Annotated in this window: 37 protein-coding genes, 1 tRNA gene and 1 pseudogene (1 of these 39 running past the window's edge); 14 read left to right on the top strand and 25 right to left on the bottom strand. The window is 63.8% G+C overall.

Annotated elements, in window-relative coordinates; translation table 11 throughout:
* Positions 1–87: 87 nt before the first annotated feature.
* The 15 genes from HNW77_RS02550 to mnmE form a co-directional block, all read right to left on the bottom strand.
* Positions 88–1,665 carry a DegQ family serine endoprotease gene (locus tag HNW77_RS02550; RefSeq protein WP_172155070.1) on the bottom strand — a complete coding sequence of 526 codons (1,578 nt, stop codon included), beginning with the start codon at positions 1,663–1,665 and terminating at the stop codon, positions 88–90.
* A gap of 122 nt (positions 1,666–1,787) precedes the next feature.
* Positions 1,788–2,249 (bottom strand): nucleoside deaminase, encoded by a 462-nt coding sequence (locus HNW77_RS02545; RefSeq protein ID WP_241694244.1) that lies wholly within the window; start codon positions 2,247–2,249, stop codon positions 1,788–1,790.
* A 358-nt stretch (positions 2,250–2,607) separates the two neighbouring features.
* Positions 2,608–3,279, bottom strand: coding sequence for a histidine phosphatase family protein (locus HNW77_RS02540; protein WP_172155068.1), 672 nt, complete (start codon positions 3,277–3,279; stop codon positions 2,608–2,610).
* Positions 3,280–3,316: 37 nt separating this feature from the next.
* The gene (locus HNW77_RS02535) at positions 3,317–5,428 is read right to left on the bottom strand and encodes a hypothetical protein (RefSeq protein ID WP_172155066.1); all 2,112 of its coding nucleotides are present in this window, start codon (positions 5,426–5,428) and stop codon (positions 3,317–3,319) included.
* Positions 5,410–6,168 (bottom strand): RluA family pseudouridine synthase, encoded by a 759-nt coding sequence (locus tag HNW77_RS02530; protein WP_172155064.1) that lies wholly within the window; start codon positions 6,166–6,168, stop codon positions 5,410–5,412. Before HNW77_RS02530 ends, HNW77_RS02535 begins: the two co-directional genes overlap by 19 nt.
* Positions 6,165–9,014 (bottom strand): DNA translocase FtsK, encoded by a 2,850-nt coding sequence (locus HNW77_RS02525; RefSeq protein WP_172155062.1) that lies wholly within the window; start codon positions 9,012–9,014, stop codon positions 6,165–6,167. The genes HNW77_RS02530 and HNW77_RS02525 overlap by 4 nt, the downstream gene beginning before the upstream one ends.
* A gap of 154 nt (positions 9,015–9,168) precedes the next feature.
* Positions 9,169–9,744 (bottom strand): 16S rRNA (guanine(966)-N(2))-methyltransferase RsmD, encoded by a 576-nt coding sequence (gene rsmD, locus HNW77_RS02520; RefSeq protein ID WP_172155052.1) that lies wholly within the window; start codon positions 9,742–9,744, stop codon positions 9,169–9,171.
* A complete protein-coding gene (locus tag HNW77_RS02515) occupies positions 9,744–10,520 on the bottom strand; it encodes a pseudouridine synthase (protein ID WP_172155050.1) in 777 nt (258 codons plus the stop codon). The genes rsmD and HNW77_RS02515 overlap by 1 nt, the downstream gene beginning before the upstream one ends.
* On the bottom strand, positions 10,517–11,254 hold the full coding sequence (locus HNW77_RS02510; RefSeq protein ID WP_276592051.1) for a gamma-glutamyl-gamma-aminobutyrate hydrolase family protein: 738 nt from the start codon (positions 11,252–11,254) through the stop codon (positions 10,517–10,519). Before HNW77_RS02510 ends, HNW77_RS02515 begins: the two co-directional genes overlap by 4 nt.
* 145 nt (positions 11,255–11,399) lie before the next feature.
* Positions 11,400–11,475, bottom strand: a tRNA-Lys gene (locus HNW77_RS02505).
* 83 nt (positions 11,476–11,558) lie between these two features.
* The gene (locus tag HNW77_RS02500; protein WP_172155046.1) at positions 11,559–12,458 is read right to left on the bottom strand and encodes a ParB/RepB/Spo0J family partition protein; all 900 of its coding nucleotides are present in this window, start codon (positions 12,456–12,458) and stop codon (positions 11,559–11,561) included.
* Positions 12,455–13,282, bottom strand: a complete 828-nt coding sequence (locus HNW77_RS02495) for a ParA family protein (protein ID WP_172155045.1) — start codon at positions 13,280–13,282, stop codon at positions 12,455–12,457. Before HNW77_RS02495 ends, HNW77_RS02500 begins: the two co-directional genes overlap by 4 nt.
* Positions 13,275–13,901 carry a 16S rRNA (guanine(527)-N(7))-methyltransferase RsmG gene (gene rsmG, locus HNW77_RS02490; protein ID WP_172155044.1) on the bottom strand — a complete coding sequence of 209 codons (627 nt, stop codon included), beginning with the start codon at positions 13,899–13,901 and terminating at the stop codon, positions 13,275–13,277. Before rsmG ends, HNW77_RS02495 begins: the two co-directional genes overlap by 8 nt.
* On the bottom strand, positions 13,901–15,772 hold the full coding sequence (gene mnmG / locus HNW77_RS02485) for a tRNA uridine-5-carboxymethylaminomethyl(34) synthesis enzyme MnmG (protein WP_172155043.1): 1,872 nt from the start codon (positions 15,770–15,772) through the stop codon (positions 13,901–13,903). The genes rsmG and mnmG overlap by 1 nt, the downstream gene beginning before the upstream one ends.
* A 12-nt stretch (positions 15,773–15,784) precedes the next feature.
* Complete coding sequence (gene mnmE, locus HNW77_RS02480) at positions 15,785–17,092, bottom strand: tRNA uridine-5-carboxymethylaminomethyl(34) synthesis GTPase MnmE (protein WP_172155042.1); 1,308 nt, start codon at positions 17,090–17,092, stop codon at positions 15,785–15,787.
* 99 nt (positions 17,093–17,191) lie between these two features.
* Between mnmE and HNW77_RS02475 the strand changes: the two genes are divergently transcribed.
* Together HNW77_RS02475 and HNW77_RS02470 are read left to right on the top strand one after the other, a co-directional pair.
* Positions 17,192–17,644, top strand: coding sequence for a methylated-DNA--[protein]-cysteine S-methyltransferase (locus HNW77_RS02475; RefSeq protein ID WP_172155090.1), 453 nt, complete (start codon positions 17,192–17,194; stop codon positions 17,642–17,644).
* Between the two features lie 29 nt (positions 17,645–17,673).
* Positions 17,674–18,645, top strand: a complete 972-nt coding sequence (locus tag HNW77_RS02470) for a quinone oxidoreductase family protein (RefSeq protein WP_172155041.1) — start codon at positions 17,674–17,676, stop codon at positions 18,643–18,645.
* On the opposite strand, the gene HNW77_RS17965 is transcribed toward HNW77_RS02470, so the two are convergent.
* Positions 18,607–18,738, bottom strand: coding sequence for a hypothetical protein (locus HNW77_RS17965; protein ID WP_275942130.1), 132 nt, complete (start codon positions 18,736–18,738; stop codon positions 18,607–18,609). The genes HNW77_RS02470 and HNW77_RS17965 overlap by 39 nt on opposite strands.
* Positions 18,739–18,755: 17 nt before the next feature.
* Positions 18,756–20,066, bottom strand: coding sequence for a transcription termination factor Rho (gene rho, locus HNW77_RS02465; protein WP_172155040.1), 1,311 nt, complete (start codon positions 20,064–20,066; stop codon positions 18,756–18,758).
* Positions 20,067–20,379: 313 nt separating this feature from the next.
* Here rho and HNW77_RS02460 point away from each other — a divergent pair, with 313 nt between their 5' ends.
* The 4 genes and pseudogenes from HNW77_RS02460 (at position 20,380) to HNW77_RS02450 (ending at position 25,169) form a co-directional block, all read left to right on the top strand.
* Positions 20,380–21,510 (top strand): glycosyltransferase family 61 protein, encoded by a 1,131-nt coding sequence (locus HNW77_RS02460; protein ID WP_172155039.1) that lies wholly within the window; start codon positions 20,380–20,382, stop codon positions 21,508–21,510.
* A 48-nt stretch (positions 21,511–21,558) separates the two neighbouring features.
* A pseudogene (locus HNW77_RS17605) lies at positions 21,559–21,936 on the top strand (discoidin domain-containing protein); the annotation flags it as partial.
* 219 nt (positions 21,937–22,155) lie between these two features.
* Positions 22,156–23,022: a discoidin domain-containing protein gene (locus HNW77_RS17600; protein WP_241694247.1), complete on the top strand. Its 867-nt coding sequence runs from the start codon at positions 22,156–22,158 to the stop codon at positions 23,020–23,022.
* A gap of 317 nt (positions 23,023–23,339) precedes the next feature.
* Positions 23,340–25,169: a hypothetical protein gene (locus tag HNW77_RS02450; RefSeq protein ID WP_172155035.1), complete on the top strand. Its 1,830-nt coding sequence runs from the start codon at positions 23,340–23,342 to the stop codon at positions 25,167–25,169.
* 165 nt (positions 25,170–25,334) lie between these two features.
* Here HNW77_RS02450 and HNW77_RS02445 read toward each other — a convergent pair whose 3' ends face one another.
* A complete protein-coding gene (locus HNW77_RS02445) occupies positions 25,335–26,642 on the bottom strand; it encodes an outer membrane beta-barrel protein (RefSeq protein WP_172155033.1) in 1,308 nt (435 codons plus the stop codon).
* A 156-nt stretch (positions 26,643–26,798) separates the two neighbouring features.
* The gene (locus HNW77_RS02440; RefSeq protein ID WP_172155032.1) at positions 26,799–27,764 is read right to left on the bottom strand and encodes a magnesium transporter CorA family protein; all 966 of its coding nucleotides are present in this window, start codon (positions 27,762–27,764) and stop codon (positions 26,799–26,801) included.
* A gap of 196 nt (positions 27,765–27,960) precedes the next feature.
* Here HNW77_RS02440 and trpB point away from each other — a divergent pair, with 196 nt between their 5' ends.
* The 4 genes from trpB to HNW77_RS02420 all read left to right on the top strand — a co-directional run bounded on the left by trpB (position 27,961) and on the right by HNW77_RS02420 (position 32,449).
* The gene (gene trpB, locus HNW77_RS02435) at positions 27,961–29,190 is read left to right on the top strand and encodes a tryptophan synthase subunit beta (RefSeq protein ID WP_172155031.1); all 1,230 of its coding nucleotides are present in this window, start codon (positions 27,961–27,963) and stop codon (positions 29,188–29,190) included.
* Positions 29,187–30,023, top strand: coding sequence for a tryptophan synthase subunit alpha (gene trpA, locus HNW77_RS02430; RefSeq protein WP_172155030.1), 837 nt, complete (start codon positions 29,187–29,189; stop codon positions 30,021–30,023). Before trpB ends, trpA begins: the two co-directional genes overlap by 4 nt.
* A 218-nt stretch (positions 30,024–30,241) precedes the next feature.
* Entirely contained in the window at positions 30,242–31,108 is an 867-nt protein-coding gene (gene accD / locus HNW77_RS02425; RefSeq protein WP_172155029.1) for an acetyl-CoA carboxylase, carboxyltransferase subunit beta, read from the top strand.
* Positions 31,109–31,126: 18 nt separating this feature from the next.
* Positions 31,127–32,449, top strand: coding sequence for a bifunctional folylpolyglutamate synthase/dihydrofolate synthase (locus tag HNW77_RS02420; protein WP_172155028.1), 1,323 nt, complete (start codon positions 31,127–31,129; stop codon positions 32,447–32,449).
* A gap of 90 nt (positions 32,450–32,539) precedes the next feature.
* Here the strand turns inward: HNW77_RS02420 and HNW77_RS02415 are convergent, their stop codons facing one another.
* The 5 genes from HNW77_RS02415 to HNW77_RS02400 form a co-directional block, all read right to left on the bottom strand.
* A complete protein-coding gene (locus tag HNW77_RS02415; protein ID WP_275942129.1) occupies positions 32,540–33,955 on the bottom strand; it encodes a sugar porter family MFS transporter in 1,416 nt (471 codons plus the stop codon).
* Between the two features lie 40 nt (positions 33,956–33,995).
* Entirely contained in the window at positions 33,996–34,526 is a 531-nt protein-coding gene (locus HNW77_RS02410) for a hypothetical protein (protein ID WP_241694243.1), read from the bottom strand.
* Positions 34,527–34,614: 88 nt separating this feature from the next.
* Positions 34,615–35,103, bottom strand: coding sequence for a transcriptional repressor (locus HNW77_RS02405; RefSeq protein WP_172155025.1), 489 nt, complete (start codon positions 35,101–35,103; stop codon positions 34,615–34,617).
* Positions 35,104–35,173: 70 nt separating this feature from the next.
* A complete protein-coding gene (locus HNW77_RS17960; protein WP_275942128.1) occupies positions 35,174–35,305 on the bottom strand; it encodes a hypothetical protein in 132 nt (43 codons plus the stop codon).
* Positions 35,306–35,423: 118 nt separating this feature from the next.
* Positions 35,424–35,918 carry a flavin reductase gene (locus HNW77_RS02400; protein ID WP_172155024.1) on the bottom strand — a complete coding sequence of 165 codons (495 nt, stop codon included), beginning with the start codon at positions 35,916–35,918 and terminating at the stop codon, positions 35,424–35,426.
* Positions 35,919–36,044: 126 nt separating this feature from the next.
* Here HNW77_RS02400 and HNW77_RS02395 point away from each other — a divergent pair, with 126 nt between their 5' ends.
* The 3 genes from HNW77_RS02395 (at position 36,045) to HNW77_RS02385 (ending at position 40,107) form a co-directional block, all read left to right on the top strand.
* Positions 36,045–37,103, top strand: coding sequence for an enoyl-CoA hydratase/isomerase family protein (locus tag HNW77_RS02395; protein WP_172155023.1), 1,059 nt, complete (start codon positions 36,045–36,047; stop codon positions 37,101–37,103).
* Positions 37,104–37,131: 28 nt separating this feature from the next.
* A complete protein-coding gene (locus HNW77_RS02390; protein WP_172155021.1) occupies positions 37,132–38,565 on the top strand; it encodes a protein adenylyltransferase SelO in 1,434 nt (477 codons plus the stop codon).
* 63 nt (positions 38,566–38,628) lie between these two features.
* Entirely contained in the window at positions 38,629–40,107 is a 1,479-nt protein-coding gene (locus tag HNW77_RS02385) for a sugar porter family MFS transporter (protein ID WP_172155019.1), read from the top strand.
* 81 nt (positions 40,108–40,188) lie between these two features.
* Here the strand turns inward: HNW77_RS02385 and HNW77_RS02380 are convergent, their stop codons facing one another.
* Positions 40,189–42,168, bottom strand: a complete 1,980-nt coding sequence (locus tag HNW77_RS02380; RefSeq protein ID WP_172155017.1) for a S9 family peptidase — start codon at positions 42,166–42,168, stop codon at positions 40,189–40,191.
* 174 nt (positions 42,169–42,342) lie between these two features.
* Between HNW77_RS02380 and HNW77_RS02375 the strand changes: the two genes are divergently transcribed.
* A protein-coding gene (locus HNW77_RS02375) for a DedA family protein (RefSeq protein WP_172155015.1) crosses the window boundary here: on the top strand, positions 42,343–42,499 show its beginning. Its footprint extends 434 nt past the window's final position; 157 of the gene's 591 nt are visible here — the first part of the coding sequence; it begins with the start codon at positions 42,343–42,345; its stop codon lies off the right edge, out of view.

Genomic DNA, 42,499 nt, shown 5'->3' with positions numbered 1-42,499 from the left:
GCTACACCCCCGTCCCCGCCCCTCACATAAAAAGGGCCAGGACAGAACTGCCCCGGCCCCATATCAATCCGTTCGGTTCACCCGCTCTTACTGATCGTCATCATCATCACCGGTCGCCGCATCGTTATCATCGGCATTGGGGCTGACCGCCACGAACACGCTCTGCCCGTTGCGCACCACGCGCAGCAGCACCGAGTGATTGGCCTGGAAAGCCTGCCGTATGGCCGAGACGGTCGCGCGCGGGTTTTCAACCGGCACTTCACCCACCGCCTGAATGACATCACCGGCATGGATACCGGCCTGCTCGGCGGCCGAGCCGGGCTGCACGTCGCTCACCACCACACCGCGCACGCTCTCCTCCAGTCCGAGCTGCTGGCGCAGGTCAGGCGTAAGCGGGGCCAGGGTTACGCCCAGCCTGGGGCCCTTGTCGGCATCATGCGTGCTGTCGCCCACCGTGCCATCAGCCGTGCCGCCCTTGCCCAGGCTCGAAATCAGCACGGTTGCCGTTTGCGGCTTGTTGTTGCGCAGGTAGGAGATCGACGCCTTGGTGCCCGGCGTAATGGAGGCCACATTGACCGCCAGCGTATGGGGCGTATCGATATTCTGCCCGTTCAGCTGGGTCACCACGTCACCGGCCTTGAGGCCAGCTTTCTCTGCCGGACTGCCCGCGCTGACACTGGCCACCAGCGCCCCGGTGGCCGGCGCCCCCGTGGCCGAAGGCTTCAGCCCCAGCGCACTGGCCATGGACGGCGTGATTTCCTGCGCCGTAACACCCAGATAGCCGCGCGTGACATGGCCGGTCTTTTCAAGCTGCTCGACAATATTCTTCACGGTATCGGACGGAATGGCGAAGCCAATGCCGATCGACCCGCCTGAAGGCGAGAGGATGGCGGTGTTCACCCCCACCACCTTGCCATCCTGCGTGAACAGCGGGCCGCCGGAATTGCCGCGATTGATCGGCGCATCCACCTGGATGAAGGAATCATATGGCCCATCGCCAATATCACGCCCGCGCGCGGAGACGATGCCCGCGGTCACCGTGCCGCCAAGGCCGTACGGATTGCCAACGGCCACCACCCATTCGCCCGGCTCGACCTTGTCGGAGTCGCCAAGTTCGATAAAGCGCAGCTTGCCCGAGGGCGAGACCTTGAGCAGGGCGATATCGGTCTTGGAATCACGGCCCACGATCTTGGCGGGCAGCGCCGTGCCGTCATCAAGCGTGACCGTGACCTTGGTGGCCCCCTTGACCACGTGGTTGTTGGTCACGACGTAGCCATCGGGCGAGATGACGAAGCCCGAGCCACGCGCCTCGACCGTGCGGTGCGCCTGCTGCGGCATCATCTGGAACGGGAACGGGAACGGAAAGCCGCCCTGCATGCCGCCACCGCCGCCCATTTCCTCGCCGGTGTCAGCATCCTTGATGCGGGCCGTGATCGAGACCACCGCCGGCTTGACCTGCTTGACCAGGTTGACGAAGTTGGGCAACTGCTGGATCTGGGTATCGGGGTGGATGACCCCGGTTTCATCGGCCCGCGCCACAGGTGCGCAGACCAGCCCCGCCCCGATAACCGTGCTGGCTACCAGAGAGGCCAGCAACCGTGTGCGAAACCGGCGGGAGGAAAGGGTGTTCGACCGTACTACGTCTGACATGGCATCCCTGAGCATGGAGGTCCTGCTGAAATCTCGAAACAACGGGGCGGGACTGGCCGCCTGGGCATTACAGTCCCATTCCCTGCATTGTGCCGCAAGAGAGCCGACCCGTGTTATACCGTTGCATGACAAATAGGTTAGACGCGCTTATGGGCAAAAAAATCCCGTAGCAGCGCCCCGGCCTCACGCTCACGCATGCCGCCCACCGTTTCGGGCCGGTGCAGGCAGCGGGCCTGCGCGAACACCCGCGGGCCATGTTCCACGCCCCCGCCCTTGGGGTCATACGCCCCGAACACAATCCGGCCGATACGGAAATGCACCGCCGCCGCTGCACACATGGGGCATGGCTCAAGCGTGACATAAAGCGTGCAGTCCGCCAGGCGCGCCCCGCCGCGCAGGCGGGTTGCAGCACGCATGACCTGCATTTCGGCATGGGCGGAGGGGTCATGCCATTCCTCCACCCGGTTGCCCGCGCGCGCAAGCACCTGCCCCTGCGGCCCGGCAAGGGCGGCGCCTACCGGCACCTCGCCGCGCAGCGACGCGGCCCGCGCCTCCGCCATCGCAATATCCATGAAATAAGCCGGGCGCGGACGTGTCATGCCTGCATGATACCCGGCCCCACGGCGATGGACCAGCACGCCGCGCAGGACTCCAACTTTTTTACTGGATTGCCGCAACCGCGCCCGGGCATGATGGTCAACCGGTCAGGTGACGGGCCTCGGCCCTGCGACGGACCAGGGCAACCGCGCCAGCAGCGGAGGGAATGGTCATGCACACGCTTTCGCTCATTCTGGCAACCGCCGCGATCGTGGCGGGTCTGGCCGCATCCAATGACCTGCATGCCGCACGCCCCGCCGAGACCTGCCTGCTGACATGCGCCCTGCGCTGAGAATTACGCTTAAATAATTGTAAAGAATAAAAGTTTTTGGTGAAGCTTTTATTCTGCATCCCCGTTTCTCAAGGCAGTGGCAGGTCGTTCACGGTCACGATGCGCCACCCCTCCGGCAGGCGCTCGATCACACTCAGCGCCAGGTTCTGGATGGAGAAATGCAGCGCCGTTTCAGGGTGAATGCGCAGGGCATGGGCCAGGGCCGCGCGGATGGCGCCCCCGTGGCTGACCACCACCATGTCCTGCCCTTCATGCTCGGCGGCAAGGCGGTCAAGGCAGGACCCCACGCGCGAGCACACCTGCACCATGCTTTCGCCCTGCGGCGGCAGTTCCGTTGCCCCCACCGACCAGAACGGGTGGGCGGGCAGGCTCAGCTTATCGGGCAGCGTATCATGCGTAATGCCGTGCCATTCGCCCATCGACTGTTCGGTCAGGTCAGGCTCCACGCACCATTCATGCGGGCCGTAGCCTGCCTTCTGGATGGCGCGCGCGGTATGCTGGGTGCGCGATAGCGGCGAGGTGAACCACAAGGCGGGCCTGGGCAGGCGGCGGGCCAGCGTTTCGTACATCGCGCGCTGCGCCACGAGGCTGTCAGGGCAGAGCGGCACATCCATCGCCCCATACAGCCGCATGCGGGCATTTTGCTCCACCAGGGCATGGCGGATCAGCCAGAAGCGGGTCACCCCCTTCTCCAGTTGCGGGGTATCAAGAAAATTGCCGTGGTTGGTCTGTATCGTCACGCCGGGAATCCATCATGGAAAAAACAGGGAAAAGTCATCAGGCAGGCAGGATCGCGCGCGCCCGCCAGCCATGCGGCAGGTAGGTCTGCACCGGGGCCATGGTGGCAAGGCGGGACCAGTGCCGCAGGATCAGGCCAATCTTGTCAAGGATGCGCCCCACATTGCGCGCCTCGCGGCGCAGGCGTTCGGTCGGGTCCATGCCCTCATGCGAGGGTTCGCCCGAAACCAGCCGCGCGCCCGCCGAAATCCGCAGCGCGCCTGCCAGTGCGCCCGGCAGGGCAGGATGGGCCAGCGGCACCGGCTGGCCCACATGGCATAGCACCGCGGCAAGGGCGACATCCGGATCATCAGCAGGGATGCAGCCGGAAAGATCGGTATTGAGCCATGCATATAACTGCCGTGCCTCGGCCACTGCCAATGGGCGGAAGCCGCCATCAGGGCTGTCGGGCGCGCGGACAAAAAAGCTCATGATGGTGGGCAGGCAGTCCCATGCCTGATCCGGGCCGGGCCGGGCGGGGGCAACAGGTGGCAGCAGTTCCAGCACGGGGCTTGCTGCGATCTGCGCCGTTACGGCGGCAAGGAACGTACGCAGCCGGTCGCGCACCACGGCGCGGGGTATGGCGCCAAACGCCGTTATTTCAGCCAATGCCGCCTGCCAGCGCAGGATAAGGCCGATATTGTGCCCTGCAGGCAGGCTGTCGCGCGCGGGGCCTGCGGGCCAGGCGGCACGGTAGCTGTAATCCGCAAGCCCAACGGGCAGGCTGCGCGGGCCATCCAGCCTGCGGCGCACGCAGGCAGGCAGCAGCAGCGCCCCGCAGAAGGGTGGCCCGGTAAAGAATTTGGAGCCGGTCACCATGACCATCCAGCCCATGTCCAGATAGGCGCGCACCCGTGCCGGTTCGAGCCGCGCCTGGCAGGCATCCACCACCACGTCGGGCCGGTCGCCCGAGTCCGTTTCCAGCGGGGCGGTCGCCTGTTCCAGCGCCGCAAGCCCCGGCGCCAGCAGGCCCGTCTTGGACAGGTCAAGCCGATGCAGCAGCACATGGCGACCGGCGGCGCGCAGTTCATGCGCCAGGCGGCAGGTCTGCGCGTCCACCTCTGGCAAGGCGCGGACATGGCCCGCCCCATCGCGCATGGGCACGTTGGCCACCTCCGTGTCATCGGGGAAGCCTGCAATGCGCGTACCCCGCGTCACACCGTGGCCAAGGGCCGTATCATTGGCAAAATGGCGGCCCTGCGCCGCCAGGGGCACGCCGCTGCCCGTCTCCTCGGGGGCAAGGAGGATATTGCTGACGGGGCGGCCACCGGGCGCCAGCGCCGCGAGGGCCAGTGCATAGAGTTCGCAATCCGTGCCCGAAGGGGCCAGCACGACGCCCTCCGCTTCGGTCAGGCCAAAAGAGCTGGCGATGCGGGCCTGTATGTCGGCATCCTGCGCCAGGGCTGCCGCCTCCGCCTGCCCCTGCAATGCCCCCGCCACCAAAGCGAGACGGGCCGTTTCGGCGCCTGCAAAGCCGCGCTCGGACAATGACGAGGCCGTGGACGAGGCAAAGGTGATGGCCCAGGGCCGGGGCCGGTGCGAACAGCCATAATGGTTCAGCCCCGTTGCCGGGTCCACTGCCAGCCGGGCATCGCCACCCGTGGCCATCAGGGTCTCGATCGGGCCAAGCAGCTTCCACAACGGGACAAGCGCGCCGTGCAGCGCCGTGAAATCAGCCGCTACCGGCCGCGCTGCAAGGGCTGGCTGCAAAGGGGCAAGCGCGGGCCATATCGCGCGCAGGGTGGCGCTGTCCGGCACATCGGGGCCAGCCATGGGGGGCACCCACGCGGCAGGTGCATCGCTATCGGTGCGACCCGTATCAAGGTACCAGAACAGGGCTGCCGTGCGGGCGGCGCAGAAGGCGGCATGAAAGGGCTGCCGGGGCGCGCGTTCCAGCAGGGCGGCGAGTTCCAGCGCATGGCGCAGGAAGAAGGCCGTCTGCTCAAGGTTGCCCTGTAATGGCAGGCCGAGCACGATCCCCCCATCGGGCAGGATGCGGAAAGGTGCTTCGAGCACCGGGTCCAGCACGATACGCCGCGCGCCCGCAATCACCCGCAGGTCTGGCCGTTCCAGAACACGCAGCAGTTCCTGCGTCAGAGTATGGGCGAACACCGTGCTGTTTCCTTTTCCACGTTGGCAGGCGGCACGACCCAGCCCGCCTCGGCCATGATGTGGCGCATATGATCCGGTGGAGGGGCCAGAGCCCGTACGGGCGGGTCAAGCGGCAGGATGATGCCGCGGCTCATGAGATGTAGCGCCCCCGGCCCGGGCGCGCCATAGCGCCCGTCCCCCCGGATGGGGCAGCCAAGCAGGGCGCAGTGCGCGCGGGCCTGATGGGTGCGCCCGGTTTCCAGCGCCAGTTCCAGCCAGCTTATGGGCGCACCCGCCGCATCCCGGCCCTGCCCCAGCACCCGCCACCGCGTGCGCGCGGGCGGCGCGCCTTGTACATTGGCCTGCATACGCCACTGCCCGGCCTCTTCCACGCGGGCAAGCGGGGCCTCGACCACGCCAGACAGCCCCGCGGGCATGCCATGCACGATGGCCCAGTAGGTCTTGCGGGCGCGGCCTGAGGCAAAACAGGCCTGCGCGGCCACGAGCGCCTGCTTGCGCAGCGCCACGACCAGACAGCCCGCCGTGTCCTGATCCAGCCTGTGCGCCAGCCATGGCCCGTTGCGATGGCGTGAGATGAGGGGAAACCAGTCCTCGACGCTCGCCCCGCCCTTCCGGCCGGGATGGACCGGCAGCCCCGGCGGCTTGTCGAGCACCACGAAGCGGTTGTCACGGTACAGAACCGTGAACGGCAGGGGGCCTGTGACCTGCACGGAGGCATGCCGGGGTGGAGGGGGCCTCATTCGTCTTCCGTCGGGCGGCGCATCAGCACTTCACGGCGGCCCACGTGGTTGGCCTCGCTGACCAGCCCTTCCTTTTCCATCTGCTCGATGATCTTGGCCGCGCGGTTATAGCCGATCGAGAGATGGCGCTGGATGAAGGAAGTCGATGCCTTGCCTTCACGCGCCACCACCTCAACCGCCTGCGCGAACAGGCCATCTTCCTCAGCACCACCAGAGGGGGCGGCGAAGGGCTTGTCCGCGCTGTCTTCTTCCTGCGGCGAGATGACATCATCATCATAGATCGGCTCGCCCTGCGTGCGCAGGAAGGCCACCACGGCCTCCACCTCCGCATCCGCCACGAACGGGCCATGCACGCGCGTGATCCGTCCGCCCGCCTGCATGAACAGCATGTCGCCGCGGCCCAGAAGCTGCTCGGCCCCCTGCTCGCCCAGAATGGTGCGGCTGTCGAACTTGCTGATAACCTGAAATGAAATGCGCGTGGGGAAGTTGGCCTTGATGGTGCCGGTAATCACATCGACCGAGGGGCGCTGGGTGGCCAGGATGAGATGGATGCCCGCCGCGCGCGCCTTCTGGGCGAGGCGCTGCAGCAGGGATTCGATCTCCTTGCCCGCCACGATCATGAGATCGGCCATCTCGTCCACCACGATGACAAGATAGGGCAGCGAATCAAGGGCAAGCTGCTGCTCCTCGAATGTCGGCTTGCCGGTTTCGGGGTCGTAGCCGGTCTGCACGCGCCGGGTCACGATCTCGCCACGCTCGCGGGCTTCGGTCACGCGCTCGTTGTAGCTGGCGATGTTGCGCACCTGCAGGTGCGCCATGGCGCGGTAGCGGCGGTCCATCTCGCGCACCGCCCATTTCAGGGCCGCGACCGCCTTGGCCGGTTCCGTCACCACCGGCGTCATGAGATGGGGAATGCCTTCGTAGATGGACAGCTCAAGGATCTTGGGGTCGATCAGGATCAGGCGGCACTGCTCGGGCGAGAGCCGGTAGAGCAGTGACAGGATCATGGAGTTCACCCCCACCGACTTGCCCGACCCCGTGGTGCCCGCGATCAGCAGGTGAGGCATGGCGGCAAGGTCGCTATAGACCGATTCACCCGCAATATCCTTGCCAAGCGCAAGGTTGAGCCGCGCGGGGGAATGCGCCCATCGGGGGTCCATGAGCAGTTCGGAGAAATAGACCGTCTCGCGCCGTGAATTCGGCACCTCGATGCCAATCACGTTGCGCCCCGGCACGGTGGCGATGCGCACGCTCAGCACCGACAGGGAACGCGCCACGTCATCCGCCAGGCCAATCACGCGGGCGGCGCGGATGCCGGCTGCGGGCTGGAGTTCATACAGCGTGACCACCGGGCCTGCATGATAGGCCACGATCGTGCCCTGCACCCCGTATTCGGACAGCACGGTGACAAGCTGGGCGGCATTGGCCCTGAGCAGTTCCTCCGTCGGCTTGGTTGTTGAGGCAGGCGGCGGCGGCGTAAGCAGTGAAAGCGAGGGAAACTGCCATTGCGGCTGCGCCGGAGGCGTATAGGCAGGCGTGGCGGACGCCGCGGGCGCAGGCGACTCATATGCCTCGGGCCGGGCGGGCGGTTCATCGGCGCGCGCGCCACCGGAGAAAAGGCGCGAGAAGATATTGGGGCGCGCAGGCTCGTCACTGGCGGATGGCGTGCCCGGATGGTCGGTCACGGGCCGGTTTTCGGGCGACACGGGCTCGTCATGCCATGGCGCGCGATCGGCTGCCGTGTCATCGCCCCCCATGAGCAGCGGCTGCGGAATATCCTCATCCATGCCCGGAGGGTGCATCCAGTTACTCTGCAATGACACCTGAGCCGGTCGTCCGCCTTCCGCCTTGCGGCTGCCGGGCAGCGCGGGGGGCGCCGTATCCTTCGCCCTGCCCGTGGTGGCGGGCATGTTGGGGGCATCTGGCGCGCGCAGGCCGCCCGCGGGGGCTGCATCATGCACCGCCATCAGGCCCGTGCCGGAGGCCATACCCGCCTGCGGGGGGGCAGCGGCCGCATGCGGCGCGGGGGCTGTCAGGCCGGTATTGAAAAGCGGTTCGTCCTCTTCCCCGATCAGCGCCGCCATTGAGGACGGGGGCGCTGCGGCAGGCGCCGCCTGTGCCGCTGGCGGACTGGCCGGTGCCGGTTCCTGCGCCCTGCCCCGGCCGGATTCGGGCCGGGCTGTCATGCGGCGCAGCCAGGCTGTCAGCGCCACGGGCTGACGCAGCCCGAACAGGAGGCCCCGCCCCATGCCCTGCCATTCCGACAGGGACAGGGCGAAGGCGAGCAGCACCAGCAGGGAACCAAGGACCAGCCCCAGCACCCAGACGAGCACAGGCCCGCCACGCCCCATGAACACGGTGGCGGCCTGAATGGACATATGCGCGACCGACAGGCCAACCGCGCCCCCAAGCCCCGCCTGCGTCGGCCATTGCGGCGCATGCAGCCCCGACAGCAGCGGCAGGGCCGCAACATCGGCCGCGATGACCGGCAGGCCGCATAACAGGGCGATGAGACGCAGCAGCGCCGATGCCAGACCATGGTGGCGGATCAGCCGCCAGCCCCAGGCCATGAGGCAGAAAATGGCCAGCGTGCCCACGATCCCGAAATCCTGGAGCATGAAATCGGCCATATAGGCGCCCGGCCGCCCGAGCAGGTTGCCCGGCGGCTGCGCGCTTGACGTATTGGCGGAGGGATCGCGCGGGTCATAACTCCATAACGCAATGGCGAGACACAGCGCCAGAATCCACAACCCCACGCCACCGGCTTCAGCCAACCGTTCACGCAGGCGCGAGCGGGCCGGACCAGAGGAGAGTGATTCAGGAAAAAAACGGCTGAAGATCGCCAAAAATCCATATCCCGATCATAAGGCCCGCCTGCGGGGACCAAAAGCACGAGGGAGATGACCTTGCATGCCGCGCCTGCCATTCCCGCCAAACAAAACAACTATAACCCTGTCCACACGACAGAAAGAAGGCCGACAGGATAAAATCGGCGATGAATCACCCGTTATCATCCGCCGCATGCCGCCATGCATACAGGCACGCCGCCCCATGCCGCCGCTCGAGCAGCAAGCGCGGCACGGCCACGGGGGGCGCTTCGGTCGCAGCCGTCTCGACCACGATGAGGGTGCCGGCGTGCAGCCAGCCGCCACGTTCCAGCACGGCGAGCGCCCGACCGGGCAGGTCGTGGTTATAAGGCGGATCAAGAAAAACCAGATCGGCGGGTGCGGCGGCACCGCGCGGTGGCAGGCGCAGCATGTCGCAGGCGCGAATCGTGGCGCGGTCCTGCATGCCGCAGCCGCGCACATTATCGCGCAGACAGCGCAGGGCCGCGCGGTTCTGCTCGACAAACAGCGCCGATGCCGCCCCGCGTGAAAGGGCCTCGAGCCCCAGGGCACCCGTTCCGGCAAACCCGTCGAGCACATGCGCGCCGTGCAGCAGGCCTGTCCCGGCCCAGGGCGCATGGGCCAGCGTATCGAACAGGGCCTGGCGCACCCGGTCCGCCGTGGGCCGCGTGACCTGCCCCGGCGGGGCCAGCAGGCTGCGGCCCCGGCACTCACCCGCGATGATGCGCATCAGGCGCCGCGCGGGGTCTTGCCGCCCGCAAGGCCCGCAACCTGCTCACGGATCACCTTGCCGGTCACTTCCTCAAGTTCGCCGCGCTTGAGGGTACCAAGCTGGAACGGCCCGTAGGAGGTGCGGATCAGGCGGCTGACATGCAGGTTCAGCCCCTGCATCACCTTGCGGATCTCGCGGTTCTTGCCTTCACGCAGCGACACGGTCAGCCACGCATTGTCACCCTTGACGGAATCAAGCTGCGCCTCGATCGGGCCATAGCGCACGCCCTCGAACTCGCTCCCTTTGATCAGGGATGCCAGCGCGCGCTCGTCAACCACGCCGAACACCCGCACACGGTAGCGCCTGATCCAGCCATTGCTGGGCAGCTCCAGCCTGCGGGCCAGCGCGCCATCATTGGTGAGCAGCAAAAGCCCCTCGCTGTTCAGGTCAAGGCGGCCCACGCTGATGACGCGCGGCATGCCCGGCGGCAGGGAATCGAACACGGTGGGGCGATCCTCGGGGTCGCGGTGGGTTGTGACCAGCCCGTCGGGCTTGTGGTAGCGCCACAGCCGCGTGCGGTCGGGCGCGCCGACAACCTTCTGTTCAACCTGAACGATATCGCCTTCATCGACAAAAGTGGCCGGATGGGTGACCGCCACGCCGTTGAGCTGCACCTTGCCCTCGGCAATCAGGCGCTCGGCATCACGCCTGCTGCACACACCCGAACGGGCCAGCCATTTGGCAATACGGTCGCCACGCGCGGAGGGAGCCGGGGGGGAATGGTCCTGTGTCATGTTCCTGTCTGCCTCGCAGCGTCGATCAACCCTTCGAACAGAAGACGGTCTCCTGCCGATATGCCAAATTCGGGGTGCCACTGCACCCCCATACAGAACGGATGGCCGGGAAGCTCAATGGCCTCGACCACGCCATCGGGCGCCGTGGCGCTGACGACTCCGCGCCCGGCATCCGCCACCGCCTGGTGGTGCGATGAATTGACTTCCAGCGTCGCGCACCCCACCAGCCGCGCAAGCTGCGTGCCGGGGGTAACATGCACCACATGCCCGGCTTCATCACGCGGGTTGGGCTGTTCATGCGCCAGGGCTGCGGGATAGGTGTCAGGAATATGCTGCACCAGCCGCCCGCCAAGCAGCACCGCGAGCAGTTGCATGCCGCCACAGATGCCCAGAACGGGTCGCCCCAAATCCAGCCCTTCCCCGAGCAGCGCTATCTCCGCCGCCGTGCGGCGCGGCTTGGTCTGCACGGTGGCATGCGGCGGCTCATCGCCATACAGCTCGGGCGGCACGTCAAAGGCGCCACCCGTAACCACCAGCCCATCGAGCCGCGCCACCATCTGCGCCGCCTGTGCCACGTCATGGCCCAAAGCCACCGGCAGGCCGCCACAGGCGGAAATCATGTCCATGTAGTTCTGGCGCAGCGCATACCACGCAAAGCGGGAATAGCCGCCCGTGGTGGAAGGCGGCTCGCTATCCAGCGTGACGCCAATCAGGGGCGCGTGCAACGCGCTCACGACCCAGACCCTGCGGGGCGGAGGAACGGAGTCATCATGCTGTTCCCCCCTTCTGTGCTGCAAGAGTGCCATGCTGCGTGCATGATACAAAAAATCCCCACCGGCAAAGCCTTGATGGGGACCTCTGTAATCTTATTAAACCCTATGGTGGGCGCACAAGGGCTCGAACCTTGGACCCGCTGATTAAGAGTCAGCTGCTCTACCAACTGAGCTATGCGCCCACAGGGTTACCCTCTCGGGTGAGAGGGCTTCTAGCAGTCACCCCATTGGGTGGCAAGGGGTTTTTTGAACTTTTTTACATTTTCTAGCGCTGGAGCAGCCGCAGCAGGCCATCGAACTGCTCGAGCGAGCGGTAATCGATCTTCAGGCTCCCGCCCTTGCCGTCAAAGCTGATCTGCACTTTCAGTCCCAGCCTTGTGGCAAGATCGCGCTCGAGGGCAGCGATTTCGGGGTTGCGGGCCGCTTTCTCCCCCTTCTCGCGCGCGGTGGCGGCCTTGCGCTCGTGCTGCCTGGCCAGGGCCTCGGTCTGGCGCACGTTCAGCCCCTGCGCCAGCACCACCTTCAGCGCCGCCACCGGGTCGGGATGCGCCAGCAGGGCGCGCGCATGCCCTGCGGACAGGCTCTGATGACGCACCGCATCGCGCACGGGTGGCGGCAGTTGCAGCAGGCGGACCATGTTGGCCACATGCGGGCGCGACTTGCCGATGGCGCTGGCCAGTTCATCCTGCGTCAGTTCGTAATCATCAAGCAGGCGCTGAAGGCCCTCGGCTTCCTCGATGGCGTTGAGATCGGCGCGCTGGAGGTTTTCCACCAGCGCTGCGGCCATGGCATCGCCATCATCAAGCGGGCGGATATGCACCGGCACGTCATGCAGCCCCGCAATCTGCGAAGCCCGCCACCGGCGCTCGCCCGCGATGATCTGGTAAGTGCCCGGACGCTGCGGATGGGGCCGGACCAGAATGGGCTGCAAGATGCCGCGCACGCGGATGGAACTGGCCAGTTCATCCAGCGCGCCCGGTTCCATCTGCTGGCGCGGCTGGAAGGGGCTGGGTTCCAGCACATCGACCGGCAGGCTGGAAATGGCTTCGGGTGCCTTGCGGCCCTCGACCGCGGGGGCTGCGGGCAGCGCATTGACCTGCTCGCCCAGCAGTGCTGCAAGCCCACGGCCCAGACGGGGGCGACCGGCTTCCTTCTTGGTTTTCACGCGCGTGCCTTCCCTTTGTGGCCAGATGACAGGCCAAGACGCTGCGCCAGTTCGGTCGCCAGCGCCTGATAGGCCTGGCTGCCCGACGAGCGCTGATCGTAATTCATGACCGGCTGGCCATGGCTCTGTGCCTCGGAGATGCGGATATTGCGGGGGATGAGGGTTTCCATCACCCTGTCGCCAAAGAAGCTGCGGGCATCATCGGCCACCAGTTCCGACAGGTTGTTACGCCGGTCGTACATGGTCAGCACGATGCCATCGAGCCTGAGCGCGGGGTTGAGCCCCTTGCTTACGCTATTGACGGTGCGCACCAGCTGGCTGATGCCCTCAAGCGCAAAGAACTCACATTGCAGCGGCACGATTACCGACTGGGCGGCCACCAGCGCATTGAGCGTAAGCAGGCCAAGGCTGGGCGGGCAGTCGATCAGCACCACGTCATAATCGCTGCCGATCTGGGCCAGGGCCTCGCGCAGGCGGTATTCCCGCCCTTCCGCCATGACCAGTTCAAGCTCGGCGCCAGCCAGTTCGGTATCCGCCGCAATCAGCGACAGGCCGGGCACGGCACTGGCCTGCACCACGCCTGCGGCGCGCGCGCCATCTTCCAGCATGGCATAGGTGCCGCTGCTGCGGGCATCATACCCCACGCCGAGGCCGGTCGAGGCATTGCCCTGCGGGTCGAGATCAACCAGCAGCACCTTCAACCCCGAGGTGGCCAGCGCGGCCGCCACGTTGATGGCGGTGGTTGTCTTGCCCACGCCGCCCTTCTGGTTGGCCAGCGCGATAATGCGGGGGGAAGACGCGGACCGGCTTCCCGTATCATTCATTGTTATGGTCTCTGACACGCCTGATATCGCTCAATTCTAGAATCACACCATCCGTATTGGTACGGCTTGGAATCCGGGTTGTCGCCATGTGCCAATCGGCACGGGCCATCGTCAATTCTTCCCCTGCGTTGCGTCCTTTCAGAAACAGGCAGACACCATCGGGCCGCAGGAACCGCGAGCCCCATTCCAGCAGGCGCGACAGGGGGGCAAGCGCCCGGGCCGTCACCACCTGCGCGGGGGGTACATCGGCCACTTCCAGCCGCTGCGCGCACACCCGCACCTTCACCCCCGCCACCCGCGCCGCCTCGCGCAGGAAGGCGGCCTTGCGCTGGTCGGATTCAATCAGCGTCACGTGCGCATCGGTCGCGCACGCAATGACCAGGCCGGGAAAGCCCCCGCCCGAGCCCATATCAACCAGATCCACGCCACCGGGGGGGATCAGGCTGGCAAGTTGCAGGCTGTCCCCGATATGACGTGACCACAGATGCGGCAGGTCATGCGGGGAGACCAGATTGATGCGCGCATTCCAGCGCAGCAGCAGGTCGGCATACCGTTCCAGCCGTTCACGTGTTTCACGTGAAACATCGGCCAGCACCGCCACGGCTTCATCACGCGCCATCAGGCTGCCACCTGGCGCTGGCGAATATGCGCCAGCAGCGCCACAAGGGCTGAGGGTGTAATGCCGGGAATACGCTGGGCCGCGCCAAAGGTTACGGGCCGGACGCGGGCAAGGCGTTCCTGCATCTCGCTGCTCAGCCCGCCTACCTGCGCGTAATCAAGGTCAGGCGGCAGGGCGATGCGGCCCTCGGTAGCAAGCTGGCGGATCTCGCGATCCTGCCGGGTAATGTAGCCGCTGTAGCGGGCCTCGGTGGCCAGATGGCGGGCCACGCGGGGCGGCAGGCCAGCAAACCAGGGCGCGATGGTGGCGATCATGGCAGGCGTTGCGTCAGTGGCCAGCACATCGAGCAGCGAGCGCGCCCGCCCATCTGCCGAGACACTGATCCCGGCCCGGCGCAGAAGCTCCGGCGCATAGGTTTCCTGCCCCGCCCGCTGGGTAGCCGCGTCAATCGCCGCCTGATCCGCCTTGAACCGCGCGGCGCGTGGTGCTGTCACACACCCCCATTCCATGCCGCGTGGCGTAAGCCGCAGGTCAGCGTTATCAGCCCGCAGGGTCAGCCTGTATTCTGCGCGTGAGGTAAACATGCGGTATGGCTCGGATACGCCCTGCGTGGTCAGGTCATCAATCATGACCCCAATATAGGCATCGCCACGCTCCAGCGTTACCCCTGCCTCACCCGCAGCATGCCGGGCGGCGTTGATGCCCGCGATCAGGCCCTGTGCCCCGGCTTCCTCATAACCCGTCGTGCCATTGACCTGGCCTGCAAGGAACAGGCCGGGCAGGCTTTTGAGTTCCAGCGTGGGGGCGAGTTCGCGCGGGTCGACATAGTCATATTCCACCGCGTAGCCCGGCCGCACGATGCGGCAGTTTTCCAGCCCCGGAATGCTTTGCAGCATTTCAAGCTGCACATGGGCAGGCAGGCTGGTGGAAATGCCATTGGGGTAGACCAGCCCGCCATCCGGGTTGCCGGGCAGACCTTCGGGTTCGAGAAAGATCTGGTGAGACTCCTTTTGCGCGAACCGCACCACCTTGTCCTCGATGGAGGGACAGTAGCGCGGCCCCCGGCCAGAGATCGCGCCACCATACAGCGCCGAAAGGTGCAGGTTCTCGCGAATGATCTCATGCGTGCGCGGCGTGGTAGCCGTGATGCGGCACGAGACCATGGGGTTGGTGATGGAATCCGTCATGCGGCTGAAGGGTTCGGGTTCGGCATCGCCCCGGTCTTCGGGCAGGCTGTCCCAGTCGATGCTGTCGCGCGCGATGCGGGCGGGCGTTCCGGTCTTGAGGCGGCCCATGCGCAGGCCGAGGGCGGCCAGGCGTTCACCCAGCGCATTGGCGGGCCGATCCCCTACCCTGCCCGCCGGTTCGCTGTCATGCCCGACATGGATGGTGCCGCGCAGGAAGGTGCCGGTGGCCAACACCACGGCACCGGCGGAAAACACCCGGCCATCCTCACACACCACGCCACCCACGCGGCCCTGCGCATCGAGCAACAGATCGCCCGCAGCGCCTTCCACAATCTCCAGCCCAGCGGTCTGCTCGAGCAGGTCCTGTATGGCCTGCCGGTATAGCGTGCGGTCTGCCTGCGCGCGCGGGCCATGCACCGCAGGCCCCTTGGAGCGGTTGAGCAGCTTGAAGTGAATGCCCGCCCGGTCGGCGGCAATACCCATCAATCCGTCCAGCGCATCGATCTCGCGCACCAGATGCCCCTTGCCGATGCCACCAATCGCCGGGTTGCACGACATGATGCCCACCGTATCGCGCCGGTGCGTGAGCAGCAGGGTGCGCGCACCCGTGCGTGCGGCAGCGGCGGCAGCTTCGCACCCCGCATGGCCGCCTCCGACCACAATCACATCATAGGCCCGATCCATCACCCCTTGCTCCTACTTGCCAATACAGAACTGGCCAAACACGGTATCCAGCAGCGCTTCCACATCCACGGCACCCGTCAGGCGACCAAGCGCGCGCATGGCCAGCCGCATTTCCTCGCCCCGCATTTCCGGCCACGCCAGCGCAAGCGCGCGCCCGATATGGTGCGCTGTCTCCTCAATCGCGGCACGATGGCGCGCGCGGGTCAGCGGGGCATTGGCCCGGCCTGCGGTCAGGGCGCGGGCTTTCCCGGCCAGCACTGTCCGTAGCACATCCATGCCCGCATGGGTGAGAACACTGATGCCAATCGCCCCTTCAGGCGCCGCCTGCTGGTCGATCTTGTTGCACACCAGCAGGCCAGCTTCTTCCAGCCGGGGTGGAAGGGTGCTGCCGGTAAAGACCTGCACCACGCAATCGGCCTGTTTCACGTGAAACATTGAGCGCCGCACGCCTTCGGCTTCAATCTCGTCCTCTGTTTCGCGCAATCCGGCGGTATCGACAAGCGTTACCGGCACATCCCCCAGCACGATACGGGTCTCGATTGCATCGCGCGTAGTACCGGCACGGGCGGATACGATCGCCGCATCCCGCCCCGCCAGCGCATTGAGCAGGCTGGACTTGCCCACATTCGGCTCGCCCACAATGGCAAAGACCAGCCCCCGGCGCAGCCGCTCCGCCCCTTCGCCTTCATGCAGATAGGCGGTCATGGTGGTGTGCAGCGCTGTCAGGCCATCGAGCAGGCCCTGCTCCACTTCAGGCGGCAGTTCTTCATCAGGGAAGTCGATCAGCGCTTCCTGATGGGCCAGCAACGTGCGCAGCCTGTCAGCCCATTCATGGTACAGGCGGCTCTGCGCGCCATCAACCTGGGCCAGCGCCTGCCGCCGCTGGGCCTCGGTCTCGGCATCGATCAGGTCGGCAATGCCCTCGGCCTGCATCAGGTCAAGGCGCCCGTTGCCAAAGGCCCGGCGGCTGAACTCGCCCGGCTCGGCAGGGCGCGCGCCAAGGGCGACGAGCGTATCGGCCACGGCATTGATCACGGCGGGGCCTGCATGCAGGTGCAGTTCCGCACTATCCTCGCCCGTGTAGCTGTCCGGACCGGGGAACCACAGCACCAGCGCGCGATCAAGCAGCACGGGCGTGGGGACCTGCCGGTTCCACAACCCGCGCAGCGAGGCCCGGCGGGGCGCAGGCAGGCGGCCGCACAGGCTTTCCACAATCCGGCCACTCCCCTTCCCGCTCAGGCGCATGACCGCAATTGCCGCGCGCGACAGGCCGCTGGCCAGGGCGAAAATGACCGGGGGCGAACCATCATTTTCCTGCATTCTTGCCTCCATCAGGTCATCATCATTTTGCCGGTGCTGCGAACGGCGTTATCGTTCACCTCTTTGTCCTGATCAAGGTGACTCATGCCACAACTTTCAATGCATTCGCCATTGGCGCCCCTCACCGTCTCCGCCGAGGATGGGAAGATCGTGGCGCTTGACTGGGGCTGGGGCCGCGACCAGGAAGAAACACCCCTGCTGGCGGAAGCCCGCTCCTGGCTGGAAGCCTATTTTGATGGCGAGGCCGCGCTGTGCCAGCTACCGCTCGCCCCCTATGGCACGCCAGAGCAGCAGGCGGCGTGGCAGTTCATGCTGACCATTCCCGTAGGCCAGCAGGTCAACTGGCGCGAGGCCGCCCATCAGGCTGGCGTATCGCCCGAGACCATTCTCAGCGCCTGCGCGGAGAACCCCATCCCCATTTTCATTCCCTGCCACCGCATCGATTTTGCCGACTGCCCGGATTACGACCCCGACAGCTACCCCGGTGATGAAGGCGCGCGCGACCGGCAGTTCCTGCTCGACCTTGAAACCCTGTCCGCCACCCCGCTTTGACCCTGCATAACCGAACAGGAGCCACGATCATGAATACCATCATCCGCGTACATGACTATGGGGGGCCGGATGTCCTCCGCGTGGAAACACTGCCCGAACCGACACCCGGCCCCGGCGAAATCGTGCTGCGGCAGGAGGCGATCGGCGTCAATTTCATTGATACCTATTTCCGCAGCGGGCTGTACAAATTCCCTGCCCTGCCCGCCATTCCCGGCATGGAAGGCGCTGGCACCATCACGGCGGTCGGTGCCGGCGTCACCGGCCTGCAGGCTGGCATGCGGGTGGCCTACCCTGCCACACCGGGCGGATACGCCGCCCTGCGCACCATCGCGGCAGACCGGGTCGTGGTGCTGCCAGCCGATATTACGGCCCAGACAGCCGCTGCCATGATGCTGCGCGGCCTGAGCGTGCACATGCTGCTGCGCGCGGTGTACAGCGTGCAGCCGGGCGATGACATTCTGGTCTATGCGGCGGCAGGCGGCGTAGGGCTGCTCATGTGCCAGTGGGCGCGGCATCTGGGCGCGCGCGTGATCGGCGTGGTCTCCACGCCTGAAAAGGCGGCACTGGCCAAGGCCAATGGCGCGGCGGATGTCATCATCGGCACCGACAATGTCGTCGAACAGGTCCGCACCCTGACCGAAGGCCGCATGCTGCCGGTGGTGTATGACAGCCTTGGCAAAGCCACGTTCGAGACCAGCCTGTCCTGCCTGCGCCCGCGCGGGTTGATGGTCAGCTACGGTAATGCCACAGGCGCCGTGACCGGGGTGGATGTCGGCACGCTGGCCAGCCATGGCAGCCTGTACCTCACCCGCCCCCTGCTCATGACCTATATCGCCCAGCGCGCGGCCCTTGAGCATGCGGCGCATGAACTGTTTGCCCTGGTTGAAAAAGGCGTGCTGACACCGCGCATCGGCCAGTCCTTTGCGCTGAAGGACGCGGCACAGGCACATACCGCGCTGGAATCACGCAAGACCACTGGCAGCACCATCCTGCTGCCCTGATAAAAGTTTTTGGGTGCCGCCCGCCTTTTTTAAAGCTTCACCAAAAACTTCCAATAAAAAACCCCGGCCATAAAGCCGGGGTTTCTGCTTCATCACACGTCCTGATGCGATCAGGTATTCATCGCATCGAAGAAGTCGTGGTTGGTCTTGCTGTATTTCAGCTTGTCGAGCAGGAAGTCCATCGCATCCATCGTGCCCATCGGCGCAAGGATACGGCGCAGCACCCACATCTTGGCCAGGTCGGCACGGTCAACGAGCAGTTCTTCCTTGCGCGTACCACTCTTGGTGATGTCGATCGCGGGGAAGGTGCGCTTGTCGGCCAGCTTGCGGTCAAGGATCAGTTCCGAGTTGCCGGTGCCCTTGAACTCTTCAAAGATGACCTCGTCCATGCGGCTGCCGGTATCGATCAGGGCGGTGGCGATGATGGTCAGCGACCCCCCTTCCTCGATGTTACGGGCCGCACCAAAGAAGCGCTTGGGGCGCTGGAGCGCATTGGCGTCCACACCACCGGTCAGCACCTTGCCCGATGAGGGCACGACCGTATTGTAGGCGCGGGCCAGACGGGTGATGGAATCGAGCAGGATCACCACATCACGCTTGTGTTCGACAAGGCGCTTGGCTTTTTCCAGCACCATTTCCGTCACCTGCACGTGGCGGGTGGCAGGCTCGTCAAAGGTGGAGGACACCACTTCGCCGCGCACGGAGCGCGCCATGTCGGTCACTTCCTCGGGCCGCTCGTCAATCAGCAGCACGATGAGGAAGACCTCGGGGTGGTTGGCGGAGATGGAGGAGGCGATGCTCTGCAGCATCACGGTCTTGCCGGTGCGCGGGGGGGCCACGATCAGCGCACGCTGCCCCATGCCGATGGGCGAGACGAGGTCGATCACGCGGGAGGTAAAATCGCGGTTCGGGGTCTTGCCCTTCCCCTTGCCGGTGGGCACTGGCGCTTCAGCGCCGCCCACGGCCGAATTCTCGACTTCCATCTTCAGCCGCCGCTCGGGGTAAAGCGGGGTCAGGTTGTCGAAGTTGATGCGCTGGCGCACTGCCTCGGGCGGCTCGAAATTGATGGCGTTGACCTTGAGCAGCGCGAAATAACGCTCCCCATCGCGCGGGGCGCGGATCTGGCCTTCCACCGTATCGCCGGTGCGCAGGCCAAAGCGGCGGACCTGGCTGGGGGAGATGTAGATATCATCCGGCCCCGGCAGGTAATTGGCCTCGGGCGAGCGGAGGAAGCCAAATCCGTCGGACAGGATTTCAAGCGTGCCGTCCCCATAGATGGCCTGGTCATTATCGGCCAGGGTCTTGAGGATCGTGAACATCAACTCCTGCTTGCGAAGAGATGATGCGTTTTCAATATTCAGACTTTCAGCATAAGCCAGAAGGTCTGCTGGAGATTTGGCCTTGAGTTCGGCGAGTTGCATGCAGGATGTGCCTATAAGTGGGCAGTTCACGGAGGGAAAGAAAAGTCAGCAATCAGGGGAATTAAAGGCACGCCAGAAAAGGGTGCCTGACCATGTTCGGATGAAACGGTTGATGCTGCTTGACTGATAGGTGGGAATTGCAGCGGCACTGAAGCACCTGCTGTAATTGCGGTCTTTAATATGCTTTCATACACCACTTGTCAAGCACCTGCTCATCTTTATGGCCGGTTTTACGCGCTGCTGGCCTGATGGATACGTTACATTAATCATTCACATCTACCGTGCGGCACGCCATTTTTGCCGGAGCCGTAGGATGCCAATTTCCATCAAGCCTTTTTTTGACATGTCATGGCTGCGGACCGTCGAGGAATACCGCGAAATTTCCAGGCAGATCCCCCAGAAGATCATCATGCCTCCCCCGGCGTGGAAGGGCGCAAGCTCCGAGAAGCTCGAGACAGGCATCCGGCGTTATAATGCCTTTGCGGAAAATGGATCTTTTTTCACGCCTTCCCTGAGCACGAACCTGTGCACCATCCGCAACGGCAAATTCCTGGTCGGGCATGGCATGGACGGCCTGATCCTGAATGAAAACAACCAGCCCATTCCCAATACGAACCTGCTGATAAAAAATACCAGTATTGGCCGTGTCAACAACTACGCCATTGACCTGCCGGTCCAGCACCATTTCGATGAGATCTTCGTAAGCTTCGATGGCGCGTGGAAAAACTATTTTCACTGGCTGACATTCGTCATTGCCCAGGGTGCGATGGCCAAGGATATTCTCGGCCCCGATGTCCAGATCGCCGCACCGGCCCACGACATCGACAATGACGAAAGCCTGCCGGGCTACAGCCGGGATGTCTATAACCAGTCCATCCATTTCAGCGGGTTGCGCAACAACATCGTTCCGCTGAGATCGGGGCTGTATTCCGCCCGCAAGATCCATTTCTTCCTGCTGTTTCCGATGGACCCGCTGCACGTCATCTTCAATCGGAAATTCTATGATATTTTTGAGGCCATGCAGAAATTCGTGCCTGCTGTCACGAACTCGCCCAGGAACATCTACCTCGCCCGCCGAGGCAACGCACAGGAACGCATCCCGCCCGCATCTCTGGACATACTGGAACGCGAACTGGCGCAGCGAGGCTATACCAAGGTTCATTTTGAAGGCCACGACCTGCTAACGCAGATGGCCTGTATCCGGAACGCAAAAAACATCGTCTCACCGCATGGGGCCGGGCTGACCAATATCCTGTTCGGCAACAGCAGGCTCAGGGTCATGGAAATAAACCGCCAGATCGACGGCCCGAAAAGTGGCTTTCGTCCGGCCTACTTCCTGTTCAGCAACGCACTGGGCAACCGTTACCTGAATGTTGACGGCGATGAACTCGGCACGAGCAGCACCAACATCACCCAGGCGCTAGATCAGTTCGAAGCCCTGTAAGCCGCCGGCCTGCACACGAACCGGATCCGAGCAGAAAGCCCTGATGCAATGCCCCGAATTTATGACTGCTTCCTTTTCTTTAATGAACTCGATCTGCTGGAAATCAGGCTCCATGAACTTTACGATACGGTAGATCAGTTCGTGCTGTGTGAATCGGCATATACTTTTACGGGGCAAAAAAAAGAGACCATCTTTTTCAATAACAGGGAGCGGTTTGCGCCGTTCCTTGATAAGATAAAATACATGTGCATCGAGGAATTCCCCGATGGCATCAGCACCAGCATGCGCGATTTCTATCAAAGACAGTATCTTCTTGGTGGCATAGAAGATGCAGATGATGATGACCTGATCATCATGTCGGATGTCGATGAAATCCTGCGCGTGCCAGCAATAGAAAAAGCCCTGGCATTTGATGGCGTCTCGCACTACCGCATGAACATCTACCAGTATTTCCTGAACATGCTCATCGCACATGACTGGCAGGCCCCTTATGCCATAAGGAAAAAATATATCCCCCGCCTTGCCATCGCCTGCGAGGAAAAAGGCAGCAGCCTGACATTCGCCCGTTTCCACATGCCTCGCCTGACGCGTGAAGGAAACATTCCCTGCCAGACCATTGACAATGCCGGGTGGCATTTCACGTTCATGGGCGGATTTGATGCTGTAAAGGCCAAGTTGCGGGCCTATGCCCATGCCGATGATTACTGGCCCGCGATGATGCGTGATGATGAACGCCTGCAGCAGGTGCTGGATATCGGCATCAAGATCTGGTCAGCAGATGAACTGGTGCATTATGTGCCGATTGATGAAACCTATCCCCGCTTCGTACGGGAAAACATCCACGATCTGACGCGCAGCGGCCTAATCCGGAACATTTTTGATGCGCATGCTTCCCTGCAGCGCCTGTATATGGACCTGCGCAGGAAGTTCGCCTTTTCCAATCTGGGCAACAACCACAAGCGGCAGGAACTGGGTAATTTTACCGGCCTTGAATATCTGGACTATACCAACAAGCCCGAAGTGCCGCTTGATTACATCAACCTGCCTACGCCAGCAGGCAGACTTATCAGCCATGATGCAACGGCAACACAAAGTTCGCGCTCCCCTTGGTCGCATGGCACGACAGCGCAAGATGACGCCTCCCGCGCCCTGACCGGGCAACCCAATGGCAATTTCAGTTTCCATACGGAAAGCGAGCAGGACCCATGGTGGGAGGTCGATCTGGGGCGCGATGTCAATATTGCGGAAATCCGGATCTTCAACCGCATTCTCCCACGCCTGCATGATGATGCCGTGCCACGCCGTGCGGATGAAATGCAGATCTATGTTTCACGTGATCATCATCATTACAAATGCGTTTACTATCATAACTCCACTGAATACATTGGCGGCATTGATGGCAAGGCGCTGGTTCTGCCCCTACGTAAAGAGACCCATGCACGCTATGTAAAAATACAGATCGGCGCTCACGGTTACTTACATCTTGATAAAGTTTATATTTACGAAAAATAATGAAGATACCGTAATGACACCATAAAAACGGATCATTTACAGTCATGCAGATTGACAAAAAGGCGGCGAGATCCCCCCATGGCATCGGTGCCCTCTATTTCATGGGCATGACTGCTTTTGCGGCATTGTTGTTTCCAACGTTCCTGCATGCCCGGACCACACAGCAGCCGAACCATACATTACCCCAGTATAGAAACGACAGTACGCCCCCATCGGACGCCCCATCACTTGGCCTGAACAGCCACACAAGCGCATCCATACCCATTACGGGCATCTATGCCGATGGTTCCCCCGCAACGCTAACCCAGATTGCCCGGATGGCTGACGGATCCGTGCAGCAATCGGAGGGCAACAGGGCAAACGGTTACGCGCAACTGGACGCCAATAGTCAGGTCACAGTGCCCTTTCTGGGTGATATCTCAGCCGCGCGCGTAAAAATCGATGAAACGGCGCTCTCGCGCACACTGGCCGCTGTGCTGCGGAACACGAATGTCGTGCAGGACTATCTCCATGCCGATGGCAGGCAAGAAGATGCACCCCGCCTGGATCATTTCATTGCATCGCATTGCGGGTCGGTCATTCACGTAAGCCAAGGTTTCATCATTCCGGCCAATGCGAATGGGGAGGCCCTGTTCCCTGCACGTGACTGCCCGACCGGGCAGAACAGCAACTGGGTTTATGAAGGGCAGCCGCTAACCACCAGAGGCACCCCCACCACACTGCGCACTCCTGATGACCTACATGAAAGCCGAGCCAACGGCACGCTTTCTTTCAGCAAGCGCAAGAAAAACGATACTGGTACTGCACCCGGTATCTACATGCAAATGGAAAATGAAGCCGTGCTGCCACGCGTGCCCACGGGTGACGGTGGCTCCATGGCCCAGTCCGTCGCCATGCTGGGCATGAACGTGGTGCAGGAACCCGGCGCAAAGGCATCGCTCAATGGCCTGGAAATCACCATGCAGGATTACGGGACCGACACCAATGCAAGCCAAGTACAGGGCGCGGGCATTTCCACCCTGAAGCATGGTGCCGGTTCCGACTGGGCGCTTTCCCTCGCCGGATATGATTTTTCAGCCCGACAGCCCGATACGGTCCTGTCCTATACCGGGCTGGAAAACGATGTTCAGGTTAATGGAGACGACACGACAGCCGCCTTGTGGGACCCGACGCAAGGCGGTCGGCATTTGGTATGGCTGGGGGGCAACACCACCAATTCATGGCCACGCTGGAGCCCCGGCGGGCGGGTCAGCGCGGGCAGCATCATTCAGGGCAACCATCAGCTCTGGATTGCCATGAATGATGGTATGACCGGCGGGGGCAACGATCCAACCAGCACATGGCCCATTACAGGCGTCCATCCAGACGGCACGGTGCGATGGAAATGGCAGTACGGGTATGATGGCGTCATTTCCAAGGCCATATGGATTGTCAGTTCCAGCGATCCCGCCATGCTGTCCGCCTTTGATGAGGGGATTGCCACCAATGCCCGCATCCGTAACGCCTTCATTGACCTGACAGCCGAACAGTTGATTGCTGATAGGGCGGCCGCCATCCGGCTCCGGCAGGGCGACCCAATCGATTTTTCAGGCGATGGAACACAGGCAGGCAAGAACCAGCATGTCATTGTAGCCGGGAATCATGCCTCTCCTGACGGAAGGGATGCAGGCGGCCTGAACATCCGCATCAGGAACCACGAGACAGCCTCCTTCGCCGATGACCAGTCGTTCGTCACAGCAGGGCGCACCCATCTCGCCACAGGAGAGGACGCGACGCTGGCCTGGCACGACCACGCCTATCCCACCGGCCTGACCATTGGCCACAGCCGCATCATGCCTGACCAGACCGATCTGGTCATGGGGCAGAACGGCTTGGAGATGGTGGGAACGAACCAGAAAGGGGAAATAGGCCGCACGCCCGTGCTGACATTACCCGCAACCGCATCTGCCGATGGCGGGATCACGGCCATCAACATCAATACACCCCTGCACCTGCTGGGCCTGACACAGGCGCGTATCCTGACGCTTCCCCCCCAGCCAGACGGCACATTGCTGAACAACATTGATACCGGCACGCCTGTCATTGCCGAACATGGCCACTGGTACCCCCTTCTGTTGGGGCCGCCCCTGCAGGAGGGTTCAAAATAATACACTGAGATACTTCTTGGAAACAGGCTCAATAAAATCCTGAAATTAAAAAAGTTTCTGATGAATATTTATCAAAAAGCTTCGAAAAACGCCTCCTTTTTGAAAAAACTCGTCATCTAAAAACTTTTTTACAGTTATTTATTTCAAAAAAGCCTATCCTAGGGCTCAGAACCCGATCACAGCATCCCCACCAAACGTAAACATACCGTTATTGCGCCCGCCATTGAACGGCGTGGTGCCATTGAGCGCGCGGTCAAAGCGGATTTCAGGCCGCAGCATGAACACGCGCACATGGTGGCCAATCTGCGGGCGGTAGCTCAGCCCCAGCGTCATTTCCCCATAGGTCGTGCCGTGGCTGGAAGCGGAAGGCCCCGGCACGACCTCCCCCCCCGTGCCCGCAAGGGCCTGCATGTAAGAAGTATTGCCCCTGAAGGTTGCCACCATGGCGTTGTTGTTGTCGCGGTAGATCTCGCCACGATAGTTGAAGGTCAGGTCGCGGTTGATGCGATAACTCAGGAAACTGATGAAGCTCTCCGCGTCCACGCCTGCAAACTGCCCGCGCGCGCCCATGCCGCGCGTGCCTTCATCATGCAGGTAATTGAATTCCGCCGTCAGGCTCAGGCGTTTGTTGACCTGGTAATAGGCGCTGACATCGTTCCAGAAACGCTGGGTGTGATCGGCCTCGTAATGCCCGATGTCGCGCCACGCGTTTTCCGGCCCGACCCGGCTCAGTTCCACGATCTTCAGCCGGCCATGGGCGAGATTGTTCAGGTTGAAGCCAAAATAGCCTGCGGGCGCATTGTTATTGTCGGAGCGGCCAAAGGATGTCTGGTTGCCGGTATCGATCCCGAACGTCACATCGACCATCGGCGTCACGTGCCAGTTGAACATGGCCCCGATATGCTCGAACGGCACCGAATATTCAGAGGTATAGGCCAGCGTGTAGAAAGGGCGCGCAGTGGGGTCGAGCCCCTCCACCCCCATCGGGGCCTGCAATATGCCTGCCTGCATGTCCAGCCCGCCTCTGGTCACCCAGGGCAGGTGCACATCCATATGCGCCTGCGCGGGAATAAGCTGGTAACGCGCGTTCCATTCACGGTCACTCACGCCCAGCAACTGGTAGTAGCGGGCATCCGAGCCGTACATGCCTTCAAGCGTAAAACCGACCTGATAGGTATTGCGGGTGGAATCGATGGCTTTGGCAAGGGTGAATTCCGCCTGGTTCAGTTGCACCTGGTTGGCGTGGTCGGCAAAGAAATCACCAAAATTGTAGCCGGGCTGGGGGCGGGCGGGGTTGGCCATGATGCCGCCTTCGATCTGGCCCGTCAGGGTCACGCCACCGAGCCAGCGCGTAAAATCCGTCTCATGCCCCAGCCCGGAAAAAACCTTTACCTGCGCCCGCGCCTTGCCAGAAACGCCAGTGAAAAGGCAGGCGACCACCAGAAGGCCCCAAACCCGGTGGTGTGATGTCATGACTGGTTTTTCCCCTCCGGCATCCGCGGACAGCGCGAGGGCATGCGCGCCCGTGTTCAGCAATCATGAAATTTCTTTTATTTTATTTTCCCGCAGCCTGAAACCTAAATTATTGAAATGGTTCGATATTATAACAATAACGTATAAGATATATCCTTACTTTCCCAACCATCCACGCCGCCAGAACCACAATAGCGGCAGCACAACGGTCGCCGCCATCAGCACAAGTGAATACCAGTAGCCGTATTTCCAGTTCAGTTCCGGTATATCATGGAAATTCATGCCATAAATACCGGCCACAAGCGTGGGCGCCACGCCAATGAAGCTGACCACGGTGAGGATCTTCATGCCGTTATTCTGCTCGATGCTGATAAAGCCCAGCGTGGCATCAAGCAGGAACTGCACCTTGTTGGCCGTCTGTGACACGAAATCGTTGAGCGAGCGGATATCGCGCTCCACCGTGCCCAGCCGTGCCTGCAACCGCTCGCTCAGGTCATGGCGCTTGTTCTCGCCCAGAAAGATCGAGATCCGCTCAAGCCCCAGCAGGCTGTCGCGCACGGATGAACTCAGGTCCCCCGACCGCCCGACCCGGCGCAGCATGTTGCGCAGCAGGTTGGCCGCCTGCGCCTGGCTTGGCGCCTCGGACTGGAAGACATCCTTGGACATGCCATCAAGCGACTGGCCCAGATGCTCGAGAATATCGGCCAGCCGGTCCACGATGGCCTCGAGCAGCATGATTCCCGCCTCGTTGGCGCTGAGCGGCGTGGCCTGCCCCGCCACCTGCCGCGCCACCACGTCAAACGCGCTGAAGCCGGTATAGCGGATGGTGAGTATCCGCTCATGCATCAGCACGAACCCCACGGGGGAGACGAAAAAGTCATCCGGCGTCTTGCGCACCAGCGGGGTGGAGAGATAGACGGCATCCCCCTCCATGAACAGGCGCGAGGAACTCTCGATCTCGTCAAGCTGGGCGCGGGTGGGAATGCGCAGGCCGGTCAGTTCTGCGGCGAGGGCTTCCTCATCCGTAGTGGGGTCAAGCAGGTCCAGCCATGCTGCGTCGGCCACATCAGCCGCCGTGGTCACGGTACGGGCCGGGGCGCCGGGGCGATGCGCTAGAAACATGGGCTGTCTTTCGTTGGTTCCTGTCGCTGTTCATCCATCATGCCGGGGCAAGCCTGTCAAATCATGACACATCCTTGCGGCCTGCGGGGGCTGGTATTTTGCCGCCATCCAGTCCAGAACCGCATGACACGGCAGCCTGGGACGGCTGCATGACAAACCCCTGAGCCACGCACCTATTTCTTGCGGAGTAGCGAAGTTGAGCGCAACAGAAACACAGGCAGGCGCCAATAGCCTGCGCAGCGGGCCGGACGGGCGCGGCCGTTTCGGCATTTTTGGGGGCCGCTTCGTGGCCGAGACCCTGATGCCGCTCCTGCTGGAACTGGACGCCGCCTACAAGGCCGCCCAGGCTGACCCCGAATTCCAGCGCGAGCTGGATTTCTACCTCAAGGATTACGTCGGCCGTCCCAGCCCGCTGTGGCTTGCCCGCCGCATGACCGAGCAACTCGGTGGCGCCAAAATCTACATGAAGCGCGAGGAACTGAACCACACCGGCTCCCACAAGCTCAACAACGTCATGGGCCAGATCCTGCTCGCCCGCCGCATGGGCCGCACGCGCATCGTGGCCGAGACGGGTGCAGGCCAGCACGGCGTTGCCACCGCGACCGTGTGCGCGCTGTTCGGCATGAAATGCGCCATCTACATGGGTGCGACGGATGTGGAGCGGCAGAAGCCCAACGTGTTCCGCATGCGGCTGCTCGGCGCTGAAGTGGTTCCGGTCACGGCAGGGGCGGGCACGCTCAAGGATGCCATGAACGAAGCCATGCGCGACTGGGTGACCAACGTGCATGACACCTACTTCCTGGTCGGCACCGTGGCAGGCCCCCACCCCTACCCGCAGATGGTGCGAGACTTCCAGGCCGTCATCGGCGTGGAAACCAAGGAGCAGATCATGGCCGCCGAGGGCCGCCTGCCTGACGCCATCGTGGCGGCCATTGGCGGCGGGTCGAACGCCATGGGCATCTTCCACCCCTTCCTCGATGACCCGGAGGTGAAGCTGATCGGCGTGGAGGCGGCAGGCTGCGGACTGGATAGCGGGCGCACCGCCGCCTCCATCGAGCGCGGCAGGCCCGGCGTGCTGCACGGCAACCGTACCTACCTTTTGCAAGATGAGGACGGGCAGATCACCGAGGCGCATTCCATCAGCGCAGGGCTGGACTACCCCGGCGTCGGCCCCGAGCATTCCTGGCTCAGCGATATTGGCCGCGCGGACTATGTGGGGGCGACCGACCAGGAGGCGCTCGATGCCTTCCAGCTCTGCACCCGCACCGAGGGCATCATCCCCGCGCTGGAAAGTGCCCACGCCATCGCCTATGCCGCCAAGCTCGCGCCCACCATGGGCAAGGACCAGATCATCGTGGTCAACATTTCCGGGCGGGGAGACAAGGACATCTTCACCGTTGCCGAACATCTGGGAGTGAAACTGTGAGCCGCATCGCCCGCCGCTTCGCCACCCTGCGCGCGCAGGGCCGTGGCGCCCTGATCCCCTATGTCGAGGCCTGCGACCCCGATTATGACACGTCGCTCGCCATCCTGCGCGGCATGCCCGCCGCCGGTGCCGACCTGATCGAGGTGGGCGTGCCCTTCTCCGACCCGTCAGCCGATGGCCCGACCATCCAGAAGGCCGCGCTGCGCGGGCTGAAGGGTGGCGCAAGCATGAAGCGCGTGCTGGAGATGGTGCGTGCCTTCCGCGAAGGCGATGACGGGACGCCGATCATCCTGATGGGCTACACCAACCCCATCGAGGCCTACGGGCCGGAACGCTTCTGCATGGATGCGAAAGCAGCAGGCGTGGACGGGCTGATCGTGGTCGACATGCCGCCGGAGGAAGCCGACCTGCTGGCAGCCCCGGCGGCAGCCAACGGACTGGACATCATCCGCCTTGTCGCCCCCACCACGCCGGATGCGCGGCTGCCCATCGTATTCAATGGCGCATCGGGCTTTGTCTATTACGTCAGCATCACCGGCGTGACCGGCACGCGCACCGCCAGCACCGATGAACTGGCCGCTGCCCTGCCGCGCCTGCGCCGCGCCACCGACCTGCCGATTGCCATCGGCTTTGGCATCCGCACGCCAGAACGCGCGGCCAATGCCGTCAGCGTGGCCGATGCCGCCGTGGTAGCCTCCGCCCTGCTCAACACGCTTGAGGGCACACTGGATGCGGATGGAAAAGCCACGGCGAAAACCGTGCCGGCCGTGCTGGAGCAGTTGCGCGGGCTGGCTGACGCCGTGCATGCCGTAAGCAAAACCGCCTCAAAATAATCCATTGATAAGAAACAGAAGTTTTTGGGTGCCGCCTTTTTTTAAAAAGGCGGCGTTCTCTCGAAGCTTTTTGAAAAAAGCTTCACCAAAAACTTTTTCATGATCTGCGGGCAGTTTTGCCGGGTATTTTCCGGCAGAGTCCCCGCAATGACAATCTGGCCCAATCGTTCATCTGCCTGTATGGAACAGGCCTCCAGAAAGCTGAAGGGAGAGGCAACATGAGCTGGCTGACCGAATATGTCCGCCCCAAGATCCGCGGCCTGCTCAAGCGGGAAGTGCCGGACAACCTGTGGACCAACTGCGAATCATGCGAGCAGATGATCCTGACCAAGGACCTGCGCAAGGCGCTGAACGTGTGCCCGCATTGTGGCCACCACATGCGCGCCACCGTGCCAGAGCGGCTGGAATGGACGTTCGATAACGGCGAATACACCCGCATCGAACTGCCCAAGGTGCCGGTTGACCCCCTCTCCTTCCGTGACCGCAAGCGCTATACCGACCGGCTGAAGGACGAGCGCGCCAAGTCCCACCTTGAGGAATCGATGGCCGTGGCCCATGGCCAGATCGGCGGCCACAACGCGGTGGTGGCCGTGATGGCGTTCGAGTTCATTGCCGGCACCATGGGTGCGGCACTGGGCGAGGCATTCCTTGCTGCCGCCCGCCTGGCCATCCTGCAGCAGTCGCCGCTGATCGTGTTCACCGCCTCGGGCGGGGCACGCATGCAGGAGGGCATGATCAGCCTGATGCAGATGCCGCGCACCACGGTTGCGGTGCAGATGCTCAAGGAAGCGGGGCTGCCCTACTTCGTGGTGCTGACCAACCCGACCACGGGCGGCGTATCCGCCTCGTTCGCCATGCTGGGCGATGTGCAGATTGCCGAGCCCAATGCGCTGATCGGCTTCGCGGGCCAGCGCGTGATCGAGGATACGGTGCGCGAGAAACTGCCCGAAGGCTTCCAGCGCGCGGAATACCTGCTCGAGCATGGCATGCTGGACATGGTGGTCAAGCGCGGCGACCTGCGCGACGTGCTGGGCCGCCTGACAGCGCAGCTCAACTACCGCCACATCGCCCCCCGCGCCGCCTGAAGCCACGGAACCCCGCACATGAAAGCGCCTGCCCTCGGGCCGGAATTCGTGGGCCGCACAGGGCAGATACTGGAACGGCTGAACCGGCTGTATCCGGCCCTGATCGACCTGTCACTCACCCGGCTGGAAACGCTGCTTGGCCGCCTTGGCCACCCCGAGCGCCACATGCCACCTGTCGTGCATGTGGCGGGCACCAACGGCAAGGGCAGCACCTGCGCCTTCATGCGCGCCATAGCCGAGGCGGCAGGCTGGCGCGTGCATGTGCTCACCTCGCCCCACCTCGTGCATGTGACCGAGCGCTTCCGCATTGCAGGCCAGATCGTGAGCGAGCACGAACTCGCCGCCGTGCTTGAAGAAATCGAGCAGGTCAACGCAGGCGCGCCCATTACGGTGTTCGAGGTGCTGACGGCGGCAGGCTTCATGCTCTGCGCCCGCCACCCGGCGGATCTGACGATTGTGGAAGTAGGACTCGGTGGCCGGTTTGACGCCACCAACGTGATACAGCGCCCGGCCGCCTGCGCCATTACCGCCATCTCGATGGACCACGAGGCTTTTCTGGGCGATACGCTGGCTGCCATCGCGGGCGAGAAGGCTGGCATCATCAAGCACGGCGTGCCGGTCGCCACGGGCCGCCAGCCAGCCGAAGTGATGGACGTCATTGCCCGCACCGCGCAGGCACAGGCCGCCCCGCTGTGGCGGCGCGACCGCGAATGGTTCATTGACCCCACGCCCCAGGGCACGGGCCTGCGCTACCGCGATGCCCACGGCACGCTGGCCCTGCCCCTGCCCGGCCTGCGCGGCGCCCACCAGATCGATAATGCGGGGCTGGCCATCGCCACCCTGCGGGCCAGTGGCCTGCCCGTGCCTGCCCAGGGCTGGGCAGGCATTGCGCAGGCACGCTGGCCTGCACGCATGCAGCGCCTGTCGGGCCATCTGGCGGCGTTACTGCCTGCAGGGTGGGAACTGTGGCTCGATGGCGGCCACAACCCCGGCGCGGGCCACGTTCTGGCGCAGGTGATGGACGAATGGGCGGACCGGCCCACCCATCTGGTCATTGGCATGAAGCAGACCAAGGATGCCACCGGCTTCCTCGCCCCGCTGCTGCCGCGTGCCGCCTCCATCCAGGCCGTGGCGGAGGAAGGCCAGCATCTGGCCCAGCCCGTGGCCGAGATCGTGGCGGCATCAGGCGGGCGTGCTACCGCAGGCCCGACCCTGCACGCCGCCCTGGGCCACCTTGCGGGCAAGGCAGGCCCTGATGCCCCGCCAGCGCGCGTCATCATATGCGGCAGCCTGTACCTGGCGGGTGTCGCGCTCCAGCACGATGGCTGGCAGCCGGACTGAAAACGGATAAAGGTTTTTGGTGAAGCTTTTTTCAAAAAGCTTCAAGAAGAACGCCGCCTTTTTTGAAAAAAGGCGGCGCCTGGAAACTTTCTATTTCTCCTGCGGCAGCGGCGCGCCCTGCCCGATCTCGCGCAGCGGCAGGCCCGCCATCAGGCGCTGCTCGATCTTTTCAAGCGACATGTCCCGCGTCTCGGGAATGAAGCGCCACGTGACCAGCACGAAGAGCAGGTTGAAGCCCGCAAACAGCCAGAAGGTCGGGCCATTGCCCAGCCACTGCAACAGCGACAGGAAACTTGCGCCCACGATCATGTTGGCGATCCAGTTGGTGAGCGTGGAGATGGAAATGCCAAGGTCACGCCCCTGCAGCGGCTGCACCTCCGAGCACAGCACCCAGATCAGCGGACCCGCCGACATGGCAAAGCCGGAAATATAGATCAGCAGCATAAACACCGCGATGATCTGCTCCGTCTGGTCCAGATGCGGGCGGTTGAGCATGAAGCCAAGGCTGCCCATGCCCACGGCCATGATCAGGAAGCCGGTATAAAGGATCGGCTTGCGGCCCCAGCGATCGACAAGGCCGATGGCGATGAAGGTGGCCAGCATGTTCACCAGCCCCACCATGGCCGTGCACCACAACTGCGCAGGACCGACATAGCCCGCCAGCGCGAAGATCTTGGGGGCGTAATACATCACCACGTTCACGCCCGCGAGCTGCTGCATGACCTGCAGCGCCATGCCCAGGAAGATGGAGCGGCGGAAGTTGCGGTTGTTGCGCAGCAGGCTCCAGCCGCGCTGCTTCTGCTGGAGCTGGCGGCTGATGTTCTGGATCTCCTGCATGGCCACGCTCTTGTCGTTGCGCAGGTCTTCGAGCACCTCCAGCGCTTCCTTGCGGCGGCCGCGCATCATGAGCCAGCGCGGGCTGTAGGGCAGGAACAGCACGCCAATCAGGAACAGCACCCCCGGCACGGCCGCCACGGCGAACATGCCGCGCCAGTTGCCCGAATAGCTGAACATGGTGTTGCTGAGGAAGGCGATGAAGATGCCCGCCGTGATCATGAGCTGATAGGTAGAGATCATGGCGCCACGCGCCTGCTCGCTTGCAATCTCGGACAGGTAGAGCGGCGCCGTGAACGCCGCCACCCCGATGGCAAGCCCCATGATGAGCCGCCCGGCAATCATGGACGGGATCGACCATGCCAGCGCGCAGGCCAGCGAGCCCGCCACGAACACCGCCGCCCCCACCAGCAGCGCATGCTTGCGCCCGATCTGGTGCGACATCCAGCCCCCGCACAGCGAGCCTATGGCAGCCCCCCCCATCATGGCGCTGACAATCCATTCCTGCTGGAAGGTGGTGGCGTGAAAGGTGGCGGCCAGCAGGTCGAGCGCGCCGGATATGACGCCGATATCAAGCCCGGCCATGAGGCCGGCGAGGGCCGCGAGGCAGCCAATGACGAGAGTACGCATCCGGGCCGAATCAAATACGGGCGGCGCAGGCTGATTTTCCATTAAAAATCCGGTCCTTTGATATTTTTCTTGTTGCCGGTGATCACATAGGGTCCTGCCGCGCGAGGCCGGTCAGGAGAAAGAACGATACACCATATTCGCGCGTCCGGTCGGGATCATGTTCCAGCAGCCTGTCGATGACAAATCGTTTTACCCTAAAAACAACAGGGCTATCTGCTCTATGCCCTGCTTCATAGTCCGATTCCATGACTTCCATCATATTTGCAAGCCATGGAAGCACGCCGGGGCGCTCTGTCAGCACCAGGGGCGCGCGTGGCGAGAACAGGACCGTGCCACGCGCGCGCAGCATGTCCAGCCCGGCAGCCGTGGTGATGTGGTAGAGATAGCCATCCGGCCCGTCATCGGGGCGCAGGGTGCGCGCTGGAACCACGGCCAGCCCCAGGGCTGCGACATCAAGATAGGTCAGCGCATGCGGGCGGGCTGTGGTGGCGGCAAACAGGTCGGGCTGCGGCACGGGCTGCGCAGCGGCTGCAGGCGGCGCTGCGGGGGCTGCCACGGGCCGCCTGCGGCGCGGATGGCGGGGGGCCGTGGGTATGAGCGGCAGTCCCGTCATCCTGCCCTTGCGCCCCTGCCCCATGCCCCTGCCCCATCACTACCGGCTCACGCCCCTTGAGGGTCGCGCCTGCTCCGTTCAACCACCCTCAGCCACACGCGGCGCACAGGCCTTCGGCCTCGATGGTGGTCTGCCGCACCGTAAAGCCCCGCGCCTTCGTCACCTCAACCAATGCCTTGAGGATATGGGGATCATCAAGCTCGGTTACACGCCCGCAGGCACTACAGATCAGGAACTGCGCGGCATGGACATGCCCGTGGCAGGCATGCCCCGATTCCAGCATGTGCCTGCACCCCACAAAGGCCGAAAGCCGCTCGATCTTGTGGATCAGCCCCTGCTCCATCAGAAAATCCAGCGCCCGGTACACCGTGGGCGGCGCCACCGGCTTGCCCCGGCTGGCACGGATCTGCTCAAGCAGTTCATAGGCCCCCAGGGGCCGCTCGGCGGCCAGCACAAGGCCGAGCACCAGGCGGCGCATGTCGGTCAGCCTTACGGCACGCGCGGTGCACAGGCTGGCAGCCTGCTCAAGCAGGGGCTCGATCCCCGCGGGCAGGCCGGTTCCGGCCGTCTGTGTCATGCGGGCCACTGCTGCGCTCCTGTGCGGTTGCCGGGGTTCCAACCATTCTGCCCTGTGCCCCGGCAGGCGGTCAGTCCGGCAGGTGATCCACCCACATGGCCATCAGGGCCACGAAAAGGGCAAGTCCCGCATGTATCCAGATCAGCCCGCGCAGCGTCAAGACGGGAACCTGCAGGGTGCGGGCGGGTGGTGTCTGTGCCATGGTACCTGCTCCTCCGGTCGCATCGCTTGGTTTGTACATGTGCCAAAAGGCTGGATTTTTTCTTAATACAAAGAAATGTAAAAAGTTTTTCTGAAAACAGCCTGCCTTCAGATCCGCCTTATTCGCCCGGCACGTGGGGCAGCATGTGGTAGCTGCGGTTGAAATAGACCAGCCCGCCACGGGGGCTGGAATTGCGCAGGCTTTCCACCGCGCCGAACATGACGCTGTGGGTGCCCACTTCCACAATCCGCTCGATGCGGCAGTCAAGCGACAGCACCGCCTCGTTCAGCACGGGGGCGCCGGTGGTCAGCGTATCCCAGTGCCCGGAACGGAAGCGCTCGGCCTGCTCGACCGGGCTTGCGAACACGCCCGATATGTCCTGCTGGTCAGCGGCGAGCACGTTGATGCACATGGCCGCATCCACCCGAAAGCGGTCGCGCACGCGGGAGTTGCGGTTGAGGCAGACCAGAACCGTAGGTGGCGTATCGGTCACCGAGCACACGGCGGATGCGGTAAAACCCGCCGGGTCTTCCAGTGTTCCGGTCGTGACAACATTCACGGCCGCGCCAAGGCGGGCCATGGCGTTGCGAAAGGTGAGGGCGTCAATCCCCATGGTGCTTCTGCCTTCGGTAACTGTGCATGCCTGTAGTCCGCACGCAGCCGTGACGCCGGACAGCAGCGGAGGTAGCGCATTCTATCGCCATTGAATACCGCAAAACCATATGAAAGGACGCACATCTTGCCCCCCGAACCCATCCAGACCCGCCACGAAGGTGCGCTCGGCCGCATCACCCTCGCCCGCCCCGAAGCCCTCAATGCCCTGAACCTGGATATGATCAGCCACCTTGCCGCCACCCTGCGGGCGTGGCGCCATGACCCGGGCGTTGAAACCGTGCTGCTTGACAGCACCAGCCCCCGCGCCTTCTGCGCAGGCGGCGATATCCGCGCCATCCGCGCCCTGTTGCAGGCGCATGGGGCAGAGGCGGCAACAGAACCCTTCCGCCACAGCTACCGGCTGGCCTCGATGCTGGCGGGCTACCCCAAGCCGGTTGTCTCGTTTCTTGACGGGATCTGCATGGGCGGCGGCGTGGGGCTGGGCGGGCATGTGCGCCACCGCATCGTGACCGAGCGTACCTGCGTGGCCATGCCGGAAAACGCCATCGCGTTGACGCCGGATGCCGGCGGGTCCTACCTGCTGTCCCGCGCGCCGGGGCTGAGCGGGCTGCGCCTTGGCCTGACCGGGGGGCGCATGAACGCCACCATGGCCATCGCCGCAGGCTTTGCCGACCGGCAGGCCCCCTCCGGCCAGCTTGACGACATACGACACGCGCTGACCCACAGGCCCGCAGGGCAGGTGATGGACAGCCTGCCACCCTGCCCGGCCCTTGATGGCGGGCCGGACACAGCCACCATCGCCCCGGTCTATGACGCGCCGGACGTGGCAACGGTCATGGCGCGGCTCCGCGCCCATGCGGCCCCCTGGGCGCAGGCTGACCTTGCGGCCATGCAGGGTGCGTGCCCGTTCTCGCTATGCATCACCTTTGCCGCCTATCACGCAGCCCGCGCCCGGCCCGACCTTGACCATGTGCTGGAACAGGAATTCCAGCTGATCAGCCAGTTGCTCCGCCGCCCCGATTTTACCGAGGGCGTGCGCGCGCGCCTGATCGACAAGGACAACGCGCCACGCTGGTCTCCGCCCACGCTGGGCGACGTGTCCGGGCGGGAAATTGCCTCCTGCCTGCAAAACCATGCATCCTTTTCCCTCGGCCTGCCCGTGCGCGATGCGGATCAGGAATAATAAATTATCACCCATAAAGTAGATGAAAATGCCATTCTCCGATTGCTACGCCCCCGCCACCCATCACAGCCGCCTCGGCGATGAATTCTATGACGTGGTGCAGGCCGCCACCTTCCCCGCCCATATCCTGCGCTACCGTAATCACGACGTCTCGCCCCGCATTGGCCTTGACGGGCTGACGGATGCGGAGTGGATCCGCCATTTTGGCCATTTCGACCCCTTGCCCGGCTCGCTGCCCCAGCCACTCGCGCTGCGCTATCACGGCCACCAGTTCCGGTCGTACAATCCCGATCTGGGCGACGGGCGTGGCTTCCTGTTCGCCCAGCTCATGGACAGCGTGGATGGCCGCCTGCTCGATATCGGCACCAAGGGCAGCGGCACCACACCATGGTCACGCGGGGGGGACGGGCGGCTGACGCTCAAGGGCGGCGTGCGTGAAATCCTGGCCAGCGAGCGGCTTGATGCGATGGGCGTGCGCACCTCGCGCACATTGAGCGTGATCGAAACCGGCGAGGCGCTGCACCGGGGCGACGAACCCTCGCCCACGCGCTCATGCGTTCTGGCGCGGCTGAGCCATTCGCATATCCGCATCGGCACGTTCCAGCGCCTCGTGGCGAAGGATGACAAGGCCAGCCTGCGCCATCTCGTGGCCTACGTGCTCGAGACCTACTACCCCCACCTTGCAAACGAACCCGACCCGGCGGCAGCGCTGTACGATGCCGCAACCACCCGCATGGCCGAGATGACGGCGCAGTGGATGACGGCGGGCTTCGTGCACGGGGTGCTCAATACCGACAACATCAACCTGACCGGTGAGAGCTTCGATTACGGCCCGTGGCGGTTCCTGCCCAGCTTTGACCCCCGCTTCACCGCCGCCTATTTCGACCATTCGGGCCTGTATGCCTATGGCCGCCAGCCCGAGGCGATGATGTGGAACGTGGCCCGGCTGGGCGAGTGCCTGATCGCGCTTTCGTCACTTGAGAAAATCCAAAGTATTTTTGATAACTTCTGGGAAAGATATGAAAGATTCCTTGATATTTCTGTATTAAACCGGCTTGGCGTCAATGAGATTTCAAGAAAATCATCGCAACATCTGCGTGAATGTCTGTTCTCTTTCATGGAAGAAAGCCAGATTGGGTTTGAATTTCCATTTTTTGACTGGTATGGTGGCCCCAGGAGCCAAAAACGGGCCATATCGGGGCCGCATGCATTCTTTTATGCACAGGACAGTTTCCGCCCCGTACTCGATGCGCTCATGCAGCATGAGCCCCTGGCTGGCTGCGACCTGTCGCACCCCTATTTCGCTGACGGGGCGCCGTGCCTGATGCCGGTCGAGACCGTGGAGGCCCTGTGGCAGCCCATCGCCACGGCCGATGACTGGAGCGGCCTGCACGCCACCATGGGGCACATCGCCCGCATGAAGGCCGCCCTCAACGCCCGGCCCCACAAAGGGGCAGGCTGACCCTGCGGGGGAACCGGGCCGATACGGATGAATTATAACAACAAGGAAGGAAAAGGCACCCGCATGAACACCCAGTCCCCCCCGCCCCAGACCACGCAGCCACCCACCGAACCATTACCCGATCTGTCGCAGATCGAGATCTCACCCAACGCGCGCAAGACCCTGTGGCTCGCAGCCATCGTGGCCGCAATCTGTGGCGGCCTCTATGGTTACGATACCGGCATCGTATCGGGCGCGCTCCTGCTCATCACCAAGGACTTCCACCTCAGCAGCTTCCTGCAGGAGATGGTGGCTTCCGCCATCCTGGCGGGGGCCGTGCTCGGTTCGCTGCTCACCGGCTGGCTGTCGGAGCATTATGGCCGGCGCAAATCGGTCATGATCGTGACGGCGGTGTTCGTGCTTGGCGCGCTGGCCTGCGCGTTTTCGCCCGATGTGTATACGCTTATCGTGGCGCGCGTGTTCCTGGGGCTCGCGGTGGGTGGTTCCACGCAGGTGGTGCCGATGTACATCTCGGAACTCGCCCCCGCGCACAAGCGCGGCCATATGGTCACGATGTTCAACATCGCCATCGGCATCGGCATCTTTGCCGCCAACATCATCGGCTTTGCCGCGCGTGATGCGTGGGGCTGGCGGCCGATGGTGGCCATTGCGGCCATTCCGGCGGCGGGCGTGTTCATCTCCATGTTCTTCCTGCCCAAGAGCCCGCGCTGGGCGGCGGAACATGAAAGCCTGGATTCCGCCCTTGAGCAGCTCCAGCGCATCCGCACCTCCGAGCGCGAGATCCGCCGCGAGATGCGCCGCATCCACGCCAACGCCAATGAAGAGACCGACCCGCGCGACATCGGCTGGCGCGGCATCCGCCAGCCCTGGGTGCGCCCGGCACTCGTGGCCGCCCTTGGCGTTGCCTTCTTCACGCAGGCAGGCGGGCTGGAGATGATGATCTACTACGCGCCGACCTTCCTGTCGGATGCGGGGTTTGGCAGTTCATCGGCGCTGATGGCCAGTATCGGCATTTCCATCATCTATCTGGTCATGACCGTTCTGGGCTCGAACATCGTGGACCGCATCGGCCGCCGCCGCCTTGTGCTGGTCATGGGGCCGGGCAGCGTGCTGAGCCTGATCGGGCTGGGCATCATGTTCCTCGCCCACCCGCAGCCGGGCAGCATGGGCAGCTGGCTGATCATCGTGTTCATGCTGCTGTTCATGGTGTTCAACGCCGGTGGCATCCAGGTGGTGGGCTGGCTGCTGGGTGCGGAGATGTTCCCGCTCTCCATGCGTGGCAACGCCACCAGCCTGCACTCGGCCATGCTGTGGGGCAGCGACCTGCTGGTGACCAGCACGGCGCTCACGCTGGTCACCAAGATCACGCTGGGCGGCACCATGTGGTTCTATGCCGGGGTGAACCTGCTTTCGGTGCTGTTCGTGTATTTCATGGTGCCTGAAACGCGTGGCGCCTCGCTGGAGGATATCGAGGAGGCCCTGCGCGAAGGCCGATTCCGCCCCACGCGCGGCAATACCGCGATCGTGGAGGAAGAGGAATAAAGGTGTTTTTTGGGGCCGCCTTTTTGCAAAAAGGCGGCGTTCTTTAGAAGCTTTTTGAAAAAAACTTCACCAAAAACTTCCCTAAGCCTTCAGATCAACCGCAAGGGCAGGGGTCACGGGCAGGCGTAGTACCTGCTGGTAGAAGGCCAGTTCCAGTTCCCACGCCTGCCGTATGGTCGCCTCCTGCCGGAAGCCGTGGCCCTCGCCTGCGAATTCATACAAAGCACAGGGCACGCCCTGCCCACGCAGGGCCGCGACCATGGAGCGCGCCTGCGAAGGGGGCACCACCCTGTCGTCCAGCCCCTGCAAAAACAGCACCGGCGCCTTGATGTGGGCGACCTGCGTAATGGGGGAGCGGGCCAGATAGGTCGCTTCATCGGCAGGGTAGGGGCCAACCAGCGTATCAAGATAGCGTGACTCGAATTTGTGGGTATCGGTTGCCAGCGCGCGCAGGTCGGTTACGCCATACAGGCTGGTACCGGCGGCAAACAGGTCCGAACGGGCCAGCGCCAGCAGCACCGTCAGCCCCCCGGCGCTGCTGCCGCGTATGACGATGCGGGTGGGGTCCACCAGGCCCTGCGTGGCCAGATCATGGCAGGCGGCGATGCAGTCATCCACATCCACCACGCCCCACTGGCCCTCGAGCCGCTGGCGGTAGGCGCGGCCAAAGCCGGTCGAACCACCATAATTGACATCCACCACCGCAAAACCCCGGCTGGTCCACCACTGCACCTTGAACGAGAAGGCGGCACTCGCCCGCCCGGTCGGGCCGCCATGGGCCATGACCACCAGCGGCGGCTTTTCACCCGCAGGGCCGCCGTAGCGGCTGCTGGCGGGCGCATAGAAAAAGGCCTGCCCCGTGCCTTCACCCGCAGGCAGGGGAAAGGTGATGGCGCGCGGCAGGGCGATATCGGCAGGGTCAAGCGGCAGGTCGGTGGCACGACGCAGCACATGGGGCGGCTGCCCCGGGCTGCCTGTCACCACCGCTGCCGCATTGTCAGGCGGCACGTCGAGCCACGCAAAGCCGCCGCCTTCCACCGGCACGGGGCAGCCGGCGGGGTGGCCAAGGGCCACGGGTGTCGCCACGCCATCACGCAGGCAGGCCATGCGGGCTTCACCACCGCTGATGATCATGGCCAGGATCGTGCCATCGGCCAGCAGCGCATAGCTGCGCAGGCCGAAGATCCAGTGCGGCTGGCCGATTTCGGCCTGCATGGGGGCCACCGCCACCGGGGCGGAGGATGTGGTGTCGAAACGATAGAGGTTCCACCACCCGCTGCGGTCCGACAGGGCCAGCAGGCGGCCTGCCGCATCCCAGCACGGCTCGATGACGGATTCCGCCTGCCCGTCCTCGCCTGCCAGCGTCCAGGGTGCCGCAAGGCGCGGAGGGTCGCCTCCTTCCTGCAGCAGGGTGGCCACCCGCAGGCGGGTGGCATCCCACGGCATGGCGGGGTGGTCCCACTCGATCCAGGCCAGGTACCGCCCATCGGGCGAGGGGCGGGGCGAGGACAGGAAATCCGGCCCCATCACCAGCGGCGTGCCGCCATTGAAGGCCGGGTCCTCGACCGGCGCCGTGCAGTCCAGCACCACGATGGCGGCGGCAGGCTCGCCCTCCGCCACGCCATGGTCCTCACGCACGCAGAACAGGAAGCGGCCATCGGCGCTGAAGGTCAGGTCGGCAAATCGTAGCCCGGCCCCTGCGGCGAGGCAGCGCGACTGCCCGCCTTCCATCAGCCACACGCTGCCATCGCGCCGGTTGCTCAGCGCAATCCGGCCCTGACACACGGCATAGGCACCGCCGCCATATTCATGCACGCGGGTGCCCACATCAAACGGGGCAGGGGTCATGTCCGCCACCACGCCCGCGCGGGCGCGCACCAGCACCCGGCGGCCGCCTTCAGCCGGGCGGCCCTCGACCCAGTAAATATCCCGCCCGTCAACCCGCACATCGGACAGCGACACCGTCTGCCCCGCCACCAGCGCCGCGCTGACGGGTGAGGGCCACGTGCCGTAAGGGCGTATATCGATGTCCGTCTTGCCGCTGGTGCCGGACTGGGTCATGCTTTAGCTCCTGCCATTTGTGCGTGACAATGGTGTCGGGATTGCCCAAACCGTGTTCCACGGCCTGTGCCCGTACCCTACATAATCTTCTTATCTGTGACAGGTAGTCCGCTGCTTCACCATCTTGAATCCCTTTTCCAGCATTACGGCTATGGCGTAATCGGGGTCATTGTCATGCTTGAGAGCATGGGCATCCCGCTTCCGGCGGAAACACTGGTCATTTCCGCCGCCCTCTACTGCGCCACCACCCACAGGCTGGACATCAGATGGGTGGCGAGTGCCGCCATCGTGGGCGCGATCATGGGCGACAACTGCGGCTACCTGATTGGCA

The organism is Komagataeibacter melomenusus, from assembly GCF_013155395.1.
GTDB classification, from domain to species: domain Bacteria; phylum Pseudomonadota; class Alphaproteobacteria; order Acetobacterales; family Acetobacteraceae; genus Komagataeibacter; species Komagataeibacter melomenusus.
This window is presented reverse-complemented; position numbering and strand designations above follow the sequence as displayed.

What these genes read in the sequence shown, in the direction of transcription:
- mnmE (WP_172155042.1), bottom strand. Translation starts at nt 17,092, where the DNA reads ATGCAGGAAAATGATGGTTCGCCCCCGGTCATTTTCGCCCTGGCCAGC.
- HNW77_RS02550 (WP_172155070.1), bottom strand. Translation starts at nt 1,665, where the DNA reads ATGCTCAGGGATGCCATGTCAGACGTAGTACGGTCGAACACCCTTTCC.
- HNW77_RS02450 (WP_172155035.1), top strand. Translation starts at nt 23,340, where the DNA reads ATGGCTGACGGATCCGTGCAGCAATCGGAGGGCAACAGGGCAAACGGT.
- HNW77_RS02515 (WP_172155050.1), bottom strand. Translation starts at nt 10,520, where the DNA reads ATGACACAGGACCATTCCCCCCCGGCTCCCTCCGCGCGTGGCGACCGT.
- HNW77_RS02475 (WP_172155090.1), top strand. Translation starts at nt 17,192, where the DNA reads ATGCATTCGCCATTGGCGCCCCTCACCGTCTCCGCCGAGGATGGGAAG.
- HNW77_RS17600 (WP_241694247.1), top strand. Translation starts at nt 22,156, where the DNA reads ATGGGCGGATTTGATGCTGTAAAGGCCAAGTTGCGGGCCTATGCCCAT.
- HNW77_RS02410 (WP_241694243.1), bottom strand. Translation starts at nt 34,526, where the DNA reads ATGACGGGACTGCCGCTCATACCCACGGCCCCCCGCCATCCGCGCCGC.
- rho (WP_172155040.1), bottom strand. Translation starts at nt 20,066, where the DNA reads ATGCAACTCGCCGAACTCAAGGCCAAATCTCCAGCAGACCTTCTGGCT.
- mnmG (WP_172155043.1), bottom strand. Translation starts at nt 15,772, where the DNA reads ATGGATCGGGCCTATGATGTGATTGTGGTCGGAGGCGGCCATGCGGGG.
- HNW77_RS02495 (WP_172155045.1), bottom strand. Translation starts at nt 13,282, where the DNA reads ATGAATGATACGGGAAGCCGGTCCGCGTCTTCCCCCCGCATTATCGCG.
- rsmD (WP_172155052.1), bottom strand. Translation starts at nt 9,744, where the DNA reads ATGCGCATCATCGCGGGTGAGTGCCGGGGCCGCAGCCTGCTGGCCCCG.
- HNW77_RS02385 (WP_172155019.1), top strand. Translation starts at nt 38,629, where the DNA reads ATGAACACCCAGTCCCCCCCGCCCCAGACCACGCAGCCACCCACCGAA.
- HNW77_RS02400 (WP_172155024.1), bottom strand. Translation starts at nt 35,918, where the DNA reads ATGGGGATTGACGCCCTCACCTTTCGCAACGCCATGGCCCGCCTTGGC.
- HNW77_RS02460 (WP_172155039.1), top strand. Translation starts at nt 20,380, where the DNA reads ATGCCAATTTCCATCAAGCCTTTTTTTGACATGTCATGGCTGCGGACC.
- HNW77_RS17965 (WP_275942130.1), bottom strand. Translation starts at nt 18,738, where the DNA reads ATGAAGCAGAAACCCCGGCTTTATGGCCGGGGTTTTTTATTGGAAGTT.
- HNW77_RS17960 (WP_275942128.1), bottom strand. Translation starts at nt 35,305, where the DNA reads ATGGCACAGACACCACCCGCCCGCACCCTGCAGGTTCCCGTCTTGACG.
- HNW77_RS02420 (WP_172155028.1), top strand. Translation starts at nt 31,127, where the DNA reads ATGAAAGCGCCTGCCCTCGGGCCGGAATTCGTGGGCCGCACAGGGCAG.
- HNW77_RS02390 (WP_172155021.1), top strand. Translation starts at nt 37,132, where the DNA reads ATGCCATTCTCCGATTGCTACGCCCCCGCCACCCATCACAGCCGCCTC.
- accD (WP_172155029.1), top strand. Translation starts at nt 30,242, where the DNA reads ATGAGCTGGCTGACCGAATATGTCCGCCCCAAGATCCGCGGCCTGCTC.
- HNW77_RS02405 (WP_172155025.1), bottom strand. Translation starts at nt 35,103, where the DNA reads ATGACACAGACGGCCGGAACCGGCCTGCCCGCGGGGATCGAGCCCCTG.
- HNW77_RS02545 (WP_241694244.1), bottom strand. Translation starts at nt 2,249, where the DNA reads ATGACACGTCCGCGCCCGGCTTATTTCATGGATATTGCGATGGCGGAG.
- HNW77_RS02415 (WP_275942129.1), bottom strand. Translation starts at nt 33,955, where the DNA reads ATGGAAAATCAGCCTGCGCCGCCCGTATTTGATTCGGCCCGGATGCGT.
- HNW77_RS02470 (WP_172155041.1), top strand. Translation starts at nt 17,674, where the DNA reads ATGAATACCATCATCCGCGTACATGACTATGGGGGGCCGGATGTCCTC.
- HNW77_RS02445 (WP_172155033.1), bottom strand. Translation starts at nt 26,642, where the DNA reads ATGACATCACACCACCGGGTTTGGGGCCTTCTGGTGGTCGCCTGCCTT.
- HNW77_RS02380 (WP_172155017.1), bottom strand. Translation starts at nt 42,168, where the DNA reads ATGACCCAGTCCGGCACCAGCGGCAAGACGGACATCGATATACGCCCT.
- rsmG (WP_172155044.1), bottom strand. Translation starts at nt 13,901, where the DNA reads ATGGCGCGTGATGAAGCCGTGGCGGTGCTGGCCGATGTTTCACGTGAA.
- HNW77_RS02530 (WP_172155064.1), bottom strand. Translation starts at nt 6,168, where the DNA reads ATGAGGCCCCCTCCACCCCGGCATGCCTCCGTGCAGGTCACAGGCCCC.
- HNW77_RS02440 (WP_172155032.1), bottom strand. Translation starts at nt 27,764, where the DNA reads ATGTTTCTAGCGCATCGCCCCGGCGCCCCGGCCCGTACCGTGACCACG.